The following is a 57,671-nucleotide window of genomic DNA, read 5'->3' on the forward strand; positions in this document are numbered from 1 at the left end:
GGGCGGAGCGAGCCAGCCCCAACGTGGCGCGAGGGCTGGCTCCCACGGCAATCAATGGCTCAAGGGCAGGGCACAGGCCGCTGCCCGGGCGAGTGGCGCAGACCAGCTCCACCAGATAGTGCTCCAGTCGGCTTTGCATGGTCACTGCCTGCACTTCGCTGCGGGCATGCTGCAAGCTGGTCTGACTCAGGGTCACTGGCGCCGCGCCAAGTTGTTCACCGCTGGCGTTGAGCTGCAAGATGGCGAGCTCCATCGTGGGGCTCGGGTAATCCACCAACAGCTTGAGCAGAAAGCGGTCGAGCTGGGCCTCCGGCAGTGGATAGGTTCCCTCCTGTTCGATGGGGTTCTGGGTGGCGGCCACCATAAAGAGAGGTGGCAGCCGCCAGCTCTTTTTGCCCACGGTGATCTGGTGTTCGGCCATGGCTTCCAGCAGCGCTGATTGCACCTTGGCCGGCGCCCGGTTGATCTCGTCCGCCAGCACCAGATGGTTGAAGAGGGGGCCTGGCTGGAAAACAAAACTGGCATCCTGCGGGTGAAACACCTCGCTGCCGGTGAGATCGGCAGGAAGCAGATCGGGGGTGAACTGGATACGGGCAAAGCGCCCCTCGACGGCGCCAGCGAGCGCCTTGACGGCGCGGGTTTTGGCCAGCCCGGGGGCACCTTCGATTAACACATGTCCTTCACATAACAGGGCGATCATGAGCCCTTCTATTAGCTCCTCCTGTCCCAGGATCTGACTGCCAAGATAGTCCCTAAGCGCTCTGAACTCCGCCGCTGCCATGCGATAAACCCGTTGTTTTTATGGAAGTTGATCTTTTTATACTCCAGTTGCTCCCCAAGGGCGAGCAAAGGGGCCTTGCCGTGCTTAATTTAGTTTCAATCAGCTGTATGAAACTTGTGATTGGATTGTTAAGATGTGGCGCAATGAGGTCAGACCTCTGCCTTTTAAACCAAGGAGCCAGGATGAAACAGCCATTGAAACTGACGACTCGCCAGGGCGAACGGATTGCCGTCGTGGCGGGGCTGCGTACCCCCTTTGCCAAGCAGGCCACCGCCTTTCATGGCGTGCCTGCAGTCGATCTCGGCAAACTGGTGGTGAGCGAGATGCTTGCCCGTACCGATCTCGACCCCAAGCTTATCGACCAGCTGGTGTTTGGTCAGGTGGTACAGATGCCGGAAGCCCCCAACATTGCCCGCGAGATCGTGCTCGGTACCGGCATGAGCGTCAATACCGATGCCTATAGCGTCTCCCGCGCCTGCGCCACCAGCTTTCAGGCGGTGGCCAACGTCACCGAATCCATCATGGCCGGTACGGTAGACATCGCCATCGCCGGTGGTGCGGATTCCTCCTCCGTGCTCCCTATCGGAGTGAGCAAGAAGCTGGCCCGCGCCCTGGTGGATCTCAACAAGGCGCGCAATCTGCAGCAGCGCTTCAATATTCTTCGTCAGTTGCGGGTCAAGGATCTGCTGCCGGTACCGCCTGCTGTGGCGGAATATTCGACCGGTCTCTCCATGGGACAGACCGCTGAGCAGATGGCCAAGAGTCACCAGATCAGCCGCGAGGCGCAAGATGCGCTGGCTCATCGCTCCCACACCCTGGCCGCGCAGGCTTGGGCTGATGGCAAGCTGAGCGGCGAGGTGTTTACTGCCCATGTACCGCCTTACAAGTCACCGCTGGAGCGGGACAACAATATCCGTGAAAGCTCGGATCTGGCGAGCTACGCCAAGCTCAAGCCGGTGTTTGACCGGGTTCATGGCACAGTGACGGCGGCCAACGCCACCCCGCTGACCGATGGCGCCGCCGCCGTGCTGCTGATGCGGGAAGGTCGGGCGAAAGAGCTTGGCCTCGAACCGCTTGGCTATATCCGCAGCTTCGCCTTCTCGGCCATCGATGTGTGGCAAGACATGCTGATGGGGCCCTCCTACGCTACGCCGCTGGCGCTGGACAGAGCTGGTATCACGCTCGGTGATCTGACCCTGATCGACATGCACGAAGCCTTTGCCGCCCAGACTCTGGCCAACCTCAAGATGTTTGCCAGCCACGATTTTGCCCGTGACAAGCTGGGCCGCGATCAGGCCATCGGCGAGGTGGACATGGAGAAGTTCAACGTCCTCGGTGGTTCGCTGGCCTATGGCCACCCCTTTGCCGCGACCGGTGCGCGGATGATCACCCAGACCCTGCACGAGCTGCGTCGTCGCGGCGGGGGATTGGGGCTCAACACCGCTTGTGCGGCGGGTGGATTGGGCGTGGCTATGGTGTTGGAGGTTGAATGATGAGCGCTAAGACTTTTTCCCTGGATGTTCGCAAAGATGGCATCGGCATCCTCACCATGGATGTGCCGGGTGAGAGCATGAATACCCTGAAGGCCGCCTTTGTGGAGGAGATCCGCACCGTGCTGGCCGAAGTGAAACGCAACAAGGATTTGATCGGTCTGGTGATCACCTCCGGCAAGAAGGACTCCTTCATCGCCGGTGCTGATATCACCATGCTGGCCGCCTGCACCAGTGCCAAGGATGCCGAGACCCTGTCACGAGAAGGGCAGGAGATCTTTGCCGAGATCGAGGGGCTGACCATTCCGGTGATCGCCGCCATTCACGGCCCCTGCCTCGGTGGCGGGCTGGAGCTGGCGCTGGCCTGTCATGGTCGGGTGGTGACCGATCACGGTAAAACCGTGCTGGGATTGCCGGAAGTGCAGCTCGGTCTGTTGCCGGGTTCTGGCGGTACCCAGCGTCTGCCACGTCTCATCGGGGTGGCCAAGGCACTGGATCTGATGCTGACCGGCAAGCAGGTGCGGGCCAAACAGGCCAAGAAATTGGGGCTGGTGGACGATGTGGTGCCCCCTTCCATCCTGTTGGATGCCGCTATCAAGCTGGCCAAGAAGGGCAAACCGCGCCATCAGTTGAAACGGGATCTGCAGGGCAAGGTGCTGGAGACCAACAAGTTGGGTCGCAAGGTGCTGTTCGATCAGGCCAGCAAGGGGGTGAAAGCCAAGACCCGTGGCAACTACCCGGCGCCGGAGCGGATCCTGGATGTTGTGCGCATCGGCGTGGAGGAGGGGATGAAGGCCGGTCTGGCCGCTGAATCCCGCCACTTTGGCGAGCTGGTGATGACTGCTGAGTCTGCCGCCCTGCGTTCCATCTTCTTTGCCACCACCGAGATGAAGAAAGAGGTCACCTATCAGGGGGCCGAGCCGCGCAAGGTGGCCCATGCCGCCGTGCTGGGCGGTGGTCTGATGGGGGGCGGCATTGCGTTCGTCACCGCTACCAAGGCGGGCGTGCCGGTGCGGATCAAGGATGTGGCAAGTAGTGGCATCGGCAATGCCATGCGCTACAGCTACGACATTCTGGCCAAGAAGCTCAAGCGCCGTCACATCCTGCGCAGCGAATTGGAAAAGCAGATGAGCCTGTTGACCGGTACCCTCGACTACTCCGGTTTCCACCGGGTCGACATGGTGGTGGAGGCGGTGTTTGAAGATCTCGCGCTCAAACACCAGATGGTGAAAGACGTGGAGCGTGAGTGCGGTGAGCACACAGTGTTTGCCTCCAACACCTCTTCCCTGCCCATCAACCAGATTGCGGCAGAGGCGGCGCACCCGGAGCGAGTCGTGGGGCTGCACTACTTCAGCCCGGTGGACAAGATGCCGCTGGCGGAGATCATCCCCCACGCTGGCACCAGTGCCGAGACGGTCGCCACCACTCTGGCCTTTGCCCGTGCTCAGGGTAAAACGCCTATCGTGGTGAAGGACGAAGCCGGTTTCTACGTCAACCGCATCCTGGCGCCCTACATGAACGAAGCGGCGCGACTGGTGCTGGAAGGGGAGCCGGTGGAGGTGCTGGATAGCGCGCTGCTGGACTTTGGCTTCCCGGTTGGCCCCATCACCTTGCTCGATGAGGTCGGTATCGACGTGGGCGCCAAGATCTCCCCCATTCTCGAGAAAGAGCTGGGCGGCGAGCAGTTCCAGGCGCCCAAGGCGTTCGACAAACTACTGCAAAATGATCGCAAGGGACGCAAGAACGGCAAGGGCTTCTACCTCTATGGCAAGGCGGCACCGCGCAACAAGCTGACTGGCAAAGAGGGCAAGAAGACGGTGGACGAGAGCGTCTATGGCGTGCTCGGCATCAAGCCGTCTGCCAAGCTGGCTTGTCAGGAAATCGCCGAGCGCTGCGTGTTGCTGATGCTCAACGAAGCGGCCATGGCGTTGGATAGCGGTGTGGTGGCGTCGGCCCGTGATGGCGATATCGGCGCCATCTTCGGCATTGGTTTCCCGCCTTTCCTTGGCGGCCCGTTCCGTTATATGGACACGCTCGGGATCGATCATCTGGTTGGCCGTCTGGAGTATTACCAGAAGCGCCACGGCGACCGGTTCGCCCCCTGTGCCCGCCTCAAGGCGATGGCCGCAGAGCAGCAGACCTTCTACTGATAACCGCTGCAGATTGACCGCAAGACCACGAGGCCCGCACCCCATGCGGGCCTCTTTCTATGTTGTGGTTTGTTCGGGTTATGCTGCGATGATGCAGGCAGAGGCGAAAGCTGATAAAAAAACGGCCCACTGAAGTGGGCCATTTGCGAGGTGGTAAGCTTAGATACCCGGTTTGCGCTCCGGGCAGCGGCCGATAATATCGGGTGGCAGCTCGCCGTTATCCTGCTCCAGCACTACATCAAACCCCCACAGTTGATGCAGGTGTTTGAGCACCTCATGGCGAGAGTCGCCAAGGGGGATGCGGTTGTGGGGCACATAGCGCAGGGTGAGGGAGCGATCCCCCTTCACGGCGACGTTGTAGACCTGAATATTGGGTTCCAGATTGCTGAGGTTGTATTGGGCCGACAGGGTATTGCGCACCTGACGGTACCCTTCGTCATTGTGGATGGCGGAGACCTTCAGATAGTTCTTCAGATCGTCGTCATCAATGGCGAACAACTTCATATCCCGCATCACTTTCGGGCTTAAGAACTGGCTGATAAAGCTCTCGTCCTTGAAGTTTTGCATGGCAAAGTGGAGGGTTTCGACCCAGTTGCTACCGGCATAGTCGGGGAACCAATATCTATCTTCCTCGGTCGGGTTCTCGCAGATGCGGCGCAGGTCGGTAAACATGGCAAACCCCAGCGCATAGGGGTTGATCCCCGAGTAGTAGCGGCTGTTGTAGGCCGGTTGATAGACCACGTTGGTGTGGCTGTGGAGCACCTCCATCATGAAGCGATCGCTCAGTTTTCCCTCGTCATAGAGGTGGTTGAGGATGGTGTAGTGCCAGAAGGTGGCCCACCCCTCGTTCATCACCTGGGTCTGCTTTTGCGGATAGAAATACTGACTGATCTTGCGCACGATGCGCACCACTTCCCGCTGCCAGGGCTCCAGCAAGGGGGCATTCTTCTCGATGAAGTAGAGAATGTTCTCCTGGGGTTCGGCGGGGTAGCGCCTGTCCTCCACACCCGCGGCTTTATGCTGCTTGGGCAGGGTACGCCACAGCTCGTTGACCTGAGTCTGAAGATAATCTTCCCGCGCCTTCTGACGCCGCTTCTCCTCAGCCATCGAGATCTTCTGGGGACGCTTGTAGCGATCCACCCCGAAGTTCATCAGGGCATGGCAGGAGTCGAGCAGTTGTTCCACCGCCTCGATGCCATGCTTCTCTTCACACTGGGTGATGTAGTTCTTGGCGAACAGCAGGTAGTCGATGATGGAGGAGGCATCGGTCCAGGCCTTGAACAGGTAGTTGTTCTTGAAGAAGGAGTTGTGACCGTAGCAGGCGTGTGCCATCACCAGCGCCTGCATCGGCATGGTGTTCTCCTCCATCAGGTAGGCGATGCAGGGATCGGAGTTGATGACGATCTCGTAGGCCAGCCCCATCTGGCCGCGCTTGTAGTTGCGCTCGGTATGGATAAAGCGCTTGCCGAACGACCAGTGTTGATAGCCGATGGGCATGCCGACGCTGGAGTAGGCATCCATCATCTGCTCGGCGGTGATCACCTCGATCTGATTGGGGTAGGTGTCCAGCTTGTAGAAACGGGCGACCCGGGCGATCTCCTGGTGATAGGTCTCCAGCAGATCGAAGTTCCAGTCTGGTCCGTCATCCAGTGGCGCTACACGTTTTTCTGTTTCGATCATGTGACCTCCTCACGCCGCTTGTTTCTTGAACAGCTCGCGGAACACCGGATAGATATCCTCGACCTTGCGAATGTGCTCCATCGCAAAGTGGGGGAACTGGCTGGCTACCGACTCATATTCGTGCCACAGGGTCTGGTGGGCACGGGTGGTGATCTCGATGTAGGAGTAGTACCGCACCCTTGGCATGATGTCCCGCGCCAGAATTTCACGGCACTGCGGTGAGTCATCAGCCCAGTTGTCACCATCCGACGCCTGCGCCGCATAGATGTTCCACTGGTTGGCGGGGTAACGCTCATTGATGATGTCATTCATCATCTTGAGGGCGCTGGATACGATGGTGCCGCCTGTCTCCTGGGAGTAGAAGAACTCGTGCTCGTCCACCTCCTTGGCCTGGGTATGGTGGCGGATATAGACCACCTCGACGTTCTTGTAGGTCCGGCTCAGGAACAGATAGAGCAGGATATAGAAACGCTTGGCCATCTCCTTGGTGGCCTGATCCATGGAGCCCGATACGTCCATCAGACAGAACATCACCGCCTGGCTGGAAGGGACGGGCCGTTTGACGAAGTTGTTGAACTTGAGATCGAAGGTGTCAATAAACGGCACCGCGTCGATCCGTCGTTTCAGCTCCCTGATCTCCTTCTCGAGCAGGGCGATTTCGGCAAAGTGCTCGTTGGGATCGGCGGCCAGCAGAGTCAGCCTATCTTCCAGTTCATGCAGTTGGCGTTTCTTGCCCGCTTGCAGCGCCATTCGCCGAGCCAGCGAATTTTGCAGGGAACGCACCACGTTGATGTTGGCGGGCACCCCGTTTGAGGTGTAGCCCGCCCGATAGGTTTTGACCTCCATCAGCTGATTGAGCTGGGTTTTCTGCAGCCTGGGCAGCTCCAGATCTTCAAACAGCAGATCGAGATACTCATCCTTGGAGATCTGGAACACGAAATCATCGGCCCCTTCACCCTGATTGGATGCCTGTCCCTCGCCGGAACCCTGTCCACCGCCCCCTCCTTTGGGGCGGTCAATCTTGTCGCCGGAGACGAACTGATCATTGCCGGGATGCACCATCTCCCGTTTACCGCCGTGCCCCTGATGAAAATGGGGCTCGCCGATATCCTTGGTCGGGATGCTGATGCTCTCGCCCTTGTCAACGTCCTGAATGCTGCGCTTGGAGACAGCATCCGAGACCGCTTGTTTTATCTGCTTCTTGTAGCGGCGGATGAAGCGCTGCCGATTGACAGCGCTTTTGTTTTTGCCGTTGAGCCTGCGGTCGATAAAATGCGCCATAACTCCCCCTTGAACAGTCAGGGTCAGGATGACTTGCGTACCCTGAGATACCATTCGGAGAGCAGTCGCACCTGTTTACGGGTGTAGCCTTTCTCCATCATCCGTTCGACAAAGTTATCGTGCTTCTTCTGCTCCTCGGCCGAGGTTTTGCTGTTGAAGGAGATAACCGGCAGCAGCTCTTCCGTGTTGGAGAACATCTTCTTCTCGATCACGGTGCGCAGCTTCTCGTAACTGGTCCAGTTGGGGTTACGGCCTGCATTGTTGGCCCGGGCACGCAGCACGAAGTTGACGATTTCGTTACGGAAATCTTTCGGGTTGCTGATCCCGGCGGGTTTTTCAATTTTCTCCAGCTCGCTGTTGAGAGACGCTCTGTCAAACAGCTGGCCGGTTTCGGGGTCACGGTACTCCTGATCCTGGATCCAGAAGTCGGCGTAGGTGACGTAGCGATCGAAGATGTTCTGACCGTACTCGGAGTAGGACTCGAGATAGGCGGTCTGGATCTCCTTGCCGATGAACTCCACATAGCGCGGGGTCAGATAGCCCTTGATGAACTCAAGGTAGCGATCGTGCAGCTCTTGCGGGAACTGTTCGCGCTCGATCTGCTGCTCCAGCACATAGAAGAGGTGCACCGGGTTGGCGGCCACTTCCGCGTGGTCGAAGTTGAAGACGCGGGAGAGGATCTTGAACGCAAAGCGGGTAGAGAGACCATTCATCCCCTCGTCCACACCGGCGTAGTCGCGATACTCCTGATAGCTCTTCGCCTTCGGATCGGTGTCCTTCAGACTTTCGCCATCATAGACCCGCATCTTGGAGTAGATGCTGGAGTTTTCCGGCTCTTTCAGCCGTGACAACACAGAGAACTGGCCCAGCAGCTCGAGGGTGCCCGGGGCGCATTTGGCCTCGGTCAATTCGCTGTTGATCAGCAGTTTTTCGTAGATCTTCACCTCTTCCGAGACGCGCAGGCAGTAAGGCACCTTGACGATGTAGACCCGGTCGAGGAAAGCTTCGTTGTTCTTGTTGTTGCGGAACTGCTGCCACTCGGATTCGTTGGAGTGGGCCAGCAGAATGCCGTCAAAGGGGAGGGCGGAGAGCCCCTCGGTACCGTTGTAGTTACCCTCCTGGGTTGCTGTCAGCAGCGGGTGCAGTACCTTGATAGGCGCCTTGAACATCTCCACAAACTCCATCACCCCCTGGTTCGCTTTACAGAGCGCACCTGAGTAGGAGTAAGCATCGGCGTCATCCTGGGCGAAGTGCTCCAGCATGCGGATGTCGACCTTGCCGACCAGTGAGGAGATGTCCTGGTTGTTGTCATCGCCCGGTTCCGTTTTGGCGATGGCAATCTGATCGAGAATGGAAGGGTTGACCTTCTCCACCTTGAACTTGGTGATGTCGCCGCCAAACTCGTGCAGGCGTTTTGCCACCCAGGGGGACATGATGGGACGCAGGTAGCGGCGCGGGATGCCGTACTCTTTTTCCAGGATCTCCCCATCCTCTTCGATGTCGAACAGGCAGAAGGGGTGATCGTTGACCGGTGAGCCCTTGATGCGATAGATGGGTACCTTCTGCATCAGGGATTTGAGTTTCTCTGCCAGCGAGGATTTACCGCCGCCAACGGGGCCCAGCAGATAGAGGATCTGTTTCTTCTCCTCCAGCCCCTGGGCGGAGTGTTTGAGGTAGGAGACGATCTGTTCGATGGCCTCTTCCATCCCGTAGAAATCCTTGAAGGCGGGATAGCGTGCCACGACGCGGTTGGAGAAGAGTCGGCTCAGTCTGGGGTTGGCTGAGGTGTCTACCATCTCCGGCTCACCAATGGCGGTCAGCAGACGTTCGGCTGCGGAGGCGTAGCAGGCTTTGTCCTGCTTACACATATCCAGGAACTCCTGGATGGTATATTCCTCTTCTCTCGCTTTTTCATATCGCTGTTGGTAATGCTCGAATATGCCCATAACTTTGCCCTCGTTATAGTCGCTTACCCTGAAAAAAGTGGATGACTGCTTTTGTGTTGTGCGCTTTTAAAGCCTAGTCAACAGACTCCAGTAATCCATCACGGTTGATAGGTTAAATTCTGAAGAAACCTGCCCGATCCTTGTGCGGGGAGGGTCAGTCAACAACACCGCTATGTTACTGACTGTTAAATTATTTTTGCCACGATAGTGAGGTAAATGTCAAAGACATAAAAAATAAATGTTTATGGGAAACAGGGAACTTATTGCGAAAAGATTAAGGGGTTTGACGAAAGGCAATGGGGCTGCGGGTTGGCGAGGTTATGGATGAGAATGTCATTACGTGAACGTCAACGTAAGTTACTTTGTTTGGAGTTTTGGCTCTAATTTTTACATTGACGCTACATTTTGAGTGCCCTAGATTGGCGATGTGTGAGCAGCAAGACGCTTTAGCAAGAGAGTTGACTGTTGCCTCACCAAGCTCTGTTTAAGCACGTTTCCGTTGGCTTGACCCTCGCAACCGCGAGGGTCTTCTTTTTCTGCGTCTGTAAACGCTTGTTTCTGCTGGTGGCTATTGACGCCGCCAGCACTCATCTAGCAAGGGTAGGCTTGTTGCACTGCCGCCAGGACGCGGGCAAACGGGTGGGCGGCCAATTGGCCTGCGCCCGCCAGCGATTTGGCCTTAACCCGGCTGGTCAACGGTGTGGCGATACCGCACAAGAAGCGGGCCAGAACACGAGCATCCACGAAACCGGTTTTAGTAATCAGCGGATCGCACCAGGCGCGGATCCCCGCCTCGTTTGGCATGGTCAGTGAGGGCAGGGGCGGGAGATGCGCCACCTCGCCGCGACAAACCGAACAGTGGCCACAATGAACCGGCGCCACCTCATCGGCAAAATAGCGGGCGAGGCGGTGGCTCAGGCACTCACTTGAGGTGAAAAAGTCGAGCATGGCTTGCAGTCTGGCCAGCTCACTCTGCTCTTTTTGCAGGAACAGGGCATGCAGGGCATTTGCTTCCTGCTCGTTGTCCCATTCCTGACGGGTGATCCGGTAGACCTCGGTCATCTGCTTGCTTTCAAGCTCGATCCAGCCTTGCTGCTGCAGGTAGTCGAGCGCCGCAACCGCCCGCTGTCGCTCCCCCTGATAGCCCTGCCAGAGGGCGTCAAAGTCCATGGTGCACCAACTGCGGGCTTGCGGGGCACAGGCGAACAGCTGCTCCAGAAACTGGCGGCGTTCCGGATTGAAGCGGCTCACTATCTCGCCTTTATCCAGCACAAACTTGAAGCGGTAATCTGCGTAGTAGCTGTAGGCCGGGGTGATGATGCCCGCCATCTCCAGATAGACCAGCAGGGTTTTAAGGGGCAACTGGCGTATATTGGTGTCGTTGGATAGGCGCAGCAGGGTGAATTCCCACTCGTTCCCGCTCTGCTTGATGATGGCAAGGAGCTGGAGGATGGCACTCAAATCCGGCGTATCGCCGTAGACGAAGTTCTCCAGCACCGGCAGCTGGCTCTGGTTGGCCAGCACGATACAGCGCGATGGCTGGCCATCCCGTCCGGCGCGGCCAATCTCCTGGCTGTAGTTCTCGATAGATTTTGGCAGATCGTAGTGAATGACCCGCCGGATATCCGCTTTGTCGATCCCCATGCCAAAGGCGATGGTGGCGACGATGCAGTCCACCTTGCCCGCCATGAAGTCGTGCTGGATCTGACTGCGCAGCGCCGAGTCGAGTCCGGCATGATAGGCGCGGGCGTTGATCCCTTCTCTAATGAGGTGCTCGGCACAGGCTTCGGCGGTGTGTTGCAAGGTGACGTAGACGATGGTGGGGGCCGTCGGATCGTTGGCCAACTCCTGCGCGAGCCAGCTATCCCGCGCGTCGGGCGACAGGGGAATGACGGCCAGATCAAGATTGGGGCGATAGAAACCGGTGACCACGACCCCCTCCGGCGCGATGCCGAATTTGGTCTGCATATCCTGAATCACCGCCGGTGTGGCGGTGGCCGTCAGCAGCAACACCTGTGGGATCTTCAGGTCATGGCGATAGCTCGGCAGCTTGAGGTAGTCGGGGCGAAAGTTGTGGCCCCACTCCGAGATACAGTGCGCCTCATCGACGACCATCAGCGAGAGCGGCACTTGCTGGATAAAGCGTCGAAAGCGCTCATTCTTGAGTCGCTCCACCGAGATCATCAGGATCTTGAGCTGTCCATCCAGCGCCTGCTGCATCACTCGTCGGCTCTCCTCCGGGCTCTGGCTTGAGTCGAGGGTAGCAGCGCTTATTCCCTTGCTTTTAAGGAAGGCGAGTTGATCGTGCATCAGCGCCAGCAGCGGCGAGATCACCAGGGTCAGGTGAGGCAGGGCGAGGGCAGGCAGTTGATAACAGAGGGACTTGCCGGAGCCGGTGGGAAAGATGGCGGCGGCACTCTGACCAGCCAGCACCCGGCTGATCACCGCCTCCTGACCTGGCCTGAGTGCGGAGAAACCAAAATATTGGTTGAGCAGGGATGTGATCATGGCAAGGCTCCGCAGCAAATGGGGGATGATAGCACAGCGATTCCGGTCATGGATGACACAGGAATGGTCGTGAGGGTGAGGGCAGAGAGTGTCGATAAAACGTACAAAAATGGGTGGTTGCGCTGTGGTTAAGGTTTTGTTGCGGTTTTTTGTGATGGAAACGGGATATTTTTTGGTGAGTCTCTGGAAAAAAAAGATGGCGAATGGGATATTCCGTCATGCAATCCGGTGACTGGCGGATCGGCCCGACAGAAGGCTGGCCACAGACACCACATTCGGGCGACAGGGGTCTCCCGATGAGTGGTTGCAGACAGGACTCATGATTCATGCACTACGGTGCTTAGGGACTTTTTTGATGACACAACAACACCCCCTCCTTCGGCTGGTCAATAGCACCAGCCTGGTCAGCCAGATCCTGGTTGGTCTGGTATTCGGTATCTTGCTGGCACTGTTTGCGCCCGAGTGGGCGAAAACGGCAGGTCTGCTTGGCAGTCTGTTCGTTGGTGCACTGAAAGCGGTAGCTCCGCTGCTGGTATTCGTACTGGTGATGGCGGCCATCATTGGTCACAAGCAGGGTCAGAAGACCAATATTCGCCCGCTGCTGGCGCTCTACCTGTTTGGTACCTTCTCTGCGGCCGTGGTCGCGGTGATTGCCAGCTTCCTGTTCCCCTCCAACCTCCATCTGGTGGCCAATACTGCCGAGATCACCCCGCCCGGCGGGATCACCGAGGTACTGCAGACCCTGCTGTTCAACGTGGTGACCAACCCGGTCAAGGCGCTGATGGATGCCAACTATATCGGTATTCTGGCGTGGGCCATCGGTCTGGGTATCGCCATGCGCCATGCCAACGAGAGCACCAAGGCGCTGATCACTGACCTGTCTCACGGTGTCTCCGCCATCGTGAAAGCGGTGATCCGCTGTGCTCCGCTCGGGATCCTGGGTCTGGTTGCTTCCACTCTGGCAGAGACCGGCTTTGACGCCCTGTTTGGCTATGCCCAACTGCTGGTGGTGCTGATCGGCTGCATGCTGTTTATCGCCTTCGTGGTCAACCCGTTGATCGTCTTCTGGAAGATCAAGCGCAACCCCTATCCACTGGTGCTGACTTGCCTCAAAGAGAGCGGTGTGACCGCCTTCTTTACCCGCAGCTCTGCCGCCAACATTCCGGTCAACATGGCGCTGTGTGAAAAACTGCGCCTGCCCAAAGATACCTACGCGGTCTCCATCCCGCTGGGTGCCACCATCAACATGGCGGGTGCGGCCATCACCATCACAGTGCTGGCCATGGCGGCGGTACATACCCTGGGGATGGAAGTGGACATGGCAACGGCCATTCTGCTCTCCGTGGTCGCCACCATCAGTGCCTGTGGCGCTTCCGGTGTGGCGGGCGGCTCCTTGCTGCTGATCCCGCTGGCCTGTAGCCTGTTTGGCATCAGCAATGACATCGCCATGCAGGTGGTAGCAGTCGGCTTTATCATCGGCGTGCTGCAGGATTCTGCCGAGACGGCGCTGAACAGCTCCACCGACGTGCTGTTCACCGCCGCTGCTTGCATGGCCGAAGATGAAACCCTGCTGGAACCTTCCGCGCTGCCCAGCAGCGAGGCGTGAGCCGGTAGCTCGATTTTTCGATTCAGCCCCTCTCTGTGAGGGGCTTTTTATATCAGCGGGCCTAAATGTGTTGAGGAGAGGAGTGCGCAAGAAAACATTCATTTTGATGAAATGTTTGGTTACAAATAGCCGACAGACAGTGCGGGTGCTGCCCCGTTAAAATAGCTGCGGAATAATAAGGTTCAGGCTAAAAAACGAGATTAAATAATGAAAAAAACTACGCTTTCGTGGGCAATTATTGGTGCATTAGGTTTGGTTGGTTGCGGTGGTGGTGGCGGAGATAGTGGTGGTGGTGGTACCACGCCACCGGAGCCGCAACCGAGGGCGCTGCCGGTGGCTGGCGTCTATCTCCCCGTCCTGATGGACGCTCAGGGGCAGTTAATCAACCGTCCGGTCAACGACAGTTATCGTGCGGTCGGTCTTGTCTATCCGGCGTCCACAGAGGGCACGGGTTGGGCGATGAACATTGCTGAGAAAAGAAGTGCCACAGTCAGCACTTATACCTTCCCTCAAGGCTTCTCTTCTCTGAATAAAGGTGAGGGCTACCCCCTGACGTTGTCGTTGCTGGTGAACAAAAGCCAACCCAGTACCTTCGACTCGGCTGAGCAAAAGTCCAATACCAATGTCGATGGGTTGGTCAAGGTGGCGTCTGTGCCAGATACGGCGGGAAGCAGCCAGTCACTCTGGGTACTCGATTATCGACCCGTCAAAGCCAAAATCGATTCTGCACTCACTATTCAGAATTGGGGCGGCCAAGTGGCATTGCAGCCGATGGTCACTGCGCCTATCAACGCGGACTCCTGGTACAACCTTGGGGAGAGTGCACTGTTTCAAGATTTCAAAACTGAGCGCAGCAACAATGGCTTGGGGATCAAGCTGACCATCCTGTTTAAAGAAGGGTGTTCTGTAAGCGGTGAGACAGAGGCCAACACTCAAGGTTTGAACAAGCTGACGTTGACTGGTTGGAACAATCGGTCATGCAGTTTCAATACCTTGACAGGGCCTGCTGATATCAAAGAGGGAAAAATTTATGAGGGGCTCTGGGAAACAAAGATGCGCGATTTTGCCAATCGCAACGCCAGTGTCACCGCATATCTGACCATGAAACCAGGTAGCAATGGTCAGAAAGACACCCTGGTGCTCGGTATTCCGGAAATCACCGGTATCACGCCGTTCCTGTTGGAAGCGCAACCACTCTAATCAGCCAGAGATAGTGCGTGTTTATCAAGAGATGCCAGTCGTTTACCCGACTGGCATTTTTGTTGGTCGAGGTTCGGTGCGAAGCCCTGAAACATCATGATGTGGTTGCCGGATAAGGGTTGTTTCCTTGCTTGTTGTGTGAGTTCAGGTGCTGTGGCTGCAATAACTGCGTGATGAGTGGCAAGACTATTCAGGACGGGACACCTTTTTCAATCTGCTCGACCAGTGCCAGTTTAAAAGTCAGCGAGTAATCGCGCTGTGTCCGTTTCACACCTTGTCCCATCGGGTTCTCCATTTATTGGGGGGAAAGGTGTAAACCATATTCAGGACGGGACAATGCAATAAAAAAAGCCAGCCGACTATTCGGCTGGCTTTTTGCTATCAGCGGTAGGTGGAGGATTAACCAACCAGTTGATAGAGGATGGCGGAGATGGCGATCATCCCCATCACAGCGACAAATACGTTGCTGATATGACCCTGATACTTCGCCATGGCCGGTACGCGCTTGATGGCGTACATCGGCATGATGAACAGGATGGTAGCGATGATCGGGCCGCCCAAGGATTCAATCATGCCCAGGATGGAGGGGTTGGCAATGGCAGTGCCCCACAGGGTCAGGATGAAGAAGGCGATGATGAACATCTCGACTTTCTTGGCGTTCGGCTCTTTGCCGGACTTGCGCATGTTCTGCACGATCATCCCCTTCAGACCTTCACGGGCACCCAGATAGTGGCCGAAGAAGGAGGAGACGATGGCCACGAACGCAACCAGCGGACCGAAGTAGGAGATGATAGGGCTGGCATGCTGGTTGGCCAGATAGGAGAGCACGGCGATGTTCTGAGCCTTGGCTTCTGCCAGCTGAGCCGGAGTCAGGCTCATGACGCAAGAGAAGACGAAGAACATCACGAAGCCCAGCAGCACCATGGCGGTACGCTTGAGGATGGCATCGGCTTTCTCGACAGCCTGATCACCGTGGTCGCGGCGCTGGGCCAGAGAGAAGCTGGAGATGGCCGGGCTGTGGTTGAAGGAGAAGACCAGTACCGGGATGGTCAGCCACAGGGTAGTGGCGAAATCCTTGGCAGAGGGCACTTGCTCCAGCGCGGCACCGGTCCAGTCCGGGATCAGGTACAAAGAGATACCGGCCAGAATGGCGATCAGCGGATAAACCAGCAGCTCGGTCACTTTCAGCATCAGCTTTTCACCGGCCAGCATCACCGACATCATGCCCATGATCAGCACGATGGAGAGGATCCAGCGCGGCGGGGCACTCATCTGCAGCTGGTTGACCATGAAGCTTTCCACGGTGTTGGTGATACCCACGCCGTAGATCAGCACGATGGGGTAGATGGCGAAGAAGTAGAGCAGGGTGATTAATTTACCGGCACCCACGCCAAAGTGCTCTTCCACCACTTCGGTGATGTCTGCATTTGGCTTTTTGGAGGAAAGGACGAAGCGGGCCAGACCACGGTGGGCCAGATAGGTCATGGGACCTACCAGCAGCGCCATGACGACCAGCGGCCAGAAACCGCCCATACCCGCGTTGATAGGCAGGAACAGGATCCCCGCGCCAACCGCGGTCCCGAACAGACTGATGACCCAGGTAGAGTCGCGTTTTTCCCAACGAGTGGTTTGAGTAGAGCGGATCCCTTGCTCTGTTGACGCCGCAACTCCCTGCGTGCCAGTGACTGTGTTTGACATCTATCTCACCCCGAATGTGTGGTTCTTATTAAGTCGGCGCAAGGATACGGTTTTTCTAATCAAAAATGTTGATCAAATTCATCTTTACGGCACGAAAAACCGCACTTTCTTATGGAAATGTGATCAAAACAAGAAAAATTCAATTATTGTTTATCAATTGACACGTTATTTTAGTGTTAATGATTAAATCTCGCTCAGCCAAATGTAGGTAAATTGTTATTTTGCGAGGTGCTGGGCTAGCTGGTTGATCATGCTGGCGGTAGCCCCCCAGATAAAGTGCTGTTGCCAGGGGATCCAGTAGATGGTGTGTGCTTTCCCCCCTCTGGAAAGGATCAGGGGGATGTGGTTGCGCCGATCCAGCAGATGGGTCAGCGGCACTTCGAAGGCGTGATCCACCTCATCCGGACTCAGGATGAGGGGATAGTTGCCATCGAGCAGCCCCAGCACCGGCAGTACCTCGAATCGTGACACTGTATTGAGCGGGTTGAGGGTGCCGATCACTTCAATCAGCCGGGCCGGAATGCCGAGCTCCTCTTCGGTCTCCCGCAGCGCCGTGGCAATCAGGTTTTCGTCGCCGGGATCCTGTCGCCCGCCGGGGAAGCTGATCTGCCCCCCATGATGACGTAGCCGTGGGCTGCGCCGAGTCAGTAACACGCTGAGCCCCTCATCGCGCATCACCACCGGGATCAATACCGCAGCCGGACTGAGCCCACCAATGGCGAGGCGATGGGCCGGGGCGGGTCGCTGCAACTGGAAGCGGGTCAGCAGTTCGTGGCGATCCATGGCGGGGAGCTCTCCTGTGTGTTGCCTTGATGGTGGGGAGGGTTACAGCGCCGAGAGGGGCGGAAGGATGCGGGCGACTTTGTCATAAGTCTCCTGATATTCGCTGTCGGCATCGGAGTCGGCGATGATGCCCCCACCGGCCCAGCAGTGCAGGCGACCCGCTTCGGCGATCAAAGTGCGAATGCAGATACTGGTGTCCATCCGGCCATGCTGGCTGAGGTAGCCGATGCTGCCGCAATAGGCATTGCGGCGCTGTGGCTCAAGCTCTTCGATGATCTCCATGGCGCGGATTTTGGGGGCGCCAGTGATGGAGCCACCAGGGAAACAGGCCCGCAGCAGATCGACCCCTTGCCAGCGTGCATCCAGCTCACCGTGGATGGTGGAGACCAGATGATGTACTGCCGGAAACGACTCCACCGCAAAGAGATGAGGCACGCTGACCGAGCCAGGCCGGCTGACCCGACCGATGTCGTTGCGCAGCAGATCAACGATCATCAGATTCTCTGATCTGTCCTTGTCCGCCTGCGCCAGTTCCTGCGCGACTTGTCGATCGGTGGCCGGATCGGGGTGGCGAGGGCGAGTGCCTTTGATGGGTTTGGTTTCGATATGACGGCCATCAAGCAGCAGGAACCGCTCGGGAGAGAGGCTCAACAGTGCGCTCTCCGGCAGGCGGATAAAGGCAGAGAAGGGGGCCTTGTTGGCGCTTGCCAGCAGGCAATAGGCCTGCCACTCATCCCCCTGATAGGGGGCGCTGAAACGCTGGGTCAGGTTGATCTGATAGCAATCACCCGCAGCGAGGTATTCCTGAATGCGGGTAAACTTTTCGCCATACTCGGCGCGGCTCATATTGCTCTGCCATGACCCCAGCAAGGTAAAAGCAGGGGCCGGGGCGGCCCGCTGCTGTTCAAGCCAGGCCAGCCGGTTGGCAAGGCCCGCTTCATCACCCCTGTGCACCAGCTGCCAGTCGCCGGTCGCCACATTGCGCAGCAGCGCCCAGTCGTAGATGCCCACCGCCATGTCGGGCACTGCGATATCGGCAGCGGCCTGCACCGGCAGTCGCTCGAAGCGGCGGCCCAGATCATAGCCAAACAGGCCGAGGGCGCCGCCAATAAAGGGCAGGTGAGTGGCGCACAGATCCAGCTCCCCCAGCAGTTGTTGCTGGGTATGGGCCAGCAGGGCGAGGGGATCTTCGCTGTGTTCGCTGATATCCGCCCCGACACGCAGAGTGGTCACCTCGCCGCGGGTTTCGAGGGTCGCCAGCGGATCGGCAGTGATGATATCAAAGCCGTTATCGGCGCCGAGTGGTCCCGCCGACTCCAGCAACATGGCCCACGGCTGATGTTGCAGGCGGGCAAAAAGCTGATGGAGTTCAGCACTATGGTCTAGATGATGGATATGAAGTGTTGGCGTCATTTTATGTTACACAGGCAACAGTTTGGTTCCCGAACCCTAGTCGGTGCTGGTGGGCAAGCGTATCATAGGTGTCGGTGACTTAAGAAAAAACTGCCGTGTCGTTCGTTTTTTGCTGGTTGATAGTTTTTAGCCAGCACGTCAGCACGGCCCATCATATGGAAGCCCTTGCCCTGCTCCGTGGCAGAGACAAGGACCAGTGAGGATGATATGAGCATTATAAAAAAACAGGATTTCATCGATTCTATCGCAGATGCCCTCCAGTACATCTCCTATTACCACCCGTTGGATTTTGTTCAGGCTGCCAAAGCGGCGTATGACCGCGAGGCCAACCCGGCCGCCAAAGATGCGCTGGCCCAGATCCTGATCAACTCCCGCATGTCCGCCGAAGGTCATCGTCCGCTCTGCCAGGACACCGGTATCGTGACCTGTTTCGTCAAGATCGGCATGCAGGTCCAGTGGGACAGCGACATGACGGTGCAGGAGATGGTGGACGAAGGGACCCGTCGTGCCTACACCAATCCTGACAACCCGCTGCGCGCCTCCGTGCTGGCCGATCCGGCTGGCAGTCGCAAGAATACCAAAGACAACGCCCCTGCCGTGGTCCATATCGACATGATCCCCGGCAACAAGGTGGAAGTGAGCATCGCGGCCAAAGGTGGCGGCTCCGAGAACAAATCCAAGATGGTGATGCTCAACCCCTCTGACGATATCGTCGAGTGGGTGCTGAAAACCGTGCCGACCATGGGCGCAGGCTGGTGCCCGCCCGGCATGCTGGGCATCGGCATCGGCGGTACCGCCGAGAAAGCGGCGGTACTGGCCAAAGAGGCCCTGATGGAGCACATCGACATTCAGGAGCTGATCGCCCGTGGCCCGCAAACCACTGAAGAGAAGCTGCGGGTCGAGCTCTACGACAAGGTCAACAAGCTGGGGATCGGTGCCCAGGGGTTGGGCGGCCTCACTACCGTGCTGGATGTGAAGGTGAAATCTGCGCCGACTCACGCCGCTTCCAAGCCGGTGGTGATGATCCCCAACTGCGCCGCGACCCGCCACGTTCACTTCGAGCTGGATGGTTCAGGGCCCGCCGAGCTGACCCCGCCGAAACTGAGCGACTGGCCGGAGATCACCCGTGAAGCGGGTGGCAACGTGCGCCGCGTCAACGTCGATGGCATCACCAAGGCCGAACTGGCCAGCTGGAAGAGCGGTGATACCGTGCTGCTCTCCGGCAAGATCCTCACCGGTCGTGACGCCGCCCACAAGCGCATCGCCGACATGCTGAAAAATGGCGAAGGGCTGCCGGAAGGAGTCGATTTCACCAACCGCTTCATCTATTACGTTGGCCCGGTTGATGCGGTGCGCGACGAAGTGGTCGGCCCGGCTGGCCCCACCACCTCCACCCGGATGGACAAGTTCACCGACATGATGCTGGGTGAAACTGGCCTTATCGGCATGATCGGCAAGTCCGAGCGTGGTCCGAAAACCGTCGAGAGCATCAAGCAGCACAAGGCCGTCTATCTGATGGCCGTGGGCGGGGCTGCTTATCTGGTGGCCAAGGCCATCAAGAAGGCCCGCGTGGTGGCCTTTGCCGATCTCGGCATGGAAGCGATCTACGAGTTTGAAGTGGAAGATATGCCGGTGACCGTAGCGGTCGACTCCGAAGGCAACAATATCCACGAAACCGGCCCGGCCTACTGGTCGGCCAAGATTGCCGAACTGGATGGCAAGCTCTCCTCCTGAGTGACCGTTTCCGCTGCCGGTTAACGGTATCGGCCCTGTAAAGAAGGCGCGTCCATCCGGATGCGCCTTTTTGCTTTGGCTGGCTTGCTATGGGCTCAGGTTGGCCGTTTGCGGCAAGCGGGTATAAAAAAGGATGGCGTGACGCCATCCTTTTTCCGTTGTGCTTGTGCTCTGGCAGCAGACAGCAGAGCAATCGCCCTTGGCTTAGGCCTTTTTCAGGTAGGCAGCAACCAGTACGATCTGCACGCCGTTGACCTTGCCTTCGATATGAAGAGGGTTGTTGGTCAGACGGATGCCCTTGACCAGGGTGCCGCGCTTGGCGGTGAAACCGGCGCCTTTCACATCCAGATCCTTGATCAGGGTGACGGAGTCGCCCTCTTGTAGCACGGCGCCGTTGGAGTCAACGGTCGGTACGCTGTCATCATCTTCGTCAGCAATACCAGCTTCAGCCCAGGCCTTGGCTTCGTCTTCCATGTACATCATGTCCAGCAGATCCTGAGCCCACACTTCACCCTTGCCGGAGAGTGCTTTCAGCTGGCGCCATGCCATCACCTGCACCGCAGGCACCTGGCTCCACATGCTGTCGCTCAGGCAACGCCAGTGGTTGACCACCAGGGTATCCGGTTGTTCCAGCTGACCACGGCAGGTGTCACAGATAGCAACGCTGTGATCATCGTCGCTGGCGGGGGAGTGAGGCACCACGAAGGCGGTCAGCGCCTGCTCGGCGCTGCACAGTTCACACTTGGCGCCCGCGCGCGCTTGCAGAATGGCGTTGATGGTCATGTTGTTGGTCCCATAGCTAGTGTAAAGCGACCCGCGTTGGGCGGGGCGCGTGAAAGAGGGGGCGGAATGTAGCACAAAACCCCGCACTTTGTCAGGTCTGCCCTGGCTCACAAGGTTGGCTGTGCTGTTGCGCGGCGCTGATCGTCAGGTATTGAGAGTGCAATTTGAAGCGGGATCGCTAGAATGAGCCTCCTTTTTGACTGCAAGGCAGGGGCATTCGTGCTGGCTCAACGTTTTCAACAACTGGATCGACTGCTCACCCGCTACCGACGCTGGTGGCAATATCAGCCATATCATCATTTGACCATAGCCTTTGCCGATGAGGCGCCCGAACTGGCGGCACTGCTCAATGGGCTGACGCTGACCCAGTTGGCGGAGCTCGATGCGGATATGGATGCACTCAGCAGTCTGCTTGCCCCCTGGATTGCCGAGGGAGCCGAGCTGCAGCAACTCAGTCAGCTTGTCCCGTTTGCCCCAGAGCCCATCACCTGCAGCAAGGAGATTGCGCTGCATATGCCGGGGCGCAAGCAGGCCCAGATCGAGTCGTTCACCGCCTGTCTGCCTGCCCATCAGGGCCCTTATCTGGAGTGGTGTGCCGGCAAGGGCCACCTTGGACGGCTGGTATCACTTCATCGACAGGCTCCGATCCTCAGTCTGGAGTTGCAAGATCAGCTTTGTGACGAAGGTCGGCTGCTGGCCGAGCGGGATGGCGCCAATATGACTTTTACCTGCGCCGATGCCTTTGCCCCCGAGTCGGCGGCGCTGATCGCCCCCGAGCACCATGCCATGGCGCTTCATGCCTGCGGCGAGCTACACACCCATCTGCTGGAACGGGTGGCCGAGCGCAGTGCCAGCGGAGTGACAATCTCTCCCTGTTGTTACCACCTGATCCGCACCAGCCACTATCGCCCGCTGTCGGTAGCGGCCAACGCCAGCGAGCTGGTGTTGAGCAAGGCGGATCTCAAATTGCCGTTGCAGGAGACGGTGACCGGCGGTGCGCGGATCGCCCGCCTGCGGGAGCAGGAAGTGGTGTGGCGGCTCGGGTTTGACTGCCTGCAGCGTCAGGTGCGCGGTATGGATGAGTATCTGCCGGTGCCCAATATGCAAAAGAGCCTGCTGACCGGCACGTTTGAGGCATTCTGCGTTTGGGCTGCAGAGCGCAAAGGGATTGTGCTGCCAACAGGGCTCGACTATCCCGCCTGGTTGGAACACGGGGAGCGCCGCTTTGGTGATGTCGCCCGCATGGAGCTGGTGCGTCATTTGTTTCGCCGTCCCCTCGAGATCTGGCTGGCGCTGGATCGCGCGCTCTTTTTGCAAGAGCAGGGCTATCGGGTCGAAGTGGGGGAGTTCTGTGCCAAACCCATGACCCCGCGCAATATCCTGATCCGTGCCGTGCGTGTCTGACATCCGGCTATTTTGAGCATTTTTCTTGAACATTGATGATGGCTGACAGCTTGAGCTTGTCAGCCATTTTTTTCATCACGAACAATGACCGTATGGCAGGCCACCTTGCCGTCTCGACTGTTCTAAAAATGGGCGAAAGATCACGCTGCGGCGTCTTCGTTTGGGTTCTCTTTCTTTGTTTCAGCTGCACTGAATATCACAAGGTGAAATGGCTCACAAATTCTGCTTATTTCTTAATTCTCATCGTGAATTTAGTTGTTGAAACACCTACTCTTGGAACGCATTAATTCAAACAAGGACGATAAACATGTTCAAACCCAAGCGTTGTGCCTGGCTGATCGCTGCCGCCTGCGCATTGCCAAGCTATGCCGCAATGAGTGCAGCCATGAATATTCAACCCGATCCGCAAAATGCGGGAGGATATGTGATTGCGGCCCCGGATCTGGCAGCCATGGAAAAAGCCAAGACGGCCAATCCCATGTATGCAATATGGGCCAAGGCATTGGCGACCCGGTCAAATAAAATCGTTGATGCCATTGAACCGGGTCTGGCAAGCAATCCTGACAACGTAAAACGGGTTGAACGGGTATTTCCCCAATCTGAATGGGAATATTTAACCCAGATGGCAGCGCCGGAATATACTTATGTCCGCTTCTTGCGAGCCATCGGTAAATTCCCTGCGTTCTGTGGCGAATATACCGACGGTCGCGACTCTGATGCGATCTGTAAAAAATCCATTGTGACGGCCTTTGCGCACTTCTCTCAGGAGACCGGTGGCCATATTGCCAAGGAGAACGTCTCCGATAACCCGCTGGGGTTGGAGGAGTGGCAGCAGGCGCTGGTGCATGTGCGGGAGATGGGCTGGTCAGAGGGACAGACCGGCTACACCACAGGCTGCGGCCAGAACGACTGGCAGAACAAGAAGTGGCCCTGCAGCACGGGTCAGGGGTATTTCGGCCGCGGCGCCAAGCAGCTTTCTTACCACTTCAACTACGGCGCCTTCTCCGAGGCGATGTTTGATGGCGATGCCTCCGTGCTGCTCAACAACCCGGGGCTGGTGGCGGACTCCTGGCTTAACCTCGCTTCTGCCATCTGGTTTTTCCTCACCCCGCAGGCCCCGAAACCGGCCATGCTGCACGTGATTGATCGTACCTGGGTACCCTCCAAACGGGAAGCTGACGCCGGTATCGGCTATGGCTTCGGTACCACCATCAACGTCATCAACGGCGGCATCGAGTGTGGCGAGCAGAACAAGGACAAGGGGCAGCCGGTCAATCGCATCCGCTACTGGGAAGGGCTGGCCAACCACTACCAGATCCCGATCAAGGCGGATGAGAAGAACACCTGCTGGCAGCAGACTCCCTATGGCAGCCTCAATCTTAACGGCGCTACCGACGTGCTCTACACCAACTGGGATGGCAACTGGAAATACTATCCGGATCGCCCAGGCGGCTACTCCTTCGAGTGCGAGCTGGTGGGCTTCCAGACCGCCTACTCGGCGCTGGTGCCAGGCGATTACCAGAAATGCGTGACCAACTTCTACGGCTCCCACGCCAACTGGCCGAAAGTGCGGGTCGTAGACAAACTGACCCCGCCGCCGGTCGATCCGAGTGACCCCCCCATCGGTGGCAACCCGGCTTGGGAAGCGACCAAGGTCTACACCGCGGGCAGCAAGGTGAGTTACAAGGGTGCCGTCTATCAGGCCAAATGGTGGACACAGGGGGATGATCCCGCCAAAGGCGGCCCCTGGGTTGTAGTTCCTGCCAAATAAGATGGCGTAATTTAACTCCCAAAGAGGAGAGGGCGGATAACTCCTTCTCCTCGTTAATTATCAACAGTGCATTACTGAATATTATCTTGTATTTTCAATGGTTCTTATGTTCTAACTGATAAGGTGAGTTTCTATCTGAAAACTGAAATGAAATAGTGTTGAATCAAAGTTAAGAATAAAATTTATATTCAGGTTCGTTAGCCCCCATAAAGTAGCGTCTTATGATGAGTGTAGTGCGCTACTTGCGAATTCATTTTCCACCATAAAATGAAACATCTCATAGCGAATATGAGGAGTATCTTCTCTATTGGTAAACTGTCATTTATCACCTGAAATGGTGAGGTCTTGCTATATCACTCAGCTTTATCTCGGTACATTGTCGCTTATTCCCTTGAGAAAATAGATGTAAACGGCCGGTTTATATTGGTAATCTCTTTGGCTTGTGCAACATTGCAACGAGGGGGCGAGATGAAGGGGGGTTGTCATTGCGGGGCGATCCGTTATGAGATGCTGACTGCACCTTTTGCGGCCGATTTTTGTCACTGTCGGGATTGCCAGCGCACCACGGGGGCACCGGTCGGGGCCTGGATGGACTTTCACGCCGAACAGGTGCAGTGGTTATGCGGCAAACCGACCGAGTATGCGTCTTCAGATTTTATCCGACGGGGATTTTGCGCCGAGTGTGGCTCCACCCTCACGTATCGCAGCACCCAGTACCCTGACTATCTCACGTTGGCTATCGCCTCTCTCGATAATCCAGAGGCTGTTGCGCCAACCTATCACATCCATACCGACAGCCAGCTGCCCTGGTTGTCGATCCAGGACGAGCATCCCCGTTATCGCAAAGGGAAGTAAAACCAAGGTAGCCCCAACAAGGGAGGTTGACATGGAGCTGGTAGTTATCCGCCATGGCGAGACGCAGGCCAATGCGGAAGGGCGTTATCAGGGCGCGTTGGATATCGGGCTCAATGACGATGGCGTGCGCCAGATCTCTAGTCTGGCTGAGAAGGTGGCTGTGGCACAGCAGCCGTTTGATCGGTTGCTGGCATCTCCTCTGCTGCGAACAAGGGAGAGCGCTGCCATCTTGTCTCGCCAGTTGGGATTGCCTGTGGAGCTTGTGCCAGCCTTTCGTGAGCGGGATGTCGGTCAGTTTGAAGGGCTGACGCAGGTAGAGGCAAGAACACGCTATCCCGAACTGTGGGCGCGCAATATCACCCGGCGCTGGGCTGAAGCTCCTCCCAGTGGTGAAACCATTGATGAGGTGATTGCCCGAGTCTCGCAGGGACTCACGGAACTTGCTTCGACCATGCAAGGGGAGCGGATACTACTGGTGGCGCATGGTGTCGTCGCCAAGGTGATCCGCGCCGTAACGATTGCCGGATTTGATGACTTCTTCGAGTGGCAATTGCCCAACGGCGGCATGCTGTCGGTGAGGCTCTCTCTGGCTGATGGTGGTCCACTGCGCTTTAGCCGTCCCCTTGATGGTGGTGATTGAAGAGTGCACCAAAGGCAGAACGAATAAAGCAGCGCTACTGAAGAGAGTCGCGCTGCTTTATTATGTTCGCTGCGGTTGGCTATCTCTGCAGGCACAGGTTAGCAGTGTCACCAGAGGGCAGGGGCGTGCGTCCTTAAGTCGGCTCCGGCTCCTCTTTGCGGCAGCAGTTGCGCCCCTGTTTCTTGGCCAGATAGAGGGCGGTGTCGGCTCGTCTAACCATCTTCTCTACAGTGTCATGGCTGCCCTTGCTGGCACTGATCCCGATACTGATGGTGAGGGAGATCTCAAGAGCCCCGTCCAGTGCATGGTGCTGGGATTCGATGGCGAGCCTGATCCGCTCGGCGCTGGCCCAGGCGAGCTCGAGGGAGGTTTCCGGCAGCAGCACGATAAACTCTTCGCCACCCCAGCGACCCAGCATGTCCACCTCCCGCAGCTGTTTGCTGATCCGTTTCACCAGACTCAGGATCGCCAAATCCCCCTGCTGATGGCCAAAGGTATCGTTGACTTCCTTGAAGTGGTCGATATCGATCAGCAGCAGGCTCATGGTATGGCCAAAACGCTGGCAGCGTTGCATCTCGGCGTTGACCAGCTCGTTGAACCGGCGCCGGTTGGCAATGCCGGTCAGGGGATCCGTGGTGGCGGCGACCTTCAGCTCCTCCACCAGTCGGGCTCGCTCCGAGATATCCCGCAAGATGGCGGTCATCTCGGTGGTCGGGCCCAGATTGATCTTGGCGATGGTCACCTCCAGCGGAAATTCGCTGCCATCGCGGCGCAGACCCATCACTGAGGCGCGGGCATGCATCGGGCGCGAATTGATGGGGGAGCTGCTGAAGGCTTTGAAATAGGTCTCGTGATTGGCGCGAAAACGCTGGGGAAGCAGGGTTTCCAGCCGCTTGCCGAGATAACTCTCGTCGATCCCGAACATCTCGCAGGCGGCGGTATTGATAAGCTCGATGCGCGATTCGCTGCTGACACTGATGATGCCGTCATAGGCGGAGTTGACCACCGCTTCGAAGCGACGGCGACTGGTGGTGAGCGCCTCTTCCAGCTGCTTTTTGGCAGTGATATCGATGGCGGTCACGATGATCCGGTTGATCCGTGCCTGCTCGGGGATGATTGGGGAGAGAATAAAGCGCCACCAACTGGTACGCGACAGGCTGTCGATGGGCAGCTCGCTCTCGAGCCCGGTCTGCATGCGCACACATTCGTGCATTGGCGGCTCGATGGTATTGGTGATGTAGCGGGGAAACATCTCGCTCAGCTGTTTGCCAATGCTGCCAAGGACATCCAGCTCGAACGCCTTGGCAAAAGTATCGTTGGCAGAGACCAGCACAAAGTGATCATCCTTGTCGAGGCTGAACACCGCCACGGCAGCGCCGATGGCGTCGAGAGATGACTTTATGTCGGCATGGGAACCCTGTGTAAACATGCGACCTCCACGGCGAATAACATATTGATATTCAGTATAGTGTGGTCGTTTGGCTAACTACTCTTCGATATCCAGCAACACCAGAATGGCGCTGTCGCCACCCCATTCGCGGGGAGCCTGATGGAAGGCGCGCACATTGGGGTGCTGGGCCAGCCAGCTGGGAATGCGCTGCTTGAGAATATGTTTGCCGATACCGTGCATCACCGAGGCGACGTGAATGTTCTCTTTCTCGCAGAGGGTGAGCAGGGCGGCCAGCTCCTGTTTTGCCTGCTGCTGGTTCATGCCGTGCAGATCGAGGTAGATCTCCGGCGGATAAATGCCCCGCTTGAGCTTTTTCAGCTCAAATTTTGACACATCTTCCCGCACATAACGGGTCGGCCCATCATCGTCGAGATGGGGCTGATACTCATCGCTGAAATAGTGGTCAACCCCAAGCTTTTCGCGGGTTTCGCGCAATTCGCGTTTCTGCTTGACCGGGCGTAACTCGGCCCTTATGGTATCTTGCTTGATTTTCCGGGTACCTTTTATCGCATCGCGGAACAGCAGGGTTTCCTCGTCTGTCGGTGAGGGCGTTTTTTTCATCAGATGCTCATGTATTAGGTATGCGTCTTGCCCGCCAGGTAAACGGGGCTCGGGCCGGATATTACTCGACTTGGAGGTGGATTTGGACAAGATATTTATCGATGAGGTGGTTGCCGAGATGCACACCATCCAGGACATGTTGCGTTGGGCCATGAGTCGTTTCAACGACGCCGGGATTTTTTACGGTCATGGAACCGACAACGCCTGGGATGAAGCTGTGCAGCTGGTACTGCCCGCGTTACATCTGCCACCGGATGTAGACCCGGCCATGCGCCACTCCCGTCTGACCAGCAGCGAGCGTCACCGCATCGCCGAGCTGATTATCCGCCGGGTACAGGAGCGAGTACCTGCCGCCTACCTGACCAACAAGGCCTGGTATGCCGGTTGGGAGTTCTACGTGGACGAGCGGGTGCTCATTCCCCGTTCCCCCATTGCCGAGATGGTGGCCAACCGCTTCGCGCCGTTCCTCAAACATGAACCGACCCGGATCATGGACTTGTGTACCGGCTCCGGCTGCATCGCCATCATCATGGCCCACGAGTTCCCGGAAGCGGAAGTGGATGCTATCGACATCAGCGTCGATGCGCTGAACGTGGCCGAGCGCAACATCAACGATCACGGGCTGGAGCAGCAGGTCATCCCGATCCGTTCCGATCTGTTCCGCGATCTGCCGGCGGGCGACAAGTACGATCTCATCGTCTCCAACCCGCCCTATGTGGACTCCGAAGATATGTCGGATCTGCCGGACGAATTCCGTCACGAGCCCGAGCTGGCGCTGGCGTCCGGCTCCGATGGCCTCAAGCTGACCAAGCGTCTGCTGGCCCATGCCGCCGACTTCCTCAAGGATAACGGTGTGCTGGTGGTCGAGGTGGGCAACAGCATGATCCATCTGGAAGCCCAGTTCCCCGAGATCCCCTTTACCTGGGTGGAGTTTGAAAACGGCGGCCACGGCGTCTTTGTGATGAGCCGTGAAGAGCTGGTGCAGTATCAGGATCATTTCGCCATCTACAAGAACTAAGCAGGAGCGCGCATGGCAGGGAACAGTTTTGGTCAACTCTTTCGGGTCACCACCTTTGGCGAGAGCCACGGCCTGGCGCTGGGCGCCGTGGTCGATGGTTGCCCGCCGGGGCTGGAGATAAGCGAAGCGGATCTGCAGGGGGATCTGGATCGGCGCAAGCCGGGGACCTCCCGCTACACTACGCCGCGCCGTGAGCCGGATGAGGTGAAGATCCTCTCCGGGGTGTTCGAGGGCAAGACCACCGGCACCTCCATCGGGCTGCTTATCGAGAATACCGATCAGCGCTCCAAGGATTACTCCGACATCAAGGAGCTGTTCCGGCCAGGGCACGCTGACTACACCTATCACCAGAAGTATGGTCAGCGGGACTATCGCGGCGGTGGTCGCTCCTCGGCACGCGAGACCGCGATGCGGGTAGCGGCGGGGGCGATCGCCAAGAAGTACCTGAAACAGGTGCATGGCATCGAGATCACCGGTTTTCTCTCCCAGCTCGGCCCCATCAAGGCTGAGGCGTTTGACGCGGCGCAGATTGAGCAGAATCCCTTCTTCTTCCCCGATGCGGGCAAGCTGGAAGAGCTCGATCAATATATGCGTGACCTGAAAAAAGAGGGCAACAGTATCGGTGCCAAGGTGCAGGTCATTGCGCGCAATGTGCCGGTGGGCCTGGGTGAGCCGGTGTTTGATCGTCTCGACGCTGACATTGCCCATGCCATGATGGGCATCAATGCGGTTAAAGGGGTGGAGATCGGTGACGGCTTTGCGGTGGTGGAGCAAAAAGGCTCCGAGCATCGTGACGAGATGACCCCGGCGGGCTTTGCCAGCAACCATGCGGGCGGCATTCTGGGTGGGATCTCGTCGGGTCAGGATATCGTGGTGAGCATGGCGCTCAAACCGACTTCCAGCATCACTGTGCCGGGCAAGACCATCAATACCGAAGGCGAGGCTATCGAGATGATCACCAAGGGTCGTCACGATCCTTGTGTCGGCATCCGCGCCGTGCCCATCGCCGAAGCCATGCTGGCCCTGGTGTTGATGGATCACCTGCTGCGCCATCGCGCCCAGAATCAGGGGGTGTTGACCCATACCCCACAGCTACGCTGATCGCAGTTGCTGCACATCGACTGATCGCTCCCTGTTTGGGGAACAAGTTCGACAATACCAAAAAGGCGACCTTCGGGTCGCCTTTGCTATTTCAGGTGGCGGCTTATCCCGTCAATGCTTGCGGAGAGTGCGGGTCAGCAGATCCGCGGCGCCCGGATCGGCATTGAGGCGACAGCTGGGGGGCGAGAACTTGTTGTGGGGTTTGGGCAAGGCATGAATGGCCTCGTTGACTTTGAGGATCTGTTCTTCGCTCACGCTGTTCTTGGCAAACATCAGACTGACCGGCTGGTGGTGTAGCAACAGCTGGCAGCTGATAAACTCTTCGGCCCCCAGCTGGGCCAGCCGGTAGCGGGCATATTGCCACTCCATGATGATGCCATCGAGGCGGCGGGCCAGCAGCAGATCGATCATCCGCTCATCGGCGTTGTATTCGGTCGCCATTTTAAGCGCCGGGCAGCTATCCATCTGATGCATGGGGCGGGTGCCGCGCAACTTGCCTATCTTGAGTCCTTTCTCGTTGCACAGCGCGGGCAGATTATCGAGCTGTGCCCAGCGATCCTGATGGCCGGGAATAGGGTCATTGCTCAGCAGCACATAGGCACTCTGGCGGTAGGGGGTCGAGAAGCGGGCATAACTCTGGCGCTCCGGCAGAGGGAGGGCGGCCATCGCCACATCCAGCTGATCGTGTTCTACCAGATGCAGTGCCCGCGCCCAGGGGAGCTCGCGAAACTTGGGGGCAAAGCCCGCTTGGGTGAGGATCTGGCGGGTCAGGCTGACATCCAGCCCATCCAGCTCACCCCGGTTGTTGATTTGGCTGAAGGGGGGCCAGTGACTCCAGGCCACGGTCAGGGTCTGACTGGCCTGCAGCGCAGGGCTTAGCAGCAGAAGCAGCAGGCCAATCCTTGCCTGCCAGCTGCCGCGGGGACGATATGGCGTGGTCATAGCTAAACCTCGTTATTGTGTTCTTTTATCCCGTGCTTTTGCCCTGCGAGCCATGCCTGCGAGGGCTGATATTGTGTTGCCAGTTAATAGTGTGGTGCTTGCTACATCAATCAACGGGATTATTCGGGGGGCAGGAGGGGGATTTTCTGTTCGTGCTGGGAGGAGCATCACATTTTTCTCGTTTATCCCGGGCAACTCCGTTAGACTGCGCCTCTATTCTTTCCCCTTTGCTCTGCTCCCCGGGGAAATCGTTGTTTTCTCAATAGGCCCAGATCTTGTGAGATGGCATCGGCTCAGCAGAGGAGCCCCACCACAAATCCCCGGCGCCCCTATCTCTAGCAGGTAATTATGAGTTTTACTTCCCTCGGTCTGGCCGAACCCTTGTTGCGTGCCGTTGCCGAACAAGGCTACGACACCCCGTCTCCCATTCAGCAGCAAGCGATCCCCGCCGTTCTGGCTGGCCGCGATCTGATGGCGGCGGCCCAAACAGGGACCGGCAAGACCGCAGGCTTTACCCTGCCGATGCTGCAACGTCTGATGGAGAGCAAGCGCAAGGTTTCTCCGAACCGCATTCGTGCGCTGGTGCTGACCCCGACTCGCGAGCTGGCCGCCCAGGTGGGCGAGAGCGTGCGTAACTACGGCAAACACCTGCCGATGCGCAGCCACGTCGTGTTCGGCGGCGTCAGCATCAATCCGCAGATGATGGCGACTCGCCGTGGTCTGGACGTGCTGGTAGCCTGTCCCGGCCGTCTGATGGATCTTTACAACCAGAACGCCGTCAAGTTCGACGAAGTGGAGATCCTGGTACTGGACGAAGCGGATCGCATGCTCGACATGGGCTTTATCCGCGACATCCGCCGTATCCTGGCTCTGATGCCGAAGAAGCGTCAGAACCTGCTCTTCTCCGCCACCTTCGCCGACGAGATCCGCGAACTGGCCACCGGTCTGCTGGATAACCCGGCGGTGATCGAAGTGGCCCCGCGTAACAGTACTGCCGAACGTATCGAGCAGCTGGTGCACCCGTGCGACAAGGCCAACAAGATCGCGCTGCTGAGTCATCTGGTCACCAGCAACAACTGGCAGCAGGTACTGGTGTTCACCCGTACCAAGCACATGGCCAACCGTGTTGCCGAGACTCTCGACAAGAACGGCGTCAGCGCCGCCGCCATCCACGGCAACAAGAGCCAGGGTGCCCGTACTCGTGCGCTGGCCGGCTTCAAGGATGGTAGCGTCAAGGTGCTGGTGGCGACCGACATCGCCGCCCGTGGTCTGGACATCGACAAGCTGCCGCAAGTGGTCAACTTCGAGTTGCCGAACGTGGCGGAAGATTACGTTCACCGCATCGGTCGTACCGGTCGTGCCGGTGCTGCCGGTCACGCCATCTCCCTGGTTGCAGCCGATGAAGGCAAGCTTATCAAGGCGATCGAGCGTCTGACCAAGCAGAACATCCCGTGCGAGCAGGTGGCCGGTTTTGAAGCCTCCCGCGAGACCCTCGACAACATCGCCCGTGGTATCGGCGCGCCGCTGCGCAAAGAGCCCCGTGATCCGAGCGAGCAGCGCCGTGCGCCGCGTCCGCAAGGTCAAGGCCAGCGTCAGGGGGCCGGTCGTTCCGCCTCCAATGGCAATGCGGGTGGTGCACGTACCGGTAACGGTGGCAAGCCCAAGCCGCAAGGTGGTCAGCGTCCGGCTGATGGCGTTGGCAAACCGGCTCAGGCCCGTCGTCCACGTCGCTCTACCCACAACCAGTAAGCGGCTCGGGAGTTTGACTCCCCAGCTATGCGGTTGACTGAAAAGCCCTGCCAATCTGGCAGGGCTTTTTGTTTTTTCAGCCATGCAATCGGCACTGTGTGGTGCAGCGAGGGCAACGCTAGATGGCGGAGAGGTACTGCTGTTGCATCGCCAGCCAGCGGCCGTTATTGATAAACGCCAGCTGTACCTTGAGCAGGGCCGCAATTTCCGTCCGGTGCTTTTTATCGAGGTAGAGAAAGACCTGCTCTTTGGTGATCTTCTGCCAAGGGGGCGCCAGTGCAGGTTGAGAGGCAGGGCGCATCTTGATGAGCCAATCCACTTTGCCTCGATGCAGTTGGGCAAGCCCTTGCTTCTCATCGTTCAACCAGATGACCTGATAGTTGCCGAGGAAGCGTTCGCACCACTGGATGCCGCGCAGGCAGCCAATCACGGTACCCTCGGCAGGGGGCCAGCTCGGGTTATCCCGTGGCTGACCATAAATCGCCGCCTCCGAGATGGGGGCACCGATCTGCAGCAAGTGGGGATAGGTCTGATCAAAGCCCTTGATCCGGGCCATATCGCCATCGACGGCATGGTCTGCCTCAATCAATTTTTCGCAGCGGGCATAGGTGCAGGGGATCAACTGAAAGTCGATGCCGGCCCGGCCAAACCAGTCATGAATAAAAGGGCGCAATATCGCAGTGTGTTCGACCGCTGCCGCCAGCTTTAGCGGGGTTGCGTGGGCAACGGGAGTCAGCCCGACAAGCAGTAACCAGCCAATCCACTTCATATCGCACTCCTGAATCGGGCTTGTTTAAGCAGCACTGTTGCGACTATCTGTGCAGTGAAGAATAGCCGATAGGGATGGCTGCCAGACCGCTTCGCCAGCTATTCGTGACGGCCGGGTCAGGGGAGCAGCGCCGTGATCAGGATATGGGCCGCGCTCACCAGGATCACAGTGAAGGTCAGCCCCATTCCCGCCACCCGATAACGGAAGTTCTCCGGCGTGCGGCTCATGCCAAATGCATGACAGAGGCGGCCAAGCAGCAAGGCGCTCCCCAGCAGATGGATAAGCCAGGGGGTATGGCTGCCGGTTTCGACGAAATAGATCAGCAGCAGGGCGATGGGGACATACTCGGCAAAGTTGGCGTGTATCCGCATGGCCCGCAGCATGGCGGGGTCATCCCCATGCCCCAGCGCCACCTTGCGGCTATGGCGGGTGCGAATGGTACGAATGCTCAGCAACACAAAAAGCAGCGTGAGCAGGGCCGCGTAAACAGGCAGTATGGTCATGGTATCTGGCTCCTTGTGTGATGATATCGAGTGGCTGGTGTTGAGAGACGCGATATTGCTCGGCATCTCAATGGCTTGCCTTGAGGGTAGCAGCAAACTGCCTTAGCACGATCGTCATCCACTCACTCGCCATCGGCCAAGTGCAGGCGCAAAACAAACAGCCCTGCCGAGGTGGCAGGGCTGTTTTTTGATCATATTGATGGTGGGCAGAGCCCCGTCATTACCCCTCGTAAGGGAGGGAGGAGTGGTGCAGCACGATGCGCACTTTGCCATCATCTCCTTTCTTGAAACCCCAGGTCTTGTCGACCGTGGTCTCCTTGTTGTCGCGATCCACCAGATGCACCTTGCCCATGGTCAGCGCCATATCGCCGTTGATATAGACGGCGGCATTGTCATAGCGATAGCTCTGCCAGTTTTTCAGGGCAAAGCCGCTATCGGCCGGATAGGCGCTGTTGTTGCCGACAAAGTAGGCCAGCGCCCCCTCGCGGTTGGTGCGAAAGGTCTGCTCGCCACCGGCGAGGGTGGGTTTGAACAGCACTGGCCCCTGCTGGTAGCCATAGGCGCTGTCGAGCACCGACTCGGCGGTCGCCTTGGCGCGCTCAATCCCACCGGCACGATAGTCATCGCTGATCTTGATAAGCGCTGCGCCCCAACCATCCTGCGCGGCCTTGATCTCCGCCTCGGTAATATTGTTGTTGGCGATTTCGGCGGCGCTAAGTGCGCCGCTGGCGGCAAGCAGGACGAGGGCAAGGGTGCTCCTCTTGAGGTGCAACATCATTGTTTTCAAACTCCTAAACGCGATAAACGAGCGGGCAGTGTAGCGAAGGGGCATGAACGGTTTTTGAACTGATTATTCAGGGTTGGGTAGTAAAAAGGTCGGTATATAGCTGAAGGTTTGGGTGTTTGTTTGGTAAGGGGCGCACTCTTAATTAATGGCGCATGCCTGTATCCAACTTGATTTCTTTTCCAACAAAAAGTCCCGCCAAGTTAATTGGCGGGGCTTTGCTATTTGGGGCATTCAGTATCGGGGATTACAGCGCTGGCAGCATTCCAAGGCTGACGCTGATCTGGACGCCGACGATCAGCACCCCCATGGCGGCGGCCACTCCCAGCGCCACTACGCCACCCGGGGCGCGGTAATGGTGGGCAGGCGCCTGTTTGCGGCTCTGCCACACCAGCGCCACCGGCAGCAGTACCGCGAGGATTGCCAGCGCAATGGCAGCGTAGCCCAGCGCCATGATAAAGCCCTGCGGGAAGTAGAGGGCAAACAGCAATGGCGGCACGAAGGTGATGAGGCCAGTCTGGCTGCGGCCCTGCCAGTTGTCCTTGCGGCGGGTCACCTTGGCCATAAAGTCGAACAGCCCCAGCGTCACCCCGAGGAAGGAGGTGGCGAGCGCCAGATCGGCAAACAGGTGCATCGCCTGATTAAATGCAGGCCAGCTCACCAGCTTGCCGACGTTGGCCAGCAGGCTGTCCAGCGCGCCACCGGTTTGCAGCAGGGCTTGCTGGCCGAGCAGACCGAGGATCGCTACCTGCCACAGCACGTAGAGGATCAGCGGCAGGGCTGAGCCCCAGACAAAGACACGACGCAACTGCTTGGGGCAGTCACCGAGGTAGAGCATCACACTCGGAATGGAGCCGTGAAAGCCGAACGAGGTGAAGATGACCGGCAGGCCCGCCAGCAACAGGCCCTGACCCAGCGGCATCGAGAGCAGATGCTGCCCTTCGGTGCGGGGTAGCAGCAACGCCAGCACCACCACCATGATCACCAGTTTCACGGTGAACATCAGCCGGTTGAGGTAATCCACCGAGCGGGTGCCGACACAGACCATGCCGCCAAACAGCAGGGTAAAGGCCCATGCCGCCTGCTCCTGGGTCAGGGTCATGCCCGCATCGGCCAGCGCCTGTGCCAGCAGGCTGCTGCCGCCGCTGATGTAGGCGGAGGCCAGCGAGTAGAACAGCATCAGGATACAGAAGGAGGCGATGCGCTTGCCCCAGGGGCCGAGCAGATGATCCGCCAGCTGGTGCAGGTACCACTTGCCGGTGTTGAGGCTTGCCTCTACTTGCAGCATGGCGGTGAAGGCCATCAGGGCCCAGAGGCCGACCATCAACATCAGGGTGGCGGGGCCGCCGAGGGAGGAGGAGGCCAGCGGCAGGGCCAGCATGCCGGCACCTATGGTGGTGCCGGCAATCAACAGGGTACAACCCAGAGTTTTGGTATTCATGTTATCCATCCGAACGTAGCGGTGTCAGTGCAAACATGCGATGTCAGCAGTGACGTCAACAAGAGGGGGCCAATTGGCGTTATCAGAAGGTGCCTCCGGTGATAGGGCCGGAGGCTAGCAATATCGGAACGGGAACATCTGTACCCAAAACCTGTCAGTTGTAAAAGATGGTTGCCACGTTAGCGGATCAAAATAGCGGAAACAACCCCTTTTATACGGATCTTGTGCTGGCTTGTGGCAACAAGTGGAAATAAATGATGACAGCGGTAGCTAATTGCAGAAAAAAGCACCGAAAAAATGATTGGCAGGGGCTCATTGATACAGGTCAGCCAAGTGGTTGCAGCACGGATGGGGGAGTGCCTTGTTGTGGCGTTGGCGTTTAGTTGCGGGGTGAAAGGAGTGTGGAAGCCGGTTTTTAATCGGCCAGACGGTAGAGAAAACAAAGCGGGCGGGTAGGGGGTGTGGGGAAAAACAATAAGGCCAGCCGATGCTGGCAGCCTTATTGTCATCTGTTCGTTTTACCCACCCATTGACAGCAAATCGGGTCTGCTTCGATCAGGTTAGCGACGGCGCTTGAGGGTGCGGCTCACATAGTGCAGCCCGCTCTGGTAGTCGCCATTCACCGCCTTGAGCGCCAGATCCAGCGCCTGGCTCGCCAGCGCGTCGTGCTGCTGGGGTAGGGAGTTGATGCCAAAGGGGAGGAAGTCGAGCAGCCGATCGTCCCCGAAGGTGGCCATGGCAAGCTGGCTCATATCGATCTCTTGCTCCAATAGATAGTCCAGCACTCCCTCCATCAGGATATAGGAGGTAGTGATCAGTGCTTCGGGCAACTGGCCCAGCTGCTGGTGCAGATCCTTGATCAGGCGATACCCCTCAAGACGGGAGAAGTGATCCCCCTCGCACAGGTGGCGAGTCGCGCTATGGCTGGCGACCGCCTGCTCGAAACCGGCTTTTCGCTCCTGACTGATCGTGAGTGCTGGCAGCGCGGTGATCAAGGCGATATGACGCAGAGTCGGGGTGAGCAAGGAGCTGGTGAGATCAAAGCTCGCCTTCTCGTTTTCACTGGCGACGGTGACGAACTTGTCGGCGGCCATCGCCCGATCGATGGCGAGGATCTGGCTGCCTTGCGCCTGCAATTTGCCGTAGAAGGAGTCGTCCGGCGGCAGGCAGCTGGCCACCAGCAGGGCATCCACATGGCGGCTCACCAGCATCTGGGCCAGCTCTTTTTCGGTAGCGGGCTCATCTTCCGAGCAGACAATGAGCAGCTGATATCCCTGCGCCCGGGCCCCCTGTTCCAGCCGTTTGGCCAGCTTGGCGTAACTGGCGTTCTCAAGGTCGGGCAGGATAAAGCCCAGAGTCTTGGTCTGGCCGCCGCGCAGGGAGGCGGCGCGGCTGTCCGGCTGGTAGTTATGGGCGGTGACAACGGCCATCACCTTGTCGCGGGTGGCCTGGCTGATGCGGTATTGGTCGGCCTTGCCATTGATCACATAGCTTGCCGTGGTGCGCGAGACACCGGCGAGGGCGGCGATTTCATCCAGTTTCATCATATTGGCTCTGTTTGAGTTGCAAGGCCCACGGTCACTGCCGGGTGAGGGCACCGAAAAGTGTGCGCGGGATCATATCATTGAAAAGCACTCTTGGTGGGTACTTGATCAATTCGCTGAAACGATTCAGTCTGAGTGTAAGTGAAACGATTCAGCCTGTCAGCAGCGAAGAGACCCAGTGGCCTGAAAATCGGGCCCCGATCACAGTGAACCGTGTTCGGGTCTATTGTCAGCTGGCGAGTTATCCGAATGTTCAATTGTGACGTACCGGCGCGGCCGGAACCTGATGGAGAGTCTCTATGTTGAAGTTGGCGCGAGAGCAGATCTTGCTGGGACAGTCGGTGGCAACCAAGTCGGACGCCATTGCCCTGCTGGCAGGCAAACTGACCGAAGCCGGTCTGGTGGAAGCGGGCTATGTGGATGGGATGCTGGCCCGTGAAGCGCAGCATGCCACCTATCTTGGCAGCGGCATCGCCATTCCCCACGGCACCACCGATACCCGTCATCTGGTGAAGAGCACAGGCGTCATGGTGGCCCAATTCCCTCATGGCATCGAGTGGGACGAGGGGCAGATCGCCTACGTCGCCATCGGCATCGCCGCCAAGTCCGACGAACATCTGGGCATTTTGCGCCAGCTCACCCATGTGCTGGGTGACGAGCAGGCGGCAGCCCAGCTCAAAGAGGCCACCGATGCCGACACCATCATCAACATCCTGACTGGCGCCACTGCCGCCAAAGAGGTGCAATACCTGACCCTGGCTGACTTCCCGGCCGATGATCGCGACCAACTGCTGCTGGGAGCAGCCGCCCGCGCCAAATCGGCGGGCTGGGGCGATGCCGCCATGGTGAGCGCCCTGCTGGCAAGCGATCCCGCCTATCTGGGCGAGGGCGTCTGGCTGGCCCGGGCGCAAGCGGCCCAGACTGGCTGGGTGCTGGCAACGCCCAGCAGCGAACTTCGCGCAGGGGAGCTGCCGGTCAGCGCCATGCTGCTGCTGTGCGCCGCAGATAGCGGCCATCTGCCGCAGCTGGAGAATCTGGCCAAACTGGCGGCTGCTGGTCAGCTGGCGACGCTGGCGGGCAGCGACGGGTTGGCCATGTTGCAGGCAGGGCCAGCGAGCGGTCTTAGTGAAACCTTCACCATCATCAACCCTCACGGGTTGCACGCTCGTCCCGGTGCCATGCTGGTCAAGGTGGCCAAAGAGTTTGAATCAGATATCCGGGTTGCCAATCTGGATGGCAGCGGCGAGGCGGTCTCTGCCAAGAGCCTGATGAAAGTGATCGGCCTTGGGGTCAAGTGCGGGCATCGTCTGACGTTTCGCGCTGAAGGAGCAGATGCCGAAGCCGCCCTCAAGGGGATCGGTGAGGCGATCGCCGCTGGTCTCGGCGAGGGGGCACACTGATGAAGATTGTCACCATTACCCTCAACCCCGCCCTCGATCTCACCACCCGCCTCGAGGCGATGAGCCTTGGCGAGGTCAATCTAGTGAACGAGGCCAACCTGCGCGCGGCGGGCAAGGGGATCAACGTCGCCATGGTGCTCAAGGATCTGGGCCGCGACGTAGGCGTCACCGGCTGGCTGGGCGCTGACAATGAACAGAGTTTTGTCTCCCTGTTTGCCGAGCGAGCGCTGGATGATCACTTTGTGCGCGTAGCGGGCAGCACCCGCATCAACGTCAAGATCTCCGAGCAGTCTGGTCGGGTCACCGATCTCAACCTGCCGGGGCTCACCATCCAGCAAGGGGAGGTGAGCGCGCTGGAGCAGGCCATCGACCAATTGGCTGCACATGCTGAGTGGTTCGTGCTGGCGGGCAGCCTGCCCAAAGGGGTGGCCCCCGATTACTGCGCCCATCTGATCCGCTTGCTCAAGGCCAAGGGCAAGCAGGTGATCTTCGATTGCAGCGGCGCGGCCTTAAGCGAAGGGATCAAGGCGGCGCCGACCCTGGTCAAACCCAATCTGGAGGAGCTGAGCCAGTGGGCAGGCCGCCCCATCAAGACTCTGAGCGAGCAGGCCGAGTGTGCCCGCGCGCTGCAGGCAAGCGGCATCCCCAACGTGGTGATCTCCAACGGCGCCGATGGCCTCATCTGGTTTGCCACAGATGCCGTTTGGCAAGCCATTCCGCCGCGGATGCAGGTGGTCAGCACGGTCGGTGCTGGCGATTCCCTGGTGGCCGGTCTCGCCCATGGTCTCAGCCTTGGCTGGGCGCCGGAGCAGACCCTGCGGCTGGCCACCGCCGTCTCGGCACTGGCGGTCAGTCAGGTGGCGGTCGGCTTTGACGATATCAATGTGCTCAACCCGTTACTTGAACAGGTGCGCGTAGAGCGTCTGGATGCGCTGGCACCGGTTCAGTGCAATACCCCCTCAATGGAAAACTCAGGAGATGCCCAATGAAAGCAATCTTGGTTACGGCTTGCCCGGCGGGCATTGCCACCAGCTTTCTCGCTGCAAAACGGATAGAACAGCATGCCAAACTGGCTGGCTGGGAACTCACCCTCGACGTCGGCTCCAGCGTGCAGCCTCGCCAAGTACCGAGCAAGGAGCAGATTGCCGCCGCCGATCTGGTGCTGGTTGTCGCCAGTGCCCCGGTGGATCTCGCCGCCTATGATGGCAAGCGAGTCTATCAGGGCAGCATGGATCTCGCCCTGCAGGATCCGGCTGCCTTGCTGGAAGCCGCAACCAGCGGTGCCAGCGTCTATCGTCATCAAGCCGCGCCCGCTGCCGCCAAACCGGCCGCCGTTGGCAAGCACATTGTGGCGGTGACCGCCTGTCCGACCGGTGTGGCCCACACCTTTATGTCGGCAGAAGCGCTGGAGACCATGGCCAAACAGCTGGGTTATCAGATCCGCGTCGAGACTCAAGGCTCGGTCGGTGCCCAGAATGCCCTGACCGTCGAGGAGATTGCCGCTGCTGATCTGGTATTCCTCGCCACCGATATCGAGGTGGACATGGCCCGTTTCGATGGCAAGCCGGTCTATCGCACCAGCACCGGCGCTGCGCTGAAGAAAACCCGCGCCGAGCTCGACAAGGCGTGGAGTGAGGCGAAAACCTATCGCCACAGCGGTGCCAGCCAGCCCAAGAAAGAGGAGAAGGCAGGCCCCTACAAGCATCTGCTGACCGGCGTCTCCTTTATGCTGCCCATGGTGGTGGCGGGCGGCCTTATCATCGCGCTCTCGTTCGTGTTCGGGATCGAGGCGTTCAAGGTGGAAGGCACTCTGGCCGCCGCGCTGATGAAGATCGGTGGCGGCTCCGCCTTCGCCCTGATGATCCCGGTGCTGGCCGGCTACATTGCCTACTCCATCGCTGACCGTCCGGGCCTCGCTCCCGGCATGATCGGCGGTATGCTGGCAAGCTCGCTGGGCGCCGGTTTCCTTGGCGGCATCGTGGCCGGTTTCCTGGCCGGTTACAGCGCCAAATACCTGAGCGACAAGGTGCGCCTGCCGACTACCCTGGAAGCGCTCAAGCCCATCCTGATCATTCCGCTCTTTGCCAGCCTGTTTACCGGTCTTGTGATGATCTACGTGGTGGGTGGCCCGGTGGCTGGCATCATGAATGCCATGACCACCTTCCTCAACAACATGGGCTCTGCCAACGCCGTGCTGCTGGGGGTCATCATCGGCGCCATGATGTGCTTCGACATGGGCGGCCCAGTCAACAAGGCGGCCTACGCCTTCGGGGTCGGCCTGCTGGCCTCCAAAACCTACGCTCCCATGGCTGCGGTGATGGCCGCCGGTATGGTGCCGGCACTGGGGATGGGGATCGCCACCTTCCTGGCCCGCACCAAGTTCATCAAGGCGGAGCAGGAAGCGGGCAAGGCCTCCTTCGTGCTGGGTCTGTGCTTCATCTCCGAGGGGGCCATTCCGTTTGCCGCCAAGGATCCGATGCGCGTCATCCCGGCCTGTATGGTTGGTGGCGCCCTGACCGGTGCGCTCTCCATGCTGTTCGGCTGCGAGCTGATGGCACCCCACGGCGGTCTTTTTGTGCTCTTTATCCCGCACGCTATCAGCAACGTCATGATGTATATCGTGGCGATTGCAGCAGGGTCACTGCTGACCGGTGTCTCCTACGCCATGCTCAAGCGCGGTGAAGAGCAGGCCAAGCTGGCCACGGCCTGATAGCTCATCCTCGATAACAGAAGATGATCAATGCCGCCCGGTTGCAAAACCGGGCGGCATTTTTATATGCCTTTTAAACAGAATCGTTGAGCAGCGGTGACTTAGGTTTCGCATATCAGGGCCAAATACTTAACTCTATGGGGAAGGGCCGTAACCAATATCCCGTGTATAGATTGTGCTGCCGCTAGGATAGGGGGAGCTGGCTAGTTCTCGGAAAGCAAATCTATATCAACCGACTGTTACCTATATGTGCATCTGTGTAGATGCAACTTGAGTTGATCATCAGTTAAACAAGACCTGAGGCAGGTTTGCTTTATGTCGAACCTCCTCATTTCTGCGAAAAGAGGATTCAGGTCTCGGTACAACCGAATGCCCTGGTTGGCAAGTATGCATTGAACCAGAGGGTTCCATATCAAATGGATCTTGAACCCTACACCAGACCATTGTAGATCGTCATATATACAACTTTTTGTATGCCAACAAACAAGATTTTACACAGACAAACTCAATTCGCATCATGCTGAACATAGAAGTAGAAAATGGACTTTCTCTGTTACGTCAAAAAGTAAACACGAGTTATCGCAGTGTTCAATGATAGAGAGATAACAGACAAAGCGGCTTTGCAGAACATGGGTATTAATGTGTCTGTGAGTGCACAGGGGAAAAGAGAAATAAAAAAGCCACACCGGTTGGTGTAATGCCGATCAGTTAAGGATCCATTGACCGATCCTTCTGCTGTGTGAAAATCCGAAACCTGTTGATTGGTTTCGGATTTTTTATGCGTATCGCTCAAGCGCTCGACTTCCTCCACGCCAGTAATGCTGCTCAGTTTTAGTCACTCTCAGACCTCATTGCTCCCGAGCTCATCACGACGCTGCTCGCCGAAGAGGATGTCGTGACCCTGCGTCGCCGCCGTAGCCCATGGAGCGTCTGGTCTGGGCCATCTTCCGCCATGTCCCCATGACCCAGCTGGTCAATCAGCTCGATATCCTGTTGCCCGGCGACCGTCCTTTCGTTGCCCCCAGCGCCTTCCTGCAAGCTCGCCAAAAACTGGGGGACAAGAGCATCGAGCGGCTGTTTCACGAGACCGCCTCGCGTTGGCACCAGCAGGCCAACCACCCCGGTTGGGCCAGGCTGCAACTGCTCGCCGTCGATGGCGTGATGTGGCGCACCCCCGATACCCCGGACAATGACGCCGAGTTTGCCAAACCCGGCACCCAGCATGGGGAGACCGCCTATCCGCAGGTGCGCATGCTCTGTCAGATGGAGCTGACCAGTCACCTACTTGTGCAGGCCGTCATGGAGAGCTGCGCCGTCAACGAGATGGTGTTGGCCGAACAGCTTGTCGCACGCACGCCGGACCACTCGCTCACCCTGTTCGACAAGGGGTTTTACTCTATCGGTTTGCTCCATACCTGGCAGACCACTGGCAGCGAGCGGCACTGGTTGCTGCCACTCAAAAAGGGCACACAATACGAGGTGGTGCGCAAGCTGGGGCGTCAAGATGTGCTGGTGCAGCTCAAGACCAGTCCACAGGCACGCAAGAAGTGGCCGCAACTGCCGGACACGGTAGAAGCCCGTTTGCTGACCCGCAACACCAGCGGCAAGGAGCGCCAAGTATTGACCTCCATGGTCGACCCGATGCGCTTCCCGGGGGCCGACATCGTTGAGCTCTACAGCCACCGCCGGGAAATCGAGTTGGGCTATCGGGAGATGAAGCACAGCCTGCAACAGCACCGGCTGACCCTGCGCAGCAAGAAGGCGACGGGGATACGGCAAGAGCTGTGGGGCGTGCTGCTGGCGTATAACCTCTTGCGCAGCCAGATGGTAAAGATGGCGGCGAGTCTGAAGGGATACACGGCGAACCAGTTGAGTTTTCACATGGCCTCGGTGTACCTCATCCATGAACGGAGCTGCATGCCGTACCTGTCACCGGGAAGCATCCCGAAGCGGGTGGCAGACCTGGAGAAACAATCGGGCCAGTTTGTATTACCGGAGCGGAGCGAAGGGAGCGGAGTTATCCCCGCAGTGTGAAGGCAAGACCACAAAAGTATGCGGTGCAAAAAAGCCAATAAAAACAATGCCAGTCAGGCTTAACTGACTGGCATTAAGGCCGTTTGGCCTCTCTTCTCTATCTGGCTGTGGTCGCAGTCAGCGATACGCTTACTTGACGCGCATCCCTGGCTGGGCGCCTTCCTGCGGCTCCAGGATCCAGAGATCCTTACCGCCCGGGCCTGCGGCCAGCACCATGCCTTCGGACATGCCGAAACGCATTTTGCGCGGAGCCAGGTTGGCCACCATCACTGTCAGCTTGCCTTCCAGATCTTCCGGGTTGTAAGCGGACTTGATACCGGCAAACACCTGACGGGTTTCGCCGCCGATATCCAGTTGCAGCTTGAGCAGCTTCTCGGCTTCCGGTACCGCTTCGGCCTTCTTGATAAGCGCGACGCGCAGGTCAATCTTGGCAAAATCGTCATAGGTGATGGTTTCGCTGATGGGGTCATCAGCCAGCGGGCCTGTCACTTTCGGTGCCTGCTCCTTGGCCAAGTCTTCCTTGGATGCCTCGATCATGGCTTCAATCTTCGCCGGCTCGATGCGGGAGAAGAGGGCTTTGAACGGTGCAACGGTGTGATCGACCAGCGGCATCTCGATGCCATCCCAGCTGAGGGTTTCGGCCAGGAAGGCTTCGGCACGTTCGGCCAGCAGCGGCATGACGGGCTTGAGGTAGGCCATCAGCACGCGGAACAGGTTGATGCCGACCGAGCAAACCGCTTGCAACTCGGCGTCAGCCCCTTCCTGCTTGGCGATAACCCAGGGCGCCTTGTCGTCCACGTAGCGGTTGGCCTTGTCGGCCAGCGCCATGATTTCGCGGATGGCGCGGCTGAATTCGCGGCTCTCATAGGCTTCCGCAATAGCGGTGCGGGCGTTGGCGAACTCGGCGTAGAGCTCCGGTTCGGCGCAGGTGGCAGCCAGCTTGCCGCCAAAGCGCTTGGCAATAAAGCCGGCGTTGCGGGAGGCGAGGTTGACCAGCTTGTTGACCACGTCGGCGTTGACGCGCTGCACGAAATCTTCGAGGTTCAGGTCCAGATCGTCGATGCGGCTGTTGAGCTTGGCGGCGTAGTAGTAACGCAGGCACTCTGGATCCAGGTGGTTCAGGTAGGTGGATGCCTTGATAAAGGTGCCCTTGGACTTGGACATCTTGGCGCCGTTGACGGTCACATAGCCGTGCACGTTGACCTTGGTCGGCTTGCGGAAGTTGGCACCTTCCAGCATGGACGGCCAGAACAGGCAGTGGAAGTAGGCGATATCCTTGCCGATGAAGTGGTAGAGCTCGGCGTCGGAGTCCGCTTTCCAGTAGCTGTCAAAGTCGATGTCGCCACGCTTGTTGCACAGGTTCTTGAAAGAAGCCATGTAGCCGATGGGGGCATCGAGCCAGACGTAGAAGTACTTGCCCGGCGCGCCGGGAATTTCGAACCCGAAGTAGGGGGCATCACGGGTGATGTCCCACTGCTGCAAGCCGCTTTCGAACCACTCCTGCATCTTGTTGGCCATCTCTTCCTGAATGGCGCCGGAGCCACGCACCCACTCAGAGAGCCATTTTTCAAACTGCGGCAGGTCGAAGAAGAAGTGCTCGGAGTCCTTCATTACTGGGGTCGCGCCGGAGACGGCAGATTTCGGATCGATAAGCTCGGTTGGGCTGTAGGTGGCGCCGCAGCTGTCGCAGTTGTCGCCATACTGCTCCGGAGATTTGCACTTGGGGCAGGTTCCCTTGACGAAACGGTCCGGCAGGAACATGGATTTTTCCGGATCGAACAGCTGGGAGATGGTGCGGCTCTTGATAAAGCCACCATTTTTCAGGCGGCCGTAGATCAACTCCGCCAGCTCGCGGTTTTCGTCGCTGTGGGTGGAGTGATAGTTGTCAAAGCTGATGTTGAACCCGGCGAAATCGGCCTGGTGCTCCTTGGAGACAGCGGCAATCATCTCTTCCGGGGTGATCCCCATCTGCTGTGCCTTGAGCATGATCGGGGTGCCGTGGGCATCATCGGCACAGATGAAGTGCACCTGATGGCCGCGCATTCGCTGATAACGAACCCAGATATCGGCCTGGATATGTTCCAGCATGTGGCCAAGATGGATGGAGCCATTGGCATAGGGGAGGGCGCAGGTTACCAGCATTTTACGAGGATCAGTTGCCATATTACGTTCTTGATGTGCTTGTTGGGATGATAGAGTGCCGTGCATGTTACCCGAATTGGGGGTAGCCTGCCTAGGGTTGTGGCTATGCCAACCTTGGCAGCACCTGCTGTTACGATGGCAGGCAAGCCACTGATTTGTGTGCGGTAACCGTTCACCTCAAGATAATGACAAGATAATGAGGAGTTAATGGTGATTGATTCAGTAAAACAGATCCTCGCCGAATTTAAGCCAGCAGGCTGGCACAAGGATCTGGTGGATGCCGGATTCGTTCGCGAGATCATCAATCAGGGTCAGGGGCTTACTATCCGGCTGGTCTTGCCGTTTGCCGGTCTCTCGCTGCTCGATCAGCTCAAAGAGAACTACGATGCCAGGCTGCGCAGCGCCACCGGCGCCGCCCGTATCGACTGGGCACTGGAGATTGACGTCGCCAGCATGCCGCGGGCGCAGGGCCTCAATGCCGTGCAGGGCATTCGCAACATCATCGTGGTTGCTTCCGGCAAGGGGGGGGTGGGCAAATCTACCACTGCGGTCAACCTGGCGCTGGCGCTGCAAAAAGAGGGGGCGCGGGTCGCCATTCTCGATGCCGATATCTATGGCCCTTCCATTCCCACCATGATGGGCACCCTCACAGAGCGCCCGGTCAGCCATGACGGCAAGCTGATGGAGCCGGTGATGGCCTGCGGCCTCAAGAGCAACAGCATCGGCTATCTGGTCTCCGAGCAGGATGCCACCATCTGGCGCGGCCCAATGGCGAGCAAGGCGCTGGCGCAGATCCTCCATGAGACCCGCTGGGGCGGGGTGGATTATCTGGTGGTAGACATGCCGCCGGGCACTGGCGATATCCAGCTCACCATGGCCCAGCAGGTGCCGACGTCGGCGGCGGTGATTGTCACCACCCCGCAGGATGTGGCGCTGGCCGATGCCCGCAAGGGGATCGCCATGTTCAACAAGGTCAATGTGCCGGTGCTCGGCATCATCGAGAACATGAGTTACCACGTCTGCAGCGCCTGCGGTCACCATGAGCCGCTGTTCGGTACCGGTGGCGGCCAGAAGATGGCTGAGCAGTATCAAGTGGCGCTGCTTGGCCAGTTGCCGCTACACATCGACATCCGCCAGCACATGGATGATGGCTGTCCGACGGTGTTCGGAGCACCGGAAGGAAGCCTGGCTCAGGCTTATTTGAAGCTGGCGCGCAGGGTAGGGGCTGAACTCTTTTTCAGCGCAAAACCGATTGCGACCCCCCTCTATGCCATGGCGCTGGATGAATAATCGGCGGTCGGTCACTTGAAAGGGAATTGAGGGTGGGCATGACCCACCCTTTTTTATATAATGGATCGGTTTAAACCATCCCCACTGCTCTTCTCTTTTAGGTATTTGTCATGTCTGATACTCAACATTCGTGTGTGATCATCGGTATTGCGGGCGCATCTGCGTCTGGCAAAAGTCTTATAGCCCAGACCATTTATGAAGAGCTGGTGGCCGAACTGGGCGCAGGTCAGATTGGTGTGATCACCGAAGATTGCTACTACCGTGATCAGACCCACCTGACCATGGAAGAGCGGGTCAAGACCAACTATGACCACCCCAACGCGCTGGATCACGACTTGCTGGTACAGCACCTGAGTCAGCTGGTCAAAGGTGACGCGGTAGCCATTCCCCAGTACTCCTACACCGAACACACCCGGATGAGCGAAGTGACCCCGTTTGCGCCGCGCCGGGTGATCATTCTGGAAGGGATCCTGCTGCTGACCGACAGCCGTCTGCGGGATCTGATGGATGCCTCCATCTTCATGGACACCCCGCTCGACATCTGCCTGCTTCGCCGTCTGGTGCGTGATGTGCAGGAGCGTGGCCGTACCATGGACTCCGTGCTCAAGCAGTATCAGAAGACGGTACGTCCGATGTTCCTGCAGTTTATCGAGCCGTCCAAACAGTATGCCGATGTGATCGTGCCCCGTGGTGGCAAGAACCGCATCGCCATCGACATGCTCAAGGCGCGTATTCGCCACATGTTGATTGGTTAAGATGAAACAAGCCGGGTGATGCCCGGCTTTTTTAAAAGCACAATTTGTCAGGAGAGTCGCCCAATGCGTCTGTGTGATACCGATATTGAACGCCATCTGGATGAAGGCAAGATCGTCATTGAGCCACGGCCCGGGGTAGAGCGGATCAGTGGTGTCAGTGTCGATGTGCTGCTGGGTAACGAGTTTCGGGTGTTTCGCGATCATACCGCGCCCTATATCGACCTGAGCGGCCCGAGCAGCGAGATGGCCGATGCCATCGATCGGGTGATGAGTGACGAGATCCATATCCCCGATGGCGAAGCCTTCTATCTTCACCCGGGTCAGCTGGCGCTGGCGGTGACCTACGAGTCCGTCACCTTGCCTGCCGATATCGTCGGCTGGCTGGATGGCCGTTCTTCATTGGCGCGCCTGGGTTTGATGGTGCACGTGACGGCGCACCGGATCGATCCGGGTTGGTCCGGTCGCATCGTGCTGGAGTTCTACAACGGCGGCAAACTGCCGCTGGCGCTGCGCCCGAAGATGAAGATCGGCGCCTTGAACTTCGAGATGCTCTCCGGAGTCGCGGCCCGTCCCTACAACAAGCGGGAAAATGCCAAGTACAAGAGCCAGCAGGGCGCTGTTGCCAGTCGCATCAATCAGGACTGATAACTGGCAACACGGCAACGATTCAAGGGAGCACAAGGTGCTCCCTTTTTGCATGTGGAATCAAACGGATATGGGATTGAAGGTGCTGGTCGGATGAGATTGGCGGGGTAGGGACGTTTTATCACCACTTTTGTCCGTTTTTCTGTCATAAAAACGTCATAAAAATGAAATTATTGGCTTAATTGTCAGCTATTTTTGCCCTTTCCCGCAATCATATGTGGCTTTAATTAATCGATGGCAAGCCGCATAAAGACTGGCTCTAGGATATTTTTTTCCAAAAAGCTCTTTTTTTTTATGGCTGAAATATTTCAATGGTGGCTATGGTGTTGGCCGCCATCTGGCATAATCCGCCGCAACTCATAAACAGGCTTTTTTTTATGTTTGAAATGTTTAGTGGTTTGGGTTTGTGGTGGTCAATCGGTTTGGTATTGGCCGTTTTTTTTGTGCTTGCCTATGAATTTATCAACGGCTTTCACGATACCGCCAACGCGGTAGCAACGGTTATCTATACCAAGGCGATGCCAGCTCACCTGGCGGTCGTTGCATCGGGGATCTTCAACTTTTTTGGCGTCATGTTCGGCGGTCTGGGGGTGGCCTATGCCATTGTCCATCTGCTGCCCATCGACCTGCTGCTTGGGATGGACTCAACCCAAGGGTTGATCATGGTCTTCTCCTTGCTGTTTTCCGCCATCGTGTGGAACCTGGGCACCTGGTTCTTCGGGATCCCGGCCTCCAGTTCACATACCTTGATCGGTTCCATTCTGGGGGTAGGCGGCGCCTATGCCTGGATCACCCATAAACCGGTGACAGAAGGGATCAACGTGGGCAAAGCGATCGACATCATGCTTTCCCTCATCATCTCTCCCACCATCGGCTTCATCATCGCGGCACTGCTGCTGCTGGCGATGAAGCGCATCTGGACCAGCAACAAGATCCACAAAACGCCGGAAGAGCGCCAGCTGGTCGATGGCAAGAAGCACCCGCCGTTTTGGGCGCGTCTGACCCTGGTGGCCTCGGCCATGGGCGTCAGCTTCGTTCACGGCTCCAACGATGGCCAGAAGGGCATCGGTCTGGTGATGCTGGTGCTGATCTGTATGGCGCCCGCCTATTTCGCGCTGGACATGAACAGCCGCTCTTATGACCTGGATCGGACCCAGGATGCCAACCAGCGCATCATGGAGATCTACCAGCGCAACCAGTCCGCCCTCTCTGGTGTCATCAACTTCTCTGCACCGGCAACGGCTCAGGAAGAGCTGATGACCCACTGCTCCGCCGATGGCGTGCTGCAGGCGATGGCCACCCTTGATGCCCGTCTGGGTGCCGTGCGTACTTATGATCAGATGAGCCTGACTGACCGCCGCGAAGTGCGTCGTCTGCTGCTCTGTATTGATGACACCGCCCGCAAGGCTGCCAAGCTGCCGCTGCCAGCCAAGGAGCTGACCGATCTGGCCAAATGGCGCAAGGATCTGACAGCGACCGCTGAATACGCACCGACTTGGGTTATCGTCTCCATCGCACTGGCGCTCGGTTGTGGCACCATGGTGGGCTGGCGTCGTATCGTCCATACCGTGGGCGAGAAGATCGGCACCACCGGCATGACCTACAGCCAGGGCATTGCGGCCCAGATCACGGCAGCAACCTCCATCGGGGTCGCCAGTCTGACCGGTATGCCGGTGTCCACCACCCACATCCTCTCTTCTGCGGTGGCGGGTACCATGATTGCCAATAAATCCGGCCTGCAGAGCCAGACTATCAAGACCATCCTGATGGCCTGGGTGCTGACCCTGCCGCTGACCATGCTGCTCTCTGGTGGCCTGTTCATCGTCAGCCACCATCTGTTTGGTTGATCTGCCGCGTTCATAACGCGCATCACAATGACAATGCCGCCCGGTCGAAAGATCGGGCGGCATTTTTTATATGCTGGATAGGTCGTGTCTCGTGAGCGCAGGAATATGGTTTGCAGGGATGTTAGGAGCGGGTCAGAAATCCCAGCCAGATTGCGGCATCGGTTCAGGTTGATCGCCTTCGCGAGCCTTGCGCCGCGCAGCCTCGACCCGGCGTTTGCGATCCCGGCACAGGCGCATCACCTCTTGTTGCTGGGCAGGGGTCATGGTGAGCCAGTTGAAACGCTCTTCGCGATTGCGCAGGCACCCCTTGCAGTATCCCTTGTTGTTCACTTCGCAGACCCCGATGCAGGGGCTCTGCAGCGGGAATATTTCGAGCTGTTCCATCCATCACCTCGCACATCCTGTCACCTTGTTATAACCCAGCGGATCCCCTTTGGAGAAATCCTGCTTCAAGTGATTGATGTCGTTTGCTTTCCCCCTGCAAATTTGGCATCTTCCCCGCCGAGCATGGCTCTTGGCGTTATATGAGGACATATGAACAAACACGCGTACTGGCTGACCGCCGCAGTGCTGGGACTGGCCGGTTGTGCGGGCAACTCTGACAAAGCAGAAGTGCCCAAAAAACAGACCGACAACAGATGCTTTCTTAACTGCGAGGTGCCGGAAAATCTGGGCAAGCAGTATCTGGACGGGACCTTGCCAGAGGATCTGGTGAGGGTGGAGCGGGTCAATAGCCGTGCGCGTGCCGACTACAGCAAGTTTGGCCCGCAAAGCCGACTGGTATTGGAACGCTCCGGCAAGATGACCCGCCGTTATGGCGAGCTCTATCATCAGCTCTCCCGCTGGGTGGCGGGCGGTGGCAATCCTGCCGACATCACCCGTTACGGTATCAGCCTGGCTCAGCTGGGCGGTGCCGATCGCATGGGTAACGTGCTCTTTACCGGTTACTACTCGCCGGTGCTGGAGGTGCGCCACCGCCCGGATGCCAAGTACAAATACCCCATCTATGCCATGCCCAAATGTGGCGGTCGCTGTCCGACCCGGGCCGAGATCCATCAGGGGGCCCTGGCCAACCGTGGGCTGGAGCTGGGTTACAGCAAATCCCTTATCGACAACTTCCTGATGGATGTGCAGGGCTCCGGCTTTGTCCACTACGGGGATGACGATCGGCTGCAATATCTGGGCTACAGCGGCAAGAACGGCCACGGTTACGTCAGTATCGGCCGGGTACTGATCGACCGCGGTGAAGTGCCCAAAGAGCAGATGTCGATGAAGGCCATCAAGGAGTGGGCCAACCGACAGCCGGAGGAGAGCGTCAAGGAGCTGGTGGAGCAGAACCCCTCCTATGTCTTCTTCGAGCGTCGACCCACCAATGATGTGATCGGCGCCGCCGGTATCCCGCTGCTGCCGCTGGCGGCTGTCGCTGCCGACAAGACCCTGCTGCCGATGGGGACCCCGATCCTCGCTGAAGTCCCTTTGCTAGACAAAGAGGGCAACTGGACCGGCAAGCACCAGCTGCGGCTGTTGATTGCGCTGGATGTGGGCGGGGCGGTGAAGAAGGGCCACCTCGATCTCTACCACGGCATGGGCGAGAAGGCTGGCGTCGCTGCCGGTCACTACAAGCACTTCGGCCGGGTCTGGAAACTGGGCCTGCACCACGGGCCGACTGCCGCTCCCTGGTTGTAATCCTCTGAGGGGTTGGGCGTCTGTCATCGGGCGCCCGAGCAGTGTGAAGAGACAAAAAAGCCGCCGGATTGCTCCGGCGGCTTTCTATTTTGTGCGAGTTGCCAGTCTGTGGCTGCGTCAGCTCTTCTGGATATCCAGCCGGATGGCGCCGACCGGTTTGCAGCAGCAGGGGAGGCACTCCCCTTGGGCGACAAATGCCAGCGGCACCGCAGGATAGTGCACCTTGCCGGCTATCAGCGGAGTGCGGCAGGCGCCGCAATAGCCGCTGCGACACTGGAACTCCACATGATGACCATGGCGCTCCAGGGTCTCCAACACGCTTTCGCCGGGATGGGAGTGCAGCACGGCACCATCCCGGGTATGTACCCGTGGTGCCACGACCGCTTGCTGTTCGGCAGGCGCGTGCGGGGCAGGGGTCAGCGTGTTGGTGGCGTCACTCACAGCTCGAAATCACCCAGATCGTCGGCATTTACTTCGCTATCGATCTGACCCACCAGATAGGAACTTACCTCCACCTCTTGCGGGGCGACTTGCACGTTGTCGGAGGAGAGCCAGGTGTTGATCCAGGGGATCGGGTTCTGCTTGGTGCCGGCAAAGGCTGGCTGCAGACCGACGGCGGCCATCCGCAGGTTGGTGATGTACTCGACGTACTGGCAGAGGATGTCCTTGTTCAGGCCGATCATGGAGCCGCCCTGGAACAGGTACTCAGCCCACTCTTTCTCCTGAATGGCCGCCTCTTTGAACAGCTCGAAGCAGGCCTGTTCGCACTCGGCGGCGATCTCGGCCATCTCCGGGTCATCCTGACCGCTGCGCATCAGGTTCAGCATGTGCTGGGTACCGGTCAGGTGCAGTGCCTCATCGCGGGCGATCATTTTGATGATCTTGGCGTTGCCCTCCATCAGCTCGCGCTCGGCGAAGGCAAAGGAGCAGGCGAAGCTGACGTAGAAGCGGATCGCTTCCAGCGCGTTGACGCTCATCAGGCAGAGATAGAGCTTCTTCTTGAGCTCACGCAAGGTGATGGTCACCTCGCGGCCAGCAACGGTGTGGGTTCCTTCACCGTGCAGGTTGTAGAGGGCGGTCGCTTCGATAAGGTCGTCGTAGAAGTGGCTGATGGAGCCGGCGCGTTTGAGGATCTGCTCGTTGGTCACTATGTCGTCGAACACCTGGGCGGGGGTGTTGACGATGTTGCGGATGATATGGGTGTAGGAGCGAGAGTGGATGGTCTCGGAGAAGGCCCAGGTCTCGATCCAGGTTTCCAGCTCCGGAATGGAGACCAGCGGCAGCAGCGCCACGTTGGGGCTGCGACCCTGAATGGAGTCCAGCAGGGTCTGGTACTTCAGGTTGGAGATGAAGATGTGCTGCTCGTGGGGGGGCAGGGCCTGATAGTCGATGCGATCACGGGAGACATCCACCTCTTCCGGGCGCCAGAAGAAGGAGAGTTGCTTCTCGATCAGCCGCTCGAACACTTCGTGCTTTTGTTGATCATAACGGGCTACGTTGACCGATTGGCCAAAAAACATCGGCTCTTTGAGCTGGTCGTTTTGGGTTTGGCAGAAAGTTGAATAGGCCATGGTTACCAGAATATGTGAATAGAGAAAACAGGAGAGCGGGAGCTTGTCGCTCCCGCCCGGTTATCAGCTCTTGCCGTGACTTAGATTTTGCAAGCCCCGCCAGCGCAACCGTCATCTTGCAGATCGGTCTGGGCATCGTCCGCACCGTCACGGGTGTTGTGATAGTACAGGGTCTTGAGGCCGTATTTGTAGGCGGTCAGCAAGTCCTTGAGCAGCTGTTTCATCGGTACCTTGTTGCCTTCGAAACGGGCAGGGTCGTAGTTGGTGTTGGCGGAGATCGCCTGATCCACAAACTTCTGCATGATACCGACCAGCTGCAGGTAGCCGTCAACGCTCGGTTGCTTCCAGAGCAATTCGTATTGATCTTTCAGGCGATCATACTCGGGCACCACCTGTTTGAGAATGCCGTCTTTGGAGGCCTTGACCGACACCAGACCGCGTGGCGGCTCGATGCCGTTGGTGGCGTTGGAGATCTGGCTGGAGGTCTCGCTCGGCATCAGGGCGGTCAGGGTTGAGTTGCGCAAGCCCACGGACTTGATCTCTTCACGCAGGCTTTCCCAATCCAGATGCAGCGGCTCGTTGCACAGCGCATCCAGATCCTTCTTGTAGGTGTCGATGGGCAGGATGCCCTGGGCATAGGTGGTCTCGCCAAACAGCGGGCAGGGGCCGAACTCGCGGGCCAACTGCACAGAGGCTTTCAGCAGGTAGTACTGAATGGCCTCGAAGGTGCGGTGAGTCAGGGCCAGACCGGAGCCGTCGGAGTAACGGGCACCGTTTTTGGCCAGGTAGTAGGCGTAGTTGATGACGCCGATCCCCAGGGTGCGACGGCCCATGCTGCCCTTCTTGGCGGCGGCAATCGGGTAATCCTGATAGTCGAGCAGGGCATCGAGGGCTCGTACGGCCAGATCGGCCATCTCTTCCAGATCTTCCAGCTTCTCGATGGCACCCAGGTTGAAGGCGGAGAGGGTGCACAGGGCGATTTCGCCACTCTCGTCGTCGATGTTGTTGAGCGGCTTGGTCGGCAGCGCAATCTCGAGGCAGAGGTTGGACTGGCGTACCGGCGCCACGCTCGGGTCGAACGGGCTGTGGGTGTTGCAGTGATCGACGTTCTGAATGTAGATGCGACCGGTACCGGCACGCTCCTGCATCATCAGGGAGAAGAGGTCTACCGCTTTCAGGGTCTTCTTGCGAATGGCCGGATCCTGCTCGTACTTGACGTAGAGCTCTTCAAACTTGTCCTGATCGGCGAAGAAGGCATCGTACAGACCCGGCGCATCGGACGGGGAGAACAGGGTGATGTCACCGCCCTTGATTAGGCGCTGGTACATCAGCTTGTTGATCTGCACGCCGTAGTCCATGTGACGAACACGGTTCTCTTCCACGCCGCGGTTGTTCTTCAGCACCAGCAGGCTTTCCACTTCGGTGTGCCACAGCGGGTAGAACAGTGTGGCCGCACCGCCGCGCACGCCGCCCTGGGAGCAGCACTTCACGGCAGTCTGGAAGTATTTGTAGAAGGGGATGCAACCGGTGTGGAACGCTTCGCCACCACGGATGGGGCTGCCCAGACCGCGGATGCGCCCAGCGTTGATGCCGATACCGGCGCGCTGGGAAACGTAACGCACGATGGAGCTGGCGGTGGCGTTGATGGAGTCCAGGCTGTCGTCGCATTCGATCAGTACGCAGGAGCTGAACTGACGGGTCGGGGTGCGCACGCCGCTCATGATCGGGGTCGGCAGGGAGATCTTGAAGGTCGAGACCGCATCATAGAAGCGCTTGATGTAGTCCAGACGGGTATCTTTCGGATACTTGGAGAAGAGGCAGGCCGCAACCAGGATGTAGAGGAACTGCGGACTCTCGTAGATCTCGCCGGTGACGCGGTTCTGGACCAGATATTTGCCTTCCAGCTGTTTGACTGCCGCGTAGGAGAAATCCATGTCGCGCCAGTGATCCAGATGGGTGTTCAGCTCTTCGAATTCGGCCTGGGTGTAGTCTTCCAGCAGGTGCTTGTCGTATTTGCCCATGTCCACCAGACGAGCCACGTGCTGGTAGAGGTGGGGCGGTTCGAACTGGCCGTAGGCCTTCTTGCGCAGGTGGAAGATGGCCAGACGGGCTGCCATGTACTGGTAGTCCGGGGTCTGCTCGGAGATGAGGTCAGCCGTCGCCTTGATGATGGTTTCGTGAATGTCGGCGGTACGGATACCGTCATAGAACTGGATGTGGGATTTGAGCTCTACCTGGGAGACCGACACGTTGTCGAGCCCTTCGGCGGCCCAGTCCAGCACGCGGTGAATTTTATCCAGATCGATGGGTTCTTTGTGTCCGTTACGCTTCGTCACAAACAAGTTCATTGGCTGATGACCTTCAGTTGATTCCCGAAAAACCATCGCACAATGGCGCCACCCAGGCTCCGGCGGTGTGCGGGAGTTGGGTAGAGATTGTGCGATGAATCACAAGATGTAGTGTTATTTTAAGTTCGAGCTACAAGATAGTGAGGTCAGCCCGCCATTGCAATGTGTGGATAAGTGACGAGCTGTGGATAAATTGTGAGTCTTGCCCCATCAGTTAGTGACCGCTCACAGTGAGCGGGTTTTCATTCGTCCGCTCCGCTAAATGCAAGTCTCCCGATCGAAGATGGAAAATTTAAATAACTTTTTTTGCTTGCGAAACGGGGGGCTTTTTACTAGCAAACGGCGGCTGATTATCCCTTATGCAACAAGGGTCAAAAGCTGTCCAGTTGTCGTAGCCGCGGGTTCAGCGTGGCAAGGGCTTTGCATCAGATAACGGTGGTTTGTGGCCGTTTTGTGACGGCTGCGAGCTTGTCAAATGGGTATCCAACAGGCGGAAAGCTGCCTTTATTATCCATGAATAGGGGCGTGATGGTGGCGCAGGACGCAGGAGCGTAAAGGAAGAGATGCAAGGGGCGAAGAGTCTCTTCGCCCCGTTATCGCATATCAGCCGGTAAGGCTGCGCGTTACGCTTTGGCCGTCAACTCATAGCGCAGCCAGTGGTGCAGGGCCTGCACGGTATCAAAGTGCAGATCGGCGCCCCACTGGGCGGGATCTTCCTCATCATTGAGATAGCCCCAGCCAGCGACGGCGGTGCGCATGCCAGCATTGCGGCCTGCTTCGATATCCCGCACATGATCCCCCACATAGAGGCAGTGAGCCGCCTCGACCCCCAGCTTCTCACAGGCAAAGAACATGGGGGAGGGGTCGGGCTTGCGTACTGGCAGGGTATCGGCACTGACAGTGACGCCGCAGCTGGCAAGCTCTGGCAGGGCTGCCAGCAGCGGCTCGGTGAGAAAGCCCGGCTTGTTGGTGACGATACCCCAGGGGAGCTGTTTCTCGTCGAGCCACTCGATAAGATCCACCATTCCCTCATAGGGACGGGTACCGACGCAGAGATTGGCCGCGTAGTAGTCGAGCAGGGCATTGCGCAGGCGCGTGGCCCCCAGCTCTTCAAGCAGTTCATCGCCGAGGCCCGCTTTCAGCAGCCCGAGCGCTCCGTGGGAGGTGGTCTGACGAATGATGTCGTCAGAGAGCGGCGCAAAGCCTTCGCTGATCAGCACGTGGTTGACGGCGGCACCCAGATCCGGGGCTGTGTCGAGCAGGGTGCCATCCAGATCGAACAGCACACCGCGCAGGGGCAGAGGGTGAGAGGCGTTCATCAACCTTGCTCCGAGCGGACAAACTCCACCATATAGTTGACGTCGACATTCTTGCCGAGCTTGAAACTGTTGGAGAGCGGTGCATAGTGCACACCGCTCATATCCCGCACCAGCAGGCCAGCCGCTTCACCCATGCGACACAGTTCGGCCGGGGTGATGAATTTTTTGTGATCGTGGGTACCCTTGGGCACCATCTTCATCAGGTACTCGGCCCCGATGATCATCATCAGATAGGATTTGGGGCTGCGGTTGATGGTGGAGACGAACACCCGGCCGCCCGGGCGTACCAGAGTCGCGATGGCGCGCAACACGGAGGCGGGGTCCGGCACATGCTCCAGC

Annotated in this window: 44 protein-coding genes and 1 pseudogene (1 of these 45 running past the window's edge); 21 read left to right on the forward strand and 24 right to left on the reverse strand. The window is 58.3% G+C overall.

Annotated features, from left to right (window positions below; all coding sequences use genetic code 11):
- Positions 1–781 (reverse strand): AAA family ATPase (locus AACR14_RS03335; protein WP_026034903.1); only part of this gene is annotated, 781 nt, incomplete at its 3' end.
- 182 nt (positions 782–963) lie between these two features.
- On the opposite strand from AACR14_RS03335, the gene fadI reads away from it, so the two are divergent.
- Positions 964–2,274 carry an acetyl-CoA C-acyltransferase FadI gene (gene fadI / locus AACR14_RS03340; RefSeq protein ID WP_019445115.1) on the forward strand — a complete coding sequence of 437 codons (1,311 nt, stop codon included), beginning with the start codon at positions 964–966 and terminating at the stop codon, positions 2,272–2,274.
- Positions 2,274–4,421 (forward strand): fatty acid oxidation complex subunit alpha FadJ, encoded by a 2,148-nt coding sequence (fadJ, locus tag AACR14_RS03345; RefSeq protein WP_026034904.1) that lies wholly within the window; start codon positions 2,274–2,276, stop codon positions 4,419–4,421. The genes fadI and fadJ overlap by 1 nt, the downstream gene beginning before the upstream one ends.
- A 159-nt stretch (positions 4,422–4,580) precedes the next feature.
- Here the strand turns inward: fadJ and AACR14_RS03350 are convergent, their stop codons facing one another.
- The 4 genes from AACR14_RS03350 to AACR14_RS03365 form a co-directional block, all read right to left on the reverse strand.
- Entirely contained in the window at positions 4,581–6,101 is a 1,521-nt protein-coding gene (locus tag AACR14_RS03350; RefSeq protein ID WP_019445117.1) for a SpoVR family protein, read from the reverse strand.
- A gap of 9 nt (positions 6,102–6,110) precedes the next feature.
- On the reverse strand, positions 6,111–7,382 hold the full coding sequence (locus tag AACR14_RS03355; RefSeq protein ID WP_019445118.1) for a YeaH/YhbH family protein: 1,272 nt from the start codon (positions 7,380–7,382) through the stop codon (positions 6,111–6,113).
- 23 nt (positions 7,383–7,405) lie between these two features.
- The gene (locus tag AACR14_RS03360) at positions 7,406–9,328 is read right to left on the reverse strand and encodes a PrkA family serine protein kinase (protein ID WP_005333223.1); all 1,923 of its coding nucleotides are present in this window, start codon (positions 9,326–9,328) and stop codon (positions 7,406–7,408) included.
- A 591-nt stretch (positions 9,329–9,919) separates the two neighbouring features.
- Positions 9,920–11,836 (reverse strand): RecQ family ATP-dependent DNA helicase, encoded by a 1,917-nt coding sequence (locus AACR14_RS03365; RefSeq protein WP_019445119.1) that lies wholly within the window; start codon positions 11,834–11,836, stop codon positions 9,920–9,922.
- A 355-nt stretch (positions 11,837–12,191) separates the two neighbouring features.
- On the opposite strand from AACR14_RS03365, the gene sstT reads away from it, so the two are divergent.
- Positions 12,192–13,442 (forward strand): serine/threonine transporter SstT, encoded by a 1,251-nt coding sequence (gene sstT / locus AACR14_RS03370; RefSeq protein ID WP_005351744.1) that lies wholly within the window; start codon positions 12,192–12,194, stop codon positions 13,440–13,442.
- A gap of 207 nt (positions 13,443–13,649) precedes the next feature.
- Positions 13,650–14,642, forward strand: coding sequence for a hypothetical protein (locus AACR14_RS03375; RefSeq protein ID WP_019445120.1), 993 nt, complete (start codon positions 13,650–13,652; stop codon positions 14,640–14,642).
- 399 nt (positions 14,643–15,041) lie between these two features.
- On the opposite strand, the gene AACR14_RS03380 is transcribed toward AACR14_RS03375, so the two are convergent.
- The 3 genes from AACR14_RS03380 to pabB all read right to left on the reverse strand — a co-directional run bounded on the left by AACR14_RS03380 (position 15,042) and on the right by pabB (position 18,449).
- A complete protein-coding gene (locus AACR14_RS03380) occupies positions 15,042–16,340 on the reverse strand; it encodes a serine/threonine transporter (RefSeq protein ID WP_005351750.1) in 1,299 nt (432 codons plus the stop codon).
- 216 nt (positions 16,341–16,556) lie between these two features.
- Positions 16,557–17,123, reverse strand: coding sequence for a CoA pyrophosphatase (locus tag AACR14_RS03385; RefSeq protein ID WP_019445121.1), 567 nt, complete (start codon positions 17,121–17,123; stop codon positions 16,557–16,559).
- 42 nt (positions 17,124–17,165) lie between these two features.
- Positions 17,166–18,449: an aminodeoxychorismate synthase component I gene (gene pabB / locus AACR14_RS03390; RefSeq protein ID WP_019445122.1), complete on the reverse strand. Its 1,284-nt coding sequence runs from the start codon at positions 18,447–18,449 to the stop codon at positions 17,166–17,168.
- A 294-nt stretch (positions 18,450–18,743) separates the two neighbouring features.
- Here pabB and AACR14_RS03395 point away from each other — a divergent pair, with 294 nt between their 5' ends.
- Positions 18,744–20,270 (forward strand): fumarate hydratase, encoded by a 1,527-nt coding sequence (locus AACR14_RS03395; protein ID WP_005351759.1) that lies wholly within the window; start codon positions 18,744–18,746, stop codon positions 20,268–20,270.
- 204 nt (positions 20,271–20,474) lie between these two features.
- On the opposite strand, the gene AACR14_RS03400 is transcribed toward AACR14_RS03395, so the two are convergent.
- On the reverse strand, positions 20,475–21,053 hold the full coding sequence (locus tag AACR14_RS03400; protein ID WP_005333203.1) for a PhnA domain-containing protein: 579 nt from the start codon (positions 21,051–21,053) through the stop codon (positions 20,475–20,477).
- Positions 21,054–21,236: 183 nt separating this feature from the next.
- Between AACR14_RS03400 and AACR14_RS03405 the strand changes: the two genes are divergently transcribed.
- The 4 genes from AACR14_RS03405 to AACR14_RS03420 all read left to right on the forward strand — a co-directional run bounded on the left by AACR14_RS03405 (position 21,237) and on the right by AACR14_RS03420 (position 25,723).
- On the forward strand, positions 21,237–22,457 hold the full coding sequence (locus AACR14_RS03405; RefSeq protein ID WP_019445123.1) for a methyltransferase: 1,221 nt from the start codon (positions 21,237–21,239) through the stop codon (positions 22,455–22,457).
- A 307-nt stretch (positions 22,458–22,764) separates the two neighbouring features.
- Positions 22,765–24,228 (forward strand): chitinase, encoded by a 1,464-nt coding sequence (locus AACR14_RS03410; RefSeq protein ID WP_019445124.1) that lies wholly within the window; start codon positions 22,765–22,767, stop codon positions 24,226–24,228.
- 468 nt (positions 24,229–24,696) lie between these two features.
- The gene (locus AACR14_RS03415; RefSeq protein ID WP_019445125.1) at positions 24,697–25,083 is read left to right on the forward strand and encodes a GFA family protein; all 387 of its coding nucleotides are present in this window, start codon (positions 24,697–24,699) and stop codon (positions 25,081–25,083) included.
- Between the two features lie 31 nt (positions 25,084–25,114).
- Complete coding sequence (locus tag AACR14_RS03420; protein ID WP_019445126.1) at positions 25,115–25,723, forward strand: histidine phosphatase family protein; 609 nt, start codon at positions 25,115–25,117, stop codon at positions 25,721–25,723.
- Positions 25,724–25,856: 133 nt separating this feature from the next.
- Here AACR14_RS03420 and AACR14_RS03425 read toward each other — a convergent pair whose 3' ends face one another.
- Positions 25,857–27,152 (reverse strand): sensor domain-containing diguanylate cyclase, encoded by a 1,296-nt coding sequence (locus AACR14_RS03425; RefSeq protein WP_019445127.1) that lies wholly within the window; start codon positions 27,150–27,152, stop codon positions 25,857–25,859.
- 57 nt (positions 27,153–27,209) lie between these two features.
- The gene (gene smrB, locus AACR14_RS03430) at positions 27,210–27,734 is read right to left on the reverse strand and encodes an endonuclease SmrB (protein ID WP_019445128.1); all 525 of its coding nucleotides are present in this window, start codon (positions 27,732–27,734) and stop codon (positions 27,210–27,212) included.
- Between the two features lie 82 nt (positions 27,735–27,816).
- Between smrB and prmB the strand changes: the two genes are divergently transcribed.
- Positions 27,817–28,752 carry a 50S ribosomal protein L3 N(5)-glutamine methyltransferase gene (prmB, locus tag AACR14_RS03435; RefSeq protein WP_041201821.1) on the forward strand — a complete coding sequence of 312 codons (936 nt, stop codon included), beginning with the start codon at positions 27,817–27,819 and terminating at the stop codon, positions 28,750–28,752.
- Positions 28,753–28,764: 12 nt separating this feature from the next.
- Positions 28,765–29,853: a chorismate synthase gene (gene aroC / locus AACR14_RS03440; RefSeq protein WP_019445130.1), complete on the forward strand. Its 1,089-nt coding sequence runs from the start codon at positions 28,765–28,767 to the stop codon at positions 29,851–29,853.
- 111 nt (positions 29,854–29,964) lie between these two features.
- On the opposite strand, the gene AACR14_RS03445 is transcribed toward aroC, so the two are convergent.
- Positions 29,965–30,795: a substrate-binding periplasmic protein gene (locus AACR14_RS03445; protein WP_019445131.1), complete on the reverse strand. Its 831-nt coding sequence runs from the start codon at positions 30,793–30,795 to the stop codon at positions 29,965–29,967.
- Between the two features lie 348 nt (positions 30,796–31,143).
- Between AACR14_RS03445 and AACR14_RS03450 the strand changes: the two genes are divergently transcribed.
- A complete protein-coding gene (locus AACR14_RS03450) occupies positions 31,144–32,544 on the forward strand; it encodes a DEAD/DEAH box helicase (protein WP_019445132.1) in 1,401 nt (466 codons plus the stop codon).
- Positions 32,545–32,662: 118 nt separating this feature from the next.
- Here the strand turns inward: AACR14_RS03450 and AACR14_RS03455 are convergent, their stop codons facing one another.
- The 5 genes from AACR14_RS03455 to cra form a co-directional block, all read right to left on the reverse strand.
- Positions 32,663–33,313 (reverse strand): hypothetical protein, encoded by a 651-nt coding sequence (locus AACR14_RS03455; protein ID WP_019445133.1) that lies wholly within the window; start codon positions 33,311–33,313, stop codon positions 32,663–32,665.
- A gap of 116 nt (positions 33,314–33,429) precedes the next feature.
- On the reverse strand, positions 33,430–33,816 hold the full coding sequence (locus AACR14_RS03460; RefSeq protein ID WP_019445134.1) for an MAPEG family protein: 387 nt from the start codon (positions 33,814–33,816) through the stop codon (positions 33,430–33,432).
- Positions 33,817–34,036: 220 nt separating this feature from the next.
- The gene (locus AACR14_RS03465) at positions 34,037–34,594 is read right to left on the reverse strand and encodes a hypothetical protein (RefSeq protein WP_019445135.1); all 558 of its coding nucleotides are present in this window, start codon (positions 34,592–34,594) and stop codon (positions 34,037–34,039) included.
- Between the two features lie 253 nt (positions 34,595–34,847).
- Positions 34,848–36,041 carry an aromatic amino acid transport family protein gene (locus AACR14_RS03470; protein WP_019445136.1) on the reverse strand — a complete coding sequence of 398 codons (1,194 nt, stop codon included), beginning with the start codon at positions 36,039–36,041 and terminating at the stop codon, positions 34,848–34,850.
- Between the two features lie 560 nt (positions 36,042–36,601).
- Positions 36,602–37,588, reverse strand: coding sequence for a catabolite repressor/activator (gene cra, locus AACR14_RS03475; protein WP_019445137.1), 987 nt, complete (start codon positions 37,586–37,588; stop codon positions 36,602–36,604).
- Between the two features lie 296 nt (positions 37,589–37,884).
- Between cra and fruB the strand changes: the two genes are divergently transcribed.
- The 4 genes and pseudogenes from fruB (at position 37,885) to AACR14_RS03495 (ending at position 43,792) form a co-directional block, all read left to right on the forward strand.
- Positions 37,885–38,985 (forward strand): fused PTS fructose transporter subunit IIA/HPr protein, encoded by a 1,101-nt coding sequence (gene fruB / locus AACR14_RS03480; protein WP_019445138.1) that lies wholly within the window; start codon positions 37,885–37,887, stop codon positions 38,983–38,985.
- The gene (gene pfkB / locus AACR14_RS03485; RefSeq protein WP_019445139.1) at positions 38,985–39,974 is read left to right on the forward strand and encodes a 1-phosphofructokinase; all 990 of its coding nucleotides are present in this window, start codon (positions 38,985–38,987) and stop codon (positions 39,972–39,974) included. Before fruB ends, pfkB begins: the two co-directional genes overlap by 1 nt.
- Positions 39,971–41,695 carry a PTS fructose transporter subunit IIBC gene (gene fruA / locus AACR14_RS03490; protein WP_019445140.1) on the forward strand — a complete coding sequence of 575 codons (1,725 nt, stop codon included), beginning with the start codon at positions 39,971–39,973 and terminating at the stop codon, positions 41,693–41,695. Before pfkB ends, fruA begins: the two co-directional genes overlap by 4 nt.
- A 778-nt stretch (positions 41,696–42,473) precedes the next feature.
- Positions 42,474–43,792: pseudogene (locus AACR14_RS03495) on the forward strand (IS4 family transposase).
- Positions 43,793–43,858: 66 nt separating this feature from the next.
- On the opposite strand, the gene metG reads toward AACR14_RS03495, so the two are convergent.
- Positions 43,859–45,892, reverse strand: a complete 2,034-nt coding sequence (gene metG, locus AACR14_RS03500) for a methionine--tRNA ligase (protein WP_026034905.1) — start codon at positions 45,890–45,892, stop codon at positions 43,859–43,861.
- Between the two features lie 186 nt (positions 45,893–46,078).
- Here metG and apbC point away from each other — a divergent pair, with 186 nt between their 5' ends.
- The 4 genes from apbC to AACR14_RS03520 all read left to right on the forward strand — a co-directional run bounded on the left by apbC (position 46,079) and on the right by AACR14_RS03520 (position 50,408).
- Positions 46,079–47,161: an iron-sulfur cluster carrier protein ApbC gene (gene apbC, locus AACR14_RS03505; protein ID WP_019445141.1), complete on the forward strand. Its 1,083-nt coding sequence runs from the start codon at positions 46,079–46,081 to the stop codon at positions 47,159–47,161.
- Positions 47,162–47,271: 110 nt separating this feature from the next.
- Complete coding sequence (udk, locus tag AACR14_RS03510; RefSeq protein ID WP_005345570.1) at positions 47,272–47,916, forward strand: uridine kinase; 645 nt, start codon at positions 47,272–47,274, stop codon at positions 47,914–47,916.
- A 63-nt stretch (positions 47,917–47,979) separates the two neighbouring features.
- Positions 47,980–48,561 (forward strand): dCTP deaminase, encoded by a 582-nt coding sequence (gene dcd / locus AACR14_RS03515; RefSeq protein WP_005336719.1) that lies wholly within the window; start codon positions 47,980–47,982, stop codon positions 48,559–48,561.
- A gap of 377 nt (positions 48,562–48,938) precedes the next feature.
- Positions 48,939–50,408 carry an inorganic phosphate transporter gene (locus tag AACR14_RS03520; protein WP_019445142.1) on the forward strand — a complete coding sequence of 490 codons (1,470 nt, stop codon included), beginning with the start codon at positions 48,939–48,941 and terminating at the stop codon, positions 50,406–50,408.
- Positions 50,409–50,540: 132 nt separating this feature from the next.
- Here the strand turns inward: AACR14_RS03520 and AACR14_RS03525 are convergent, their stop codons facing one another.
- Positions 50,541–50,792, reverse strand: coding sequence for a DUF1289 domain-containing protein (locus tag AACR14_RS03525; protein WP_005352130.1), 252 nt, complete (start codon positions 50,790–50,792; stop codon positions 50,541–50,543).
- Between the two features lie 150 nt (positions 50,793–50,942).
- Here AACR14_RS03525 and mltA point away from each other — a divergent pair, with 150 nt between their 5' ends.
- A complete protein-coding gene (gene mltA, locus AACR14_RS03530) occupies positions 50,943–52,094 on the forward strand; it encodes a murein transglycosylase A (RefSeq protein WP_019445143.1) in 1,152 nt (383 codons plus the stop codon).
- A 117-nt stretch (positions 52,095–52,211) separates the two neighbouring features.
- Here mltA and yfaE read toward each other — a convergent pair whose 3' ends face one another.
- From yfaE to ubiG, 5 genes are all read right to left on the reverse strand, one after another.
- Positions 52,212–52,535 carry a class I ribonucleotide reductase maintenance protein YfaE gene (gene yfaE / locus AACR14_RS03535; protein WP_019445144.1) on the reverse strand — a complete coding sequence of 108 codons (324 nt, stop codon included), beginning with the start codon at positions 52,533–52,535 and terminating at the stop codon, positions 52,212–52,214.
- Positions 52,532–53,665 (reverse strand): class Ia ribonucleoside-diphosphate reductase subunit beta, encoded by a 1,134-nt coding sequence (nrdB, locus tag AACR14_RS03540; protein WP_019445145.1) that lies wholly within the window; start codon positions 53,663–53,665, stop codon positions 52,532–52,534. The genes yfaE and nrdB overlap by 4 nt, the downstream gene beginning before the upstream one ends.
- A gap of 80 nt (positions 53,666–53,745) precedes the next feature.
- Entirely contained in the window at positions 53,746–56,013 is a 2,268-nt protein-coding gene (gene nrdA / locus AACR14_RS03545) for a class 1a ribonucleoside-diphosphate reductase subunit alpha (protein WP_005352124.1), read from the reverse strand.
- Positions 56,014–56,636: 623 nt separating this feature from the next.
- Positions 56,637–57,332 carry an HAD family hydrolase gene (locus AACR14_RS03550; protein ID WP_019445146.1) on the reverse strand — a complete coding sequence of 232 codons (696 nt, stop codon included), beginning with the start codon at positions 57,330–57,332 and terminating at the stop codon, positions 56,637–56,639.
- A protein-coding gene (gene ubiG / locus AACR14_RS03555; RefSeq protein WP_019445147.1) for a bifunctional 2-polyprenyl-6-hydroxyphenol methylase/3-demethylubiquinol 3-O-methyltransferase UbiG crosses the window boundary here: on the reverse strand, positions 57,332–57,671 show its end. 377 nt of this gene lie beyond the right edge of the window; 340 of the gene's 717 nt are visible here — the last part of the coding sequence; its start codon lies off the right edge, out of view — the gene reads right to left on this strand; the stop codon is at positions 57,332–57,334. The genes AACR14_RS03550 and ubiG overlap by 1 nt, the downstream gene beginning before the upstream one ends.

This window comes from Aeromonas sp. 159 (assembly GCF_963862045.1).
In the GTDB taxonomy this organism is placed as follows: domain Bacteria; phylum Pseudomonadota; class Gammaproteobacteria; order Enterobacterales; family Aeromonadaceae; genus Aeromonas; species Aeromonas veronii.

What these genes read in the sequence shown, in the direction of transcription:
- fadI (WP_019445115.1), top strand. Translation starts at nt 964, where the DNA reads ATGAAACAGCCATTGAAACTGACGACTCGCCAGGGCGAACGGATTGCC.
- fadJ (WP_026034904.1), top strand. Translation starts at nt 2,274, where the DNA reads ATGAGCGCTAAGACTTTTTCCCTGGATGTTCGCAAAGATGGCATCGGC.
- AACR14_RS03350 (WP_019445117.1), bottom strand. Translation starts at nt 6,101, where the DNA reads ATGATCGAAACAGAAAAACGTGTAGCGCCACTGGATGACGGACCAGAC.
- AACR14_RS03355 (WP_019445118.1), bottom strand. Translation starts at nt 7,382, where the DNA reads ATGGCGCATTTTATCGACCGCAGGCTCAACGGCAAAAACAAAAGCGCT.
- AACR14_RS03360 (WP_005333223.1), bottom strand. Translation starts at nt 9,328, where the DNA reads ATGGGCATATTCGAGCATTACCAACAGCGATATGAAAAAGCGAGAGAA.
- AACR14_RS03365 (WP_019445119.1), bottom strand. Translation starts at nt 11,836, where the DNA reads ATGATCACATCCCTGCTCAACCAATATTTTGGTTTCTCCGCACTCAGG.
- sstT (WP_005351744.1), top strand. Translation starts at nt 12,192, where the DNA reads ATGACACAACAACACCCCCTCCTTCGGCTGGTCAATAGCACCAGCCTG.
- AACR14_RS03375 (WP_019445120.1), top strand. Translation starts at nt 13,650, where the DNA reads ATGAAAAAAACTACGCTTTCGTGGGCAATTATTGGTGCATTAGGTTTG.
- AACR14_RS03380 (WP_005351750.1), bottom strand. Translation starts at nt 16,340, where the DNA reads ATGTCAAACACAGTCACTGGCACGCAGGGAGTTGCGGCGTCAACAGAG.
- AACR14_RS03385 (WP_019445121.1), bottom strand. Translation starts at nt 17,123, where the DNA reads ATGGATCGCCACGAACTGCTGACCCGCTTCCAGTTGCAGCGACCCGCC.
- pabB (WP_019445122.1), bottom strand. Translation starts at nt 18,449, where the DNA reads ATGTTGCTGGAGTCGGCGGGACCACTCGGCGCCGATAACGGCTTTGAT.
- AACR14_RS03395 (WP_005351759.1), top strand. Translation starts at nt 18,744, where the DNA reads ATGAGCATTATAAAAAAACAGGATTTCATCGATTCTATCGCAGATGCC.
- AACR14_RS03400 (WP_005333203.1), bottom strand. Translation starts at nt 21,053, where the DNA reads ATGACCATCAACGCCATTCTGCAAGCGCGCGCGGGCGCCAAGTGTGAA.
- AACR14_RS03405 (WP_019445123.1), top strand. Translation starts at nt 21,237, where the DNA reads ATGAGCCTCCTTTTTGACTGCAAGGCAGGGGCATTCGTGCTGGCTCAA.
- AACR14_RS03410 (WP_019445124.1), top strand. Translation starts at nt 22,765, where the DNA reads ATGTTCAAACCCAAGCGTTGTGCCTGGCTGATCGCTGCCGCCTGCGCA.
- AACR14_RS03415 (WP_019445125.1), top strand. Translation starts at nt 24,697, where the DNA reads ATGAAGGGGGGTTGTCATTGCGGGGCGATCCGTTATGAGATGCTGACT.
- AACR14_RS03420 (WP_019445126.1), top strand. Translation starts at nt 25,115, where the DNA reads ATGGAGCTGGTAGTTATCCGCCATGGCGAGACGCAGGCCAATGCGGAA.
- AACR14_RS03425 (WP_019445127.1), bottom strand. Translation starts at nt 27,152, where the DNA reads ATGTTTACACAGGGTTCCCATGCCGACATAAAGTCATCTCTCGACGCC.
- smrB (WP_019445128.1), bottom strand. Translation starts at nt 27,734, where the DNA reads ATGAAAAAAACGCCCTCACCGACAGACGAGGAAACCCTGCTGTTCCGC.
- aroC (WP_019445130.1), top strand. Translation starts at nt 28,765, where the DNA reads ATGGCAGGGAACAGTTTTGGTCAACTCTTTCGGGTCACCACCTTTGGC.
- AACR14_RS03445 (WP_019445131.1), bottom strand. Translation starts at nt 30,795, where the DNA reads ATGACCACGCCATATCGTCCCCGCGGCAGCTGGCAGGCAAGGATTGGC.
- AACR14_RS03450 (WP_019445132.1), top strand. Translation starts at nt 31,144, where the DNA reads ATGAGTTTTACTTCCCTCGGTCTGGCCGAACCCTTGTTGCGTGCCGTT.
- AACR14_RS03455 (WP_019445133.1), bottom strand. Translation starts at nt 33,313, where the DNA reads ATGAAGTGGATTGGCTGGTTACTGCTTGTCGGGCTGACTCCCGTTGCC.
- AACR14_RS03460 (WP_019445134.1), bottom strand. Translation starts at nt 33,816, where the DNA reads ATGACCATACTGCCTGTTTACGCGGCCCTGCTCACGCTGCTTTTTGTG.
- AACR14_RS03465 (WP_019445135.1), bottom strand. Translation starts at nt 34,594, where the DNA reads ATGATGTTGCACCTCAAGAGGAGCACCCTTGCCCTCGTCCTGCTTGCC.
- AACR14_RS03470 (WP_019445136.1), bottom strand. Translation starts at nt 36,041, where the DNA reads ATGAATACCAAAACTCTGGGTTGTACCCTGTTGATTGCCGGCACCACC.
- cra (WP_019445137.1), bottom strand. Translation starts at nt 37,588, where the DNA reads ATGATGAAACTGGATGAAATCGCCGCCCTCGCCGGTGTCTCGCGCACC.
- fruB (WP_019445138.1), top strand. Translation starts at nt 37,885, where the DNA reads ATGTTGAAGTTGGCGCGAGAGCAGATCTTGCTGGGACAGTCGGTGGCA.
- pfkB (WP_019445139.1), top strand. Translation starts at nt 38,985, where the DNA reads ATGAAGATTGTCACCATTACCCTCAACCCCGCCCTCGATCTCACCACC.
- fruA (WP_019445140.1), top strand. Translation starts at nt 39,971, where the DNA reads ATGAAAGCAATCTTGGTTACGGCTTGCCCGGCGGGCATTGCCACCAGC.
- metG (WP_026034905.1), bottom strand. Translation starts at nt 45,892, where the DNA reads ATGGCAACTGATCCTCGTAAAATGCTGGTAACCTGCGCCCTCCCCTAT.
- apbC (WP_019445141.1), top strand. Translation starts at nt 46,079, where the DNA reads ATGGTGATTGATTCAGTAAAACAGATCCTCGCCGAATTTAAGCCAGCA.
- udk (WP_005345570.1), top strand. Translation starts at nt 47,272, where the DNA reads ATGTCTGATACTCAACATTCGTGTGTGATCATCGGTATTGCGGGCGCA.
- dcd (WP_005336719.1), top strand. Translation starts at nt 47,980, where the DNA reads ATGCGTCTGTGTGATACCGATATTGAACGCCATCTGGATGAAGGCAAG.
- AACR14_RS03520 (WP_019445142.1), top strand. Translation starts at nt 48,939, where the DNA reads ATGTTTGAAATGTTTAGTGGTTTGGGTTTGTGGTGGTCAATCGGTTTG.
- AACR14_RS03525 (WP_005352130.1), bottom strand. Translation starts at nt 50,792, where the DNA reads ATGGAACAGCTCGAAATATTCCCGCTGCAGAGCCCCTGCATCGGGGTC.
- mltA (WP_019445143.1), top strand. Translation starts at nt 50,943, where the DNA reads ATGAACAAACACGCGTACTGGCTGACCGCCGCAGTGCTGGGACTGGCC.
- nrdB (WP_019445145.1), bottom strand. Translation starts at nt 53,665, where the DNA reads ATGGCCTATTCAACTTTCTGCCAAACCCAAAACGACCAGCTCAAAGAG.
- nrdA (WP_005352124.1), bottom strand. Translation starts at nt 56,013, where the DNA reads ATGAACTTGTTTGTGACGAAGCGTAACGGACACAAAGAACCCATCGAT.
- AACR14_RS03550 (WP_019445146.1), bottom strand. Translation starts at nt 57,332, where the DNA reads ATGAACGCCTCTCACCCTCTGCCCCTGCGCGGTGTGCTGTTCGATCTG.